Source organism: Massilimicrobiota sp. An134, assembly GCF_002160815.1.
Taxonomy (GTDB): domain Bacteria; phylum Bacillota_I; class Bacilli_A; order Erysipelotrichales; family Coprobacillaceae; genus Allocoprobacillus; species Allocoprobacillus merdigallinarum.
The window spans coordinates 57,672-115,342 of sequence record NZ_NFLH01000002.1; the positions used below are offsets into that span (position 1 = coordinate 57,672).

At 32.2% G+C, this 57,671-nt stretch carries 57 protein-coding genes, 9 tRNA genes and 1 riboswitch (2 of these 67 cut by a window edge); of the genes, 58 read left to right on the forward strand and 8 right to left on the reverse strand.

Annotated features, from left to right (window positions below):
* The 14 genes from gap to B5E79_RS01525 form a co-directional block, all read left to right on the forward strand.
* On the forward strand, positions 1 to 466 hold the 3' end of the coding sequence (gene gap / locus B5E79_RS01460) for a type I glyceraldehyde-3-phosphate dehydrogenase (RefSeq protein ID WP_087244524.1). Its footprint begins 551 nt before the window's first position; the window shows 466 of its 1,017 coding nt (coding positions 552–1,017); its start codon lies off the left edge, out of view; it ends in the stop codon at positions 464 to 466.
* A 163-nt stretch (positions 467 to 629) separates the two neighbouring features.
* Positions 630 to 1,409, forward strand: a complete 780-nt coding sequence (locus B5E79_RS01465) for a ZIP family metal transporter (RefSeq protein WP_087296706.1) — start codon at positions 630 to 632, stop codon at positions 1,407 to 1,409.
* Between the two features lie 43 nt (positions 1,410 to 1,452).
* Positions 1,453 to 1,821 (forward strand): metal-dependent transcriptional regulator, encoded by a 369-nt coding sequence (locus B5E79_RS01470; RefSeq protein ID WP_087296707.1) that lies wholly within the window; start codon positions 1,453 to 1,455, stop codon positions 1,819 to 1,821.
* Between the two features lie 90 nt (positions 1,822 to 1,911).
* Complete coding sequence (locus B5E79_RS01475; RefSeq protein ID WP_087296708.1) at positions 1,912 to 3,345, forward strand: S41 family peptidase; 1,434 nt, start codon at positions 1,912 to 1,914, stop codon at positions 3,343 to 3,345.
* A 12-nt stretch (positions 3,346 to 3,357) separates the two neighbouring features.
* Positions 3,358 to 5,331: an excinuclease ABC subunit UvrB gene (gene uvrB / locus B5E79_RS01480; protein ID WP_087296709.1), complete on the forward strand. Its 1,974-nt coding sequence runs from the start codon at positions 3,358 to 3,360 to the stop codon at positions 5,329 to 5,331.
* Positions 5,331 to 6,674, forward strand: coding sequence for a CCA tRNA nucleotidyltransferase (locus B5E79_RS01485; protein ID WP_087244530.1), 1,344 nt, complete (start codon positions 5,331 to 5,333; stop codon positions 6,672 to 6,674). Before uvrB ends, B5E79_RS01485 begins: the two co-directional genes overlap by 1 nt.
* Positions 6,661 to 9,486, forward strand: a complete 2,826-nt coding sequence (gene uvrA, locus B5E79_RS01490) for an excinuclease ABC subunit UvrA (RefSeq protein WP_087296710.1) — start codon at positions 6,661 to 6,663, stop codon at positions 9,484 to 9,486. The genes B5E79_RS01485 and uvrA overlap by 14 nt, the downstream gene beginning before the upstream one ends.
* A gap of 10 nt (positions 9,487 to 9,496) precedes the next feature.
* Entirely contained in the window at positions 9,497 to 10,432 is a 936-nt protein-coding gene (gene hprK, locus B5E79_RS01495) for an HPr(Ser) kinase/phosphatase (protein ID WP_087244532.1), read from the forward strand.
* Positions 10,429 to 11,238: a prolipoprotein diacylglyceryl transferase gene (gene lgt, locus B5E79_RS01500; protein WP_087296711.1), complete on the forward strand. Its 810-nt coding sequence runs from the start codon at positions 10,429 to 10,431 to the stop codon at positions 11,236 to 11,238. The genes hprK and lgt overlap by 4 nt, the downstream gene beginning before the upstream one ends.
* A gap of 89 nt (positions 11,239 to 11,327) precedes the next feature.
* Positions 11,328 to 12,389: a GTP pyrophosphokinase gene (locus B5E79_RS01505; protein WP_087296712.1), complete on the forward strand. Its 1,062-nt coding sequence runs from the start codon at positions 11,328 to 11,330 to the stop codon at positions 12,387 to 12,389.
* Positions 12,390 to 12,480: 91 nt separating this feature from the next.
* Positions 12,481 to 12,650: riboswitch (Lysine riboswitch) on the forward strand.
* Between the two features lie 64 nt (positions 12,651 to 12,714).
* Positions 12,715 to 13,542, forward strand: a complete 828-nt coding sequence (locus B5E79_RS01510; RefSeq protein WP_087244535.1) for a transporter substrate-binding domain-containing protein — start codon at positions 12,715 to 12,717, stop codon at positions 13,540 to 13,542.
* A 3-nt stretch (positions 13,543 to 13,545) separates the two neighbouring features.
* Entirely contained in the window at positions 13,546 to 14,268 is a 723-nt protein-coding gene (locus B5E79_RS01515) for an amino acid ABC transporter permease (protein ID WP_087296713.1), read from the forward strand.
* An 8-nt stretch (positions 14,269 to 14,276) separates the two neighbouring features.
* Positions 14,277 to 15,020, forward strand: a complete 744-nt coding sequence (locus B5E79_RS01520; protein WP_087296714.1) for an amino acid ABC transporter ATP-binding protein — start codon at positions 14,277 to 14,279, stop codon at positions 15,018 to 15,020.
* Positions 15,021 to 15,099: 79 nt separating this feature from the next.
* Positions 15,100 to 15,972, forward strand: a complete 873-nt coding sequence (locus tag B5E79_RS01525; protein ID WP_087296715.1) for a MerR family transcriptional regulator — start codon at positions 15,100 to 15,102, stop codon at positions 15,970 to 15,972.
* 10 nt (positions 15,973 to 15,982) lie between these two features.
* On the opposite strand, the gene B5E79_RS01530 is transcribed toward B5E79_RS01525, so the two are convergent.
* Entirely contained in the window at positions 15,983 to 16,321 is a 339-nt protein-coding gene (locus B5E79_RS01530; protein ID WP_087244540.1) for a hypothetical protein, read from the reverse strand.
* 102 nt (positions 16,322 to 16,423) lie between these two features.
* Between B5E79_RS01530 and B5E79_RS01535 the strand changes: the two genes are divergently transcribed.
* From B5E79_RS01535 to B5E79_RS01625, 19 genes are all read left to right on the forward strand, one after another.
* Positions 16,424 to 17,623: an aminotransferase-like domain-containing protein gene (locus B5E79_RS01535; RefSeq protein ID WP_087296716.1), complete on the forward strand. Its 1,200-nt coding sequence runs from the start codon at positions 16,424 to 16,426 to the stop codon at positions 17,621 to 17,623.
* Positions 17,624 to 17,670: 47 nt separating this feature from the next.
* Positions 17,671 to 18,012: a tautomerase family protein gene (locus B5E79_RS01540; protein ID WP_087296717.1), complete on the forward strand. Its 342-nt coding sequence runs from the start codon at positions 17,671 to 17,673 to the stop codon at positions 18,010 to 18,012.
* An 83-nt stretch (positions 18,013 to 18,095) separates the two neighbouring features.
* A tRNA-Asn gene (locus B5E79_RS01545) sits at positions 18,096 to 18,171 on the forward strand.
* A gap of 7 nt (positions 18,172 to 18,178) precedes the next feature.
* Positions 18,179 to 18,254: transfer RNA gene (locus tag B5E79_RS01550), tRNA-Glu, on the forward strand.
* Positions 18,255 to 18,257: 3 nt separating this feature from the next.
* Positions 18,258 to 18,333, forward strand: a tRNA-Val gene (locus tag B5E79_RS01555).
* A 9-nt stretch (positions 18,334 to 18,342) separates the two neighbouring features.
* Positions 18,343 to 18,418, forward strand: a tRNA-Thr gene (locus B5E79_RS01560).
* 7 nt (positions 18,419 to 18,425) lie between these two features.
* Positions 18,426 to 18,501, forward strand: a tRNA-Lys gene (locus tag B5E79_RS01565).
* Positions 18,502 to 18,508: 7 nt separating this feature from the next.
* Positions 18,509 to 18,591, forward strand: a tRNA-Leu gene (locus B5E79_RS01570).
* A gap of 5 nt (positions 18,592 to 18,596) precedes the next feature.
* A tRNA-Gly gene (locus tag B5E79_RS01575) sits at positions 18,597 to 18,670 on the forward strand.
* A gap of 216 nt (positions 18,671 to 18,886) precedes the next feature.
* Complete coding sequence (locus tag B5E79_RS01580) at positions 18,887 to 19,246, forward strand: ArsR/SmtB family transcription factor (protein ID WP_206393079.1); 360 nt, start codon at positions 18,887 to 18,889, stop codon at positions 19,244 to 19,246.
* A 17-nt stretch (positions 19,247 to 19,263) separates the two neighbouring features.
* Positions 19,264 to 19,482, forward strand: coding sequence for a cation transporter (locus tag B5E79_RS01585; RefSeq protein ID WP_087296718.1), 219 nt, complete (start codon positions 19,264 to 19,266; stop codon positions 19,480 to 19,482).
* Positions 19,483 to 19,564: 82 nt separating this feature from the next.
* Positions 19,565 to 21,436: a heavy metal translocating P-type ATPase gene (locus tag B5E79_RS01590; protein WP_087296719.1), complete on the forward strand. Its 1,872-nt coding sequence runs from the start codon at positions 19,565 to 19,567 to the stop codon at positions 21,434 to 21,436.
* A gap of 93 nt (positions 21,437 to 21,529) precedes the next feature.
* Positions 21,530 to 22,390, forward strand: a complete 861-nt coding sequence (locus B5E79_RS01595; protein ID WP_087296763.1) for a YitT family protein — start codon at positions 21,530 to 21,532, stop codon at positions 22,388 to 22,390.
* A gap of 55 nt (positions 22,391 to 22,445) precedes the next feature.
* Positions 22,446 to 23,267 carry an Mrp/NBP35 family ATP-binding protein gene (locus B5E79_RS01600; RefSeq protein ID WP_087296764.1) on the forward strand — a complete coding sequence of 274 codons (822 nt, stop codon included), beginning with the start codon at positions 22,446 to 22,448 and terminating at the stop codon, positions 23,265 to 23,267.
* Between the two features lie 184 nt (positions 23,268 to 23,451).
* Positions 23,452 to 24,486, forward strand: a complete 1,035-nt coding sequence (locus tag B5E79_RS01605; protein ID WP_158095447.1) for an NAD-dependent epimerase/dehydratase family protein — start codon at positions 23,452 to 23,454, stop codon at positions 24,484 to 24,486.
* A 118-nt stretch (positions 24,487 to 24,604) separates the two neighbouring features.
* Positions 24,605 to 25,975, forward strand: a complete 1,371-nt coding sequence (locus B5E79_RS01610; RefSeq protein WP_087296721.1) for a hypothetical protein — start codon at positions 24,605 to 24,607, stop codon at positions 25,973 to 25,975.
* Complete coding sequence (locus B5E79_RS01615) at positions 25,972 to 26,478, forward strand: LytTR family DNA-binding domain-containing protein (protein ID WP_087246102.1); 507 nt, start codon at positions 25,972 to 25,974, stop codon at positions 26,476 to 26,478. The genes B5E79_RS01610 and B5E79_RS01615 overlap by 4 nt, the downstream gene beginning before the upstream one ends.
* Positions 26,475 to 26,831 (forward strand): hypothetical protein, encoded by a 357-nt coding sequence (locus B5E79_RS01620; protein ID WP_087296722.1) that lies wholly within the window; start codon positions 26,475 to 26,477, stop codon positions 26,829 to 26,831. Before B5E79_RS01615 ends, B5E79_RS01620 begins: the two co-directional genes overlap by 4 nt.
* Before the next feature lie 96 nt (positions 26,832 to 26,927).
* Entirely contained in the window at positions 26,928 to 27,887 is a 960-nt protein-coding gene (locus tag B5E79_RS01625) for a Gfo/Idh/MocA family protein (RefSeq protein WP_087296723.1), read from the forward strand.
* 87 nt (positions 27,888 to 27,974) lie between these two features.
* Here B5E79_RS01625 and B5E79_RS01630 read toward each other — a convergent pair whose 3' ends face one another.
* Positions 27,975 to 28,421: an S-ribosylhomocysteine lyase gene (locus tag B5E79_RS01630; protein WP_087296724.1), complete on the reverse strand. Its 447-nt coding sequence runs from the start codon at positions 28,419 to 28,421 to the stop codon at positions 27,975 to 27,977.
* Between the two features lie 177 nt (positions 28,422 to 28,598).
* Here B5E79_RS01630 and nrdD point away from each other — a divergent pair, with 177 nt between their 5' ends.
* From nrdD to B5E79_RS13435, 5 genes are all read left to right on the forward strand, one after another.
* Positions 28,599 to 28,835 (forward strand): anaerobic ribonucleoside-triphosphate reductase, encoded by a 237-nt coding sequence (gene nrdD / locus B5E79_RS01635; protein ID WP_422879803.1) that lies wholly within the window; start codon positions 28,599 to 28,601, stop codon positions 28,833 to 28,835.
* Positions 28,836 to 28,929: 94 nt separating this feature from the next.
* Entirely contained in the window at positions 28,930 to 30,183 is a 1,254-nt protein-coding gene (locus tag B5E79_RS01640; protein WP_087246118.1) for a Y-family DNA polymerase, read from the forward strand.
* Positions 30,173 to 30,487 carry a YolD-like family protein gene (locus tag B5E79_RS01645; RefSeq protein WP_087296725.1) on the forward strand — a complete coding sequence of 105 codons (315 nt, stop codon included), beginning with the start codon at positions 30,173 to 30,175 and terminating at the stop codon, positions 30,485 to 30,487. The genes B5E79_RS01640 and B5E79_RS01645 overlap by 11 nt, the downstream gene beginning before the upstream one ends.
* Positions 30,488 to 30,519: 32 nt before the next feature.
* On the forward strand, positions 30,520 to 31,224 hold the full coding sequence (locus B5E79_RS01650; RefSeq protein ID WP_087296726.1) for an endonuclease/exonuclease/phosphatase family protein: 705 nt from the start codon (positions 30,520 to 30,522) through the stop codon (positions 31,222 to 31,224).
* 970 nt (positions 31,225 to 32,194) lie between these two features.
* Complete coding sequence (locus B5E79_RS13435) at positions 32,195 to 32,371, forward strand: hypothetical protein (protein ID WP_158095448.1); 177 nt, start codon at positions 32,195 to 32,197, stop codon at positions 32,369 to 32,371.
* 595 nt (positions 32,372 to 32,966) lie between these two features.
* Here B5E79_RS13435 and B5E79_RS01660 read toward each other — a convergent pair.
* From B5E79_RS01660 to B5E79_RS01670, 3 genes are all read right to left on the reverse strand, one after another.
* The gene (locus B5E79_RS01660; RefSeq protein ID WP_087244608.1) at positions 32,967 to 33,446 is read right to left on the reverse strand and encodes a hypothetical protein; all 480 of its coding nucleotides are present in this window, start codon (positions 33,444 to 33,446) and stop codon (positions 32,967 to 32,969) included.
* Between the two features lie 119 nt (positions 33,447 to 33,565).
* Positions 33,566 to 34,090: a hypothetical protein gene (locus B5E79_RS01665; protein WP_087244607.1), complete on the reverse strand. Its 525-nt coding sequence runs from the start codon at positions 34,088 to 34,090 to the stop codon at positions 33,566 to 33,568.
* A gap of 11 nt (positions 34,091 to 34,101) precedes the next feature.
* On the reverse strand, positions 34,102 to 34,401 hold the full coding sequence (locus tag B5E79_RS01670; protein ID WP_087296727.1) for a matrixin family metalloprotease: 300 nt from the start codon (positions 34,399 to 34,401) through the stop codon (positions 34,102 to 34,104).
* A gap of 1,378 nt (positions 34,402 to 35,779) precedes the next feature.
* On the opposite strand from B5E79_RS01670, the gene B5E79_RS01680 reads away from it, so the two are divergent.
* Positions 35,780 to 36,136 (forward strand): transcriptional regulator, encoded by a 357-nt coding sequence (locus B5E79_RS01680; protein ID WP_087296729.1) that lies wholly within the window; start codon positions 35,780 to 35,782, stop codon positions 36,134 to 36,136.
* Between the two features lie 75 nt (positions 36,137 to 36,211).
* Here B5E79_RS01680 and B5E79_RS01685 read toward each other — a convergent pair.
* The 3 genes from B5E79_RS01685 to B5E79_RS01695 form a co-directional block, all read right to left on the reverse strand.
* Positions 36,212 to 36,285, reverse strand: a tRNA-Gly gene (locus tag B5E79_RS01685).
* Positions 36,286 to 36,311: 26 nt separating this feature from the next.
* Positions 36,312 to 36,388, reverse strand: a tRNA-His gene (locus tag B5E79_RS01690).
* Between the two features lie 264 nt (positions 36,389 to 36,652).
* A complete protein-coding gene (locus tag B5E79_RS01695) occupies positions 36,653 to 38,038 on the reverse strand; it encodes a VanZ family protein (RefSeq protein WP_087296730.1) in 1,386 nt (461 codons plus the stop codon).
* A gap of 225 nt (positions 38,039 to 38,263) precedes the next feature.
* Here B5E79_RS01695 and B5E79_RS01700 point away from each other — a divergent pair, with 225 nt between their 5' ends.
* The 19 genes from B5E79_RS01700 to B5E79_RS01790 all read left to right on the forward strand — a co-directional run.
* Complete coding sequence (locus B5E79_RS01700; RefSeq protein ID WP_224759476.1) at positions 38,264 to 38,947, forward strand: ChbG/HpnK family deacetylase; 684 nt, start codon at positions 38,264 to 38,266, stop codon at positions 38,945 to 38,947.
* Between the two features lie 82 nt (positions 38,948 to 39,029).
* Positions 39,030 to 39,875 carry a DUF3153 domain-containing protein gene (locus B5E79_RS01705; protein WP_087296732.1) on the forward strand — a complete coding sequence of 282 codons (846 nt, stop codon included), beginning with the start codon at positions 39,030 to 39,032 and terminating at the stop codon, positions 39,873 to 39,875.
* 199 nt (positions 39,876 to 40,074) lie between these two features.
* Positions 40,075 to 40,920: a diaminopimelate epimerase gene (gene dapF / locus B5E79_RS01710; protein WP_087296733.1), complete on the forward strand. Its 846-nt coding sequence runs from the start codon at positions 40,075 to 40,077 to the stop codon at positions 40,918 to 40,920.
* Positions 40,913 to 41,617: a 2,3,4,5-tetrahydropyridine-2,6-dicarboxylate N-acetyltransferase gene (gene dapD / locus B5E79_RS01715; protein WP_087296734.1), complete on the forward strand. Its 705-nt coding sequence runs from the start codon at positions 40,913 to 40,915 to the stop codon at positions 41,615 to 41,617. The genes dapF and dapD overlap by 8 nt, the downstream gene beginning before the upstream one ends.
* A 9-nt stretch (positions 41,618 to 41,626) precedes the next feature.
* Complete coding sequence (locus B5E79_RS01720; RefSeq protein WP_087296735.1) at positions 41,627 to 42,748, forward strand: M20 metallopeptidase family protein; 1,122 nt, start codon at positions 41,627 to 41,629, stop codon at positions 42,746 to 42,748.
* A 3-nt stretch (positions 42,749 to 42,751) separates the two neighbouring features.
* Complete coding sequence (locus B5E79_RS01725) at positions 42,752 to 43,933, forward strand: aspartate aminotransferase family protein (protein ID WP_087296736.1); 1,182 nt, start codon at positions 42,752 to 42,754, stop codon at positions 43,931 to 43,933.
* A 58-nt stretch (positions 43,934 to 43,991) separates the two neighbouring features.
* Positions 43,992 to 46,019, forward strand: coding sequence for a cysteine peptidase family C39 domain-containing protein (locus B5E79_RS01730; protein ID WP_087296737.1), 2,028 nt, complete (start codon positions 43,992 to 43,994; stop codon positions 46,017 to 46,019).
* Positions 46,020 to 46,030: 11 nt separating this feature from the next.
* On the forward strand, positions 46,031 to 46,492 hold the full coding sequence (gene ybeY, locus B5E79_RS01735) for an rRNA maturation RNase YbeY (protein WP_087244593.1): 462 nt from the start codon (positions 46,031 to 46,033) through the stop codon (positions 46,490 to 46,492).
* A gap of 3 nt (positions 46,493 to 46,495) precedes the next feature.
* On the forward strand, positions 46,496 to 46,891 hold the full coding sequence (gene cdd / locus B5E79_RS01740; RefSeq protein WP_087244592.1) for a cytidine deaminase: 396 nt from the start codon (positions 46,496 to 46,498) through the stop codon (positions 46,889 to 46,891).
* Positions 46,888 to 47,784, forward strand: a complete 897-nt coding sequence (era, locus tag B5E79_RS01745; protein ID WP_087296738.1) for a GTPase Era — start codon at positions 46,888 to 46,890, stop codon at positions 47,782 to 47,784. Before cdd ends, era begins: the two co-directional genes overlap by 4 nt.
* The gene (gene recO / locus B5E79_RS01750) at positions 47,762 to 48,502 is read left to right on the forward strand and encodes a DNA repair protein RecO (RefSeq protein ID WP_224759474.1); all 741 of its coding nucleotides are present in this window, start codon (positions 47,762 to 47,764) and stop codon (positions 48,500 to 48,502) included. The genes era and recO overlap by 23 nt, the downstream gene beginning before the upstream one ends.
* Before the next feature lie 71 nt (positions 48,503 to 48,573).
* A complete protein-coding gene (locus B5E79_RS01755) occupies positions 48,574 to 50,388 on the forward strand; it encodes a YgiQ family radical SAM protein (protein ID WP_087244590.1) in 1,815 nt (604 codons plus the stop codon).
* A gap of 1 nt (position 50,389) precedes the next feature.
* Positions 50,390 to 51,304, forward strand: a complete 915-nt coding sequence (locus B5E79_RS01760) for an alpha/beta fold hydrolase (RefSeq protein ID WP_087296739.1) — start codon at positions 50,390 to 50,392, stop codon at positions 51,302 to 51,304.
* 137 nt (positions 51,305 to 51,441) lie between these two features.
* Positions 51,442 to 52,812: a glycine--tRNA ligase gene (locus tag B5E79_RS01765; protein WP_087296740.1), complete on the forward strand. Its 1,371-nt coding sequence runs from the start codon at positions 51,442 to 51,444 to the stop codon at positions 52,810 to 52,812.
* Between the two features lie 15 nt (positions 52,813 to 52,827).
* Complete coding sequence (gene dnaG / locus B5E79_RS01770; RefSeq protein WP_087296741.1) at positions 52,828 to 54,570, forward strand: DNA primase; 1,743 nt, start codon at positions 52,828 to 52,830, stop codon at positions 54,568 to 54,570.
* An 8-nt stretch (positions 54,571 to 54,578) separates the two neighbouring features.
* Positions 54,579 to 55,859, forward strand: coding sequence for an RNA polymerase sigma factor RpoD (rpoD, locus tag B5E79_RS01775; protein WP_087244586.1), 1,281 nt, complete (start codon positions 54,579 to 54,581; stop codon positions 55,857 to 55,859).
* Between the two features lies 1 nt (position 55,860).
* The gene (locus B5E79_RS01780) at positions 55,861 to 56,544 is read left to right on the forward strand and encodes a tRNA (adenine(22)-N(1))-methyltransferase (RefSeq protein WP_087296742.1); all 684 of its coding nucleotides are present in this window, start codon (positions 55,861 to 55,863) and stop codon (positions 56,542 to 56,544) included.
* Positions 56,534 to 57,277 (forward strand): Nif3-like dinuclear metal center hexameric protein, encoded by a 744-nt coding sequence (locus B5E79_RS01785; protein ID WP_087296743.1) that lies wholly within the window; start codon positions 56,534 to 56,536, stop codon positions 57,275 to 57,277. The genes B5E79_RS01780 and B5E79_RS01785 overlap by 11 nt, the downstream gene beginning before the upstream one ends.
* 16 nt (positions 57,278 to 57,293) lie before the next feature.
* Positions 57,294 to 57,671 carry the 5' portion of an NUDIX hydrolase gene (locus tag B5E79_RS01790; protein WP_241147427.1) on the forward strand. The gene runs 66 nt beyond the window's last position, so the window shows 378 of its 444 coding nt (coding positions 1–378); it begins with the start codon at positions 57,294 to 57,296; its stop codon lies off the right edge, out of view.

Below are 57,671 nucleotides of genomic sequence, written 5' to 3' on the forward strand. Positions count from 1 at the left end.
TGACCAAATGGTATTAGATGGACCTCATAGAAAAGGTGACTTAAGAAGAGCACGTGCTGCTGCAGTTAATATCGTGCCTAACTCAACTGGAGCTGCAAAAGCTATCGGTTTAGTTATCCCTGAATTAAATGGAAAATTAATCGGTTCAGCTCAACGTGTACCAGTTCCTACTGGATCTACAACTATCTTAACTTCAGTTGTTGAAGGTGAAGTTACTGTAGAACAAGTTAACGAAGCTATGAAAGCAGCTGTAACTCCATCATTTGGATACACTGAAGAACAATTAGTATCTTCAGATATTATTGGAATGACTTATGGTTCATTATTTGATGCAACTCAAACTATGGTTAAAGCATTAGATAACGGAACTACTGAAGTTCAAACTGTTGCTTGGTATGACAACGAAAATTCTTATACTTCTAACATGGTTAGAACTATTAAATATTTCGCTGAATTAACTAAATAATTTAGAAACTTCTTGGGAGTACATTGTATTCCCAAGATTTTTTTTATGTCAAAAGACGATTTGATTCTTGTGTCAAATGTATGACAGATATTTTTTATCATATATTTTGAAAGATAAAATGATATATAGTAAGATAATGCCTAAAGAAAAGAGGTGTTAAAACATGAATACATCTGTTTTGATTGGTATTATGATACCATTTATTGGGACAACATTAGGTGCAGCCTGTGTTTTCTTTATGAAACAAAAAATGGATAATCGTGTTCAAAAAGTTCTGCTGGGATTTGCTTCTGGAGTGATGATTGCGGCTTCAGTCTGGTCACTTTTGATTCCAGCTTTAGATATGTCAGCAAGTTTAGGAAAATTATCTTTTATACCTGCGGCAGTTGGTTTTTTATTGGGAATTTTCTTTCTATTATTTTTAGATCGTACTATTCCACATATGCATTTGGATCATCAGGTAGAAGGAAAGAAATCGCACTTGCAACGTACAACAATGTTAATTTTAGCAGTCACAATGCATAATTTTCCTGAAGGGATGGCAGTTGGAGTTGTTTTTGCAGGAGCCTTGATGGGCAATAGCGATGTTTCTATTGCTGGGGCTATTGCCTTATCATTGGGTATTGCGATACAGAATTTTCCAGAAGGGGCTATTATTTCTATGCCATTAAAAAGTGAAGGAGTGTCTAAAGGAAAAGCTTTTCTGTATGGGATGTTATCTGGGATTGTTGAACCTATGGGTGCTATATTAACGATTGTCCTGTCACAGTTTTTTGTACCGATTTTGCCTTATCTTTTATCGTTTGCCGCTGGCGCAATGGCATATGTCGTTGTAGAAGAGCTGATTCCTGAAGGTTCGCAAGGGACACATTCAAATATTGCGACGATTGGCTTTGCGATTGGTTTTGTCATCATGATGATATTAGATGTAGCATTGGGATAGTGAAGTGTGATATAATGATATAAATTGATATGAGGTGACAAAAATGGACTTGCATGAATCAGGTGAAATGTATTTAGAAACGATATTAATCTTAAAGAATCAAAATGAATATGTTCGTTCTATTGATATTGCACATACTATGGATTTTTCTAAACCAAGTGTATCACGTGCAATTAAACTTTTAAAAGAATCTCAATTGATTGTTGTAGATGATAAGGGATATATTGATTTTACTGATGAAGGGCGTCGTATTGCAGAAAAAGTGTATGGTCGTCATCAGATTTTAACAGAGTTCCTTGTTTCTATTGGTGTGAGTGCTAAACAGGCCGAAGAAGATGCTTGTCGTATTGAACATATTATTAGTGACGAAACACAACAATGTATTCAAAACTTTTTAAAGAAGCAGTCTTAGGATTGCTTTTCTTTGTTTGTAGAAAATAAAAGGGTTTATGAGTTAAAAATAATTGTCATCTATGATAGAATAAAAAAACGAGGTGTATGTATGGACGATTTTCAGTTTGAATATGATCAAAAAAAGAAAACAAGATTAAAAAAAGGACCTATCTATATGATGGCTTGTATTTTATGTCTGGTGACTGGAGGTGTTGGTGGTTATTTTATTCATGACTTCCATTCCAATCGTTATGGTGATGATAGTGATGTCTATAATGAAATTGCGCAAATTATTGAAAATGATTTTTTAGATACAAGTGATAATGATACAAGTTTACAGGAACGTATGCTAAATGGAATGGTTTTAGCATTAGGAGATCCTTATTCTTCATATTTATCATTGGAACAGTCAGAAGAATTAGGATCGTCTATTAATGGGACTTTTGAAGGTATTGGGATTACGTTTACAATGGTAGATGATGGTGCTATTGTGTTGGATGTATATCAAAATACGCCAGCTCAAAAAGTGGGTATACAAAAAGGAGATATTATTACGCACATTGAAGGAACTTCGATCGCTGGATATACATCAGATAAAGTTAAAGAAATGATACAGGGTGAAAGCCAGAGTCAAGTTGCTTTACGTCTATTAAGAGATGGAAAAAGTCAAAATCTATCAGCAACACGTCAAAATGTGGATACATCAATTGCTTCTTCTATTATGACTGTAAACCAACAGAAAGTTGGTTATTTAAGAATTGTGACTTTTGGTGAAAATATTCATGAAGTTATTGAAACGAAGCTGCAAGATATGAAATCACAAAAAATCAACCACATTATCATTGATTTAAGGGATAATAGTGGAGGTTATTTGAATGCTGCCCAAGAGATTCTTGATTTATTTGTGCCAGAAGGACAAACATTATTTTCTCTTCAGGATAAAGATGGCAAAACGGAAGAATATAAAGCAACCAGTCGGGAAAAATATGTATTTGAACATGGCTATATTTTAGTGAATCAGCAAACTGCCAGTGCTTCAGAAGTTTTAAGTGCAGGTTTGAAAGAGAATTTAGATTATCAATTGATTGGTGAAACGACTTATGGTAAAGGTGTTGCACAAACACAAGTGACTCTTTCTAATTCATCTGTATTGAAATACACTCATGAAAAATGGTTAACTCCTCATGGAACATGGATCAATGGTACAGGATTAGAGCCAGATTATGTCATTGATGAAACTAATATCCATGATTTTCATGTAGGTGAAATGAAACAATCTTATCAATATGATGATGTTGATAATAATATTCAATATATGCAGGAAATGCTTCAAGAATTAGGTTATTCATTAGATCGTCAGGATGGATATTTTTCACATCAGACAACAACAGCTTTAGAAGCATTTGAAAAAGATTATGCTTTAAAACAGGATGATATTTATTCTCAAAATGATCGTTTAATTCTTTTAAGTGCTTTAACATATCATTTGTATCAAGAAAAAGAGGATGTTTATCTACAAAAAGTGAATCAATTGATTCAATAGGGAGGTGCTAAAATGGAACAATTTAAATTAGTTTCCAAATATTCACCAATGGGTGATCAACCAGCAGCTATTCAACAGCTGGTTGATGGAATACGTGCTGGAAAAAAGGAACAGGTTTTACTGGGAGGAACGGGAACAGGAAAAACGTTTACTGTTTCTAATGTTATTGCTCAGGTGAATAAACCAACACTGGTATTAGCCCATAATAAAACTTTAGCTGGACAATTATATTCAGAATTAAAAGAATTTTTTCCTGAAAATCGTGTGGAATATTTTGTTTCTAACTTCGATTTTTATCAGCCAGAAGCTTATATTCCAAAAAGTGATACATACATAGATAAAAATGCAAAAACAAATTATGAAATAGAAATGTTGCGTTCAGCAGCCATGAATTCTTTATTAGAAAGAAAAGATACGATTGTCGTTGCATCAGTGGCTTCTATTTATGGTTTAGGAAATCCTGAACAATATAAAGAAATGATTTTCTCATTACGTGTCGGTCAGGAAATTGATCGTCGCGAACTCTTAACTTATCTTGTAGATCGTCAATACCAAAGAAATGATATCGAACAGTCAAAAGGGACATTCAGGGTACGTGGTGATGTCATTGAAATTGTACCTGGACATACAGAAAGCTGGCTGATTCGTATAGAGCTTTTTGGTGATGAAGTGGAAGGAATCAGTGAGGTAGATCCTTTGACTGGTAAAGTCTTGAGTCGTTATAAAACATATACGATTTATCCGGCTTATGGCTATGTCACAAAAAAGGAACAAATGTTACATGCCTGTGATACAATTTCCGAAGAACTTCAAGACCGTTTACAATATTTTAAGGATGCTATGAAACCACTGGAATATGAACGTTTGGATCAGCGTACACGTCACGATATTGAAATGTTAAGAGAAGTAGGGATGTGTCCAGGAATTGAAAATTATTCACGTCATATTGATGGACGAAAAGCAGGACAACGTCCTTATACTTTAATCGATTATTTTCCAGATGACTTTTTAATGATTGTTGATGAAAGTCATGTGATGTTACCACAGGTCAGAGGTATGTTTAATGGGGATCGCAGCCGTAAAGAAACATTGGTTGAATATGGTTTCCGTTTACCAAGTGCCTTGGATAATCGACCATTGCGTTTTGAAGAGTTTGAAAAGATTATTAATCAGGTGATTTATGTTTCGGCAACGCCAGGTGACTATGAATTAGAAAAAACACATGGTGAATATGCAGAACAGATTATTCGTCCAACAGGTTTGTTGGATCCTATTATTGATGTTCGTCCAACAAAAAATCAGATTGATGATCTGATTGATGAAATTCATGAACGTATTGATAAAAAAGAGAGAGTTTTAATTACAACACTTACAAAACGTATGGCTGAAGATCTTAGTGCTTATTTAAAAGAAGTAGGGTTAAAAGTCGCTTATTTACATTCAGATACAAAAACATTAGAACGTACTGAAATTTTAAGAGATTTAAGACTTGGAAAATATGATGTACTGGTGGGAATTAACCTGTTAAGAGAAGGGTTGGATTTACCTGAAGTATCTCTAGTTTGTATTTTAGATGCGGATAAAGAAGGGTTCTTAAGAAGTGAACGCTCATTAATTCAGACGATTGGACGTGCGGCCAGAAATGCGAATGGAAAAGTGATTATGTATGGTGATCATATAACAGAATCTATGCAAAAAGCGATTGATGAAACAAATCGTCGTCGTGAAATTCAAGAAGCCTATAATAAAGAACATCATATTATTCCACAGACTATTCATAAAGAAATTCATGATTTAATTCAAGGTAAAGAAACAATGGAAGAAGCTTCTTCATTATTACAAAAAGGTAAAAAAGCACCTCAAAAAGCAAAGAAGAAACTGATTGCAGATCTAGAAAAAGAAATGAAAGAAGCTGCGAAAGTGCTTGATTTTGAAAGAGCTATGGAATTAAGAGATATTATTATGGAACTTAAAGGTGAAAAGTAATGAAAATAGATGCTTTGGCTCAAGAGATTTTTGATGATATGATCGCTCATGGTGGAAAAGTTTATATTGTCGGTGGATCTGTTCGTGATGAAATCTTAGGACGTTATGATCAGCATGATGTAGATGTAGAAGTATATCATTTAAGTTATGAAAAACTGTGTGCTATTTTACAAAAATATGGTCATGTTCATACATTTGGAAAATCTTTTGCGATTGTTCAGTTAGAAGAGCTTCCTCATTATGACTTTGCCTTACCTCGACAAGAAACAAAAACTGGTCACAAGCATCAGGATTTTGAAGTGATGATTGATCCTGATTTACCATTAGAAAAAGCTGTTTTGAGGCGTGATCTGACAATGAATGCACTCATGTATGATTACTTAGAACAACGTGTCATTGATTTATGTGGTGGTTTATCAGATATTGATCAGCATATCATTCGTTGTGTGGATCCTGAACATTTCATGGAAGATCCTTTGCGTGTTTTAAGAGTGGCACGTTTTGTCGCCCAATTTGAATTTCAAGTTGAAGAGAAGACTTTGAATCTATGTCGTTCTATGGCACAGTCACATATGCTGGATCATTTATCATATGAAAGAATTTATCAGGAGTATTGTCAAATCCTGATGGCACCACAACCATCATTAGGATTTATGTTTTTAAAAGATATAGGAGCTTTACCACCTTATTTACAGGCTCTGACAACAACGCATCAGCGTTTAGATTTTCATCCTGAAGATGATGTTTTCACGCACACGATGCTGGTTATAGATGTAGCCAGTCATGTGAAAAAGAAAACCGATCATCCTTTATGGTTTATGTGGGCATGTTTACTTCATGATATAGGGAAACCTTTGGTAACAACCAAAGAAGGACATGCGCCTAAACATAATGAAGCAGGTGTGCAGGTGTTTCAAAATGTTCCAATCATCACATCTAAAAAAGAAAGACAATATATTTCCACAATGATTATGTATCATATGCATTTAATGAATATGTCACGTCATCATGCAAAGGATTTATCTTATTTAAGACTTTTAAAGAAGATTGATGGAAAAGTTTCTATGAATGATTTGATTTATATAAGCTGTTGTGATAAGTTAGGAAGGGGAAAAGTAGCTCAGGAACAATATGATGAGTTTTGGTTATATATTCAAGATAAGCAAAAACGTTTAGGTGTTCAAGCGCCATTGCCACTGATTCGTGGTGATGATTTATTAGCAAATGGTTTGACTTCAACACATTTATTTAAGCAGATGTTAGATGAAGCCTATGATTTGCAGTTGCAAGGTTTGAGTAAGGAAAAGATATTAAGGAGTTTGAGGAAGTATGAACAAAGATAAAATTATTATCAAAGGCGCAAGAGTTAATAATTTAAAAAATATAAATGTAGAAATTCCTCGAGATCAGCTTGTCATTATGACAGGATTATCTGGGAGTGGAAAAACATCACTGGCATTTGATACGATTTATGCGGAAGGACAAAGACGCTATGTTGAATCATTAAGTGCTTATGCCAGACAATTTCTAGGTGGTGTGGAAAAGCCTGATGTGGATAGTATTGATGGTTTATCACCGGCGATTGCGATTGATCAAAAGACAACATCAAATAATCCTCGATCAACAGTGGGAACAGTGACTGAAATTTTTGATTATTTAAGATTGTTGTATGCCAGAGTTGGACATGCCTATTGTCCAACCCATCATGTGTTGATTGAATCACAGACAATTAAACAAATGGTTGATACAATTGATCAATATGAAGATGGAACAAAATTACAGGTTCTAGCAAGAATGTGTCGTAATCAAAAAGGAACACATAAGGATTTATTTGAACAATTAGCGAAAGATGGTTTTTTACGTGTCAAAGTGGATGGTGAAATGCGTCTTTTAGATGAAGATATTGTTTTGGATAAAAATAAAAAACATAATATTGATGTTGTAGTGGATAGAATTATTAAAAAGGAAGGATATCGCTCACGTTTAGCGGATTCTTTGGAAACAGGATTAAAATTAACTGGTGGGGAAGTTATTGTTGAAAACTTGAATGAAAAAACAGAAAAGCTTTTTTCTCAACATTTAGCTTGTCCATATTGTGGATTTAGTGTTCCTAAATTAGAACCACGTTTATTTTCTTTTAATAACCCATTGGGTGCCTGTCCAGATTGTAAAGGGATTGGTGTGAAAAATGAAGTTGATAATGATTTATTGATTCCTGACTGGTCATTAAGTATTAATCAGGGAGGAATTCGTTATTTCAAAACATCAGTAGGAACTGATCGTATTGAATGGCAGAGATTTCTTGTTTTATGTCGAGAATATCATATTGACTTAGATAAACCGCTTAAAGATTTTAGTAAGAAAGAATTAGATATTATTTTATATGGTTCTGATAAACCTATTACATATACATTACAGTCAAGTTCAGGAAATGTTTCTCAAACGACAAAACCAATCGAAGGTGTGAAAACACTGATTCAAAGACGTTATGAAGAAACAACTTCTTCATGGTCAAAAGAATGGTATGCTTCATTTATGGCTGAACATACATGTCCAACATGTCAGGGAAAAAGATTGAATGAACAAGTTTTAAGTGTACAGGTGGGTGGATTAAATATCAGTGAATTTACTGATATGTCTATTGAAAAAGCACTTGATTTTGTACAGAATTTAAAACTGAATGAAACAGAAACAAATATTGCACGTTTGATTATTAAGGAAATTAAAGATCGTTTAACATTCTTAAATGATGTAGGATTAGGTTATCTGACATTATCAAGACGTGCTGGTGGTTTATCTGGAGGAGAAGCACAACGTATCCGTTTAGCGACACAAATTGGTTCACGTTTAACAGGGGTTCTTTATGTATTAGATGAACCATCTATTGGTTTACATCAACGTGATAATGAAAAATTAATTAAAACGTTATGTAATATGCGTGATTTAGGCAATAGTGTGATTGTTGTAGAACATGATGAAGATACAATGCGTGCTTCTGATTATATTATTGATATTGGGCCAGGTGCCGGGGTTCATGGTGGTCAGGTTGTCGCAGCAGGAACACCTGAAGAAGTCATGAAGAATCCCCATTCTATCACTGGAAAATATCTTTCAGGAGAATATAAGATTCCAGTTCCATCAAAGCGACGCAAAGGGAATGGACTATATATTGAAGTAAAAGGTGCTAAGGAAAATAACTTAAAAAATATTAATGTTAAATTTCCACTTGGAAAATTCATCTGTGTAACGGGTGTATCAGGAAGTGGAAAATCAACATTGGTGAATGAAATTTTATGTAAAGCCATGCGTGCAAAACTTTATCATTCTAAAGAAAAACCAGGAAAACATAAAGAAATTCTTGGTTTAGAAAATGTAGATAAAGTCATTGAAGTCTCACAAGATCCGATTGGACGTACACCACGTTCTAATCCTGTGACTTATACAGGTGTCTTTGATGATATTCGTGAATTGTTTGCGAAAACACCTGAAGCAAAAATGCGTGGATATGATAAAGGACGTTTTTCATTTAATGTCAAGGGTGGACGTTGTGAAGCGTGTCAAGGTGATGGTGTCAAACGTATCAGTATGCATTTTTTACCTGATGTTTATGTACCTTGTGAAGAATGTGGTGGTAAACGCTACAATGAAGAAACATTACAGGTGACTTATAAAGATAAGACTATCTATGATGTCTTAGAGATGACCATTGAAGATTCTTTAACTTTCTTTGATAATTTACCACGTATTCGTTCTAAGCTTCAAACGATTTATGATGTAGGACTTGGTTATATAAAACTTGGTCAAAGCGCCACAACATTATCTGGTGGAGAAGCGCAGCGTGTGAAGCTTGCCAGTGAATTACAAAAGAAAGCAACAGGAAAAACAGTATATATTTTAGATGAACCAACAACTGGTTTACATAGTCATGATGTAGCACGTCTGATTGAAGTTTTAAATCGTATTGTTGAACAGGGTGATACTGTGATTGTGATTGAACATAATCTTGATGTGATTAAAGTTGCTGATCACATTATTGATTTAGGATTGGAAGGTGGCGACAATGGTGGTACAATTGTAGTATCAGGAACGCCAGAAAAAGTCGCAGCATGTCAAAAAAGTCATACAGGACGTTTCTTGAAAATGGTCTTAGAGTAGGAGGAAATACATGGGAAAGTCAGTGAAAATCAAAGATTTATTGAAACCAGCTTTATTTCATCAGATATCAGGTGATGAATCAGCTTTGGAAAGAGAAGTCTTTGTGCCAGAAATGAATCGACCAGGATTTGAATTGGCAGGATTTTTTAAACATACAGATTTTAGAAGAATTATATTATTTGGAGAAAAAGAAATTTCTTTCGTTAAAGAAATGAGCAAAGAATCACAACTTGCATGTTTTTCTAAATTAGCCAATGATGAAACACCTTGTATTATTATTGCGAAAGGATATTCATGTCCAGAAATTTTGAAAAATATTGCAATCAAGAGAAATTTTCCAATTTTTGAAACAACACAGGCAACAGGTCGTGTTTCTATAGATTTAACTGGAACACTTGATGAAGCTTTAGCAGCAGAAACATTGATGCATGGAGTCTTTTTAAATATTTATGGTAAAGGTGTTGTGATTCGTGGTGATAGTGGTATTGGAAAATCAGAGATTGCTTTAGAGTTAATTAAACGTGGGCATTTTTTGATTGCTGATGATGCTATTGAACTTTATCATATTGGTCAGGGAATTGTGGGTCGTGCTCCTGAAGTTTTACGCAATTTATTAGAAATCAGAGGTATTGGGGTTATTGATGTTTCTAAGATGTTTGGGGTCGCCTCAGTATTACCAAAAGATCATGTTGATTTAATTATTCAGTTGGAACGCTGGCTTCCATCGCGTGAATATACAAGAATTGGTATGGAAGAAGATGACGTTATGGAAGAAATCTTGGGTATCCAAATTCCTAAGATTGTCGTGCCTGTGACTGGTGGAAGAAGTATGTCTGCTATTATAGAAGCAGCTGTGATGAATATGCAACTTAAAGATTCTGGATTTGATTCAAGCAAGGAATTTGTCAATCGTATTCTTGACAATATTAAGAGTAAATCATCATGACATTCTTTGAAGATTTTTCAACTTTTGTCACTATTGGACCAATCCATATTCAGTGGTATGCGGTTTGTATTCTCACAGGTGCATGTATTGCATATTTTTTAGGGCAATACCGTTTTAAACAATTAGGGTATTCTAAAGATATTTTATCCGATTATTTCTTTGCAGTCTTATTGATTGGAATTGTCGGTGCTAGAATCTGGTATGTTATTTTTACCTTTGATGAAATGTATGCTTCTCAACCATTAGAGATTTTTGCTATTTGGCATGGCGGTTTAGCTATTCAAGGTGGAATCTTTGCAGGACTGATTTATAGTTATTATTTCTTTAAAAAGCATGATATTCCATTTTTACTGGCTGGTGATGCCATTATGCCTGGCGTATTGATTGCCCAGGCGTTTGGAAGATGGGGAAACTTTTTCAATCATGAAGCATATGGAGGAGAAGTTAGCTTATCATTTTTGCAGTCTTTGCATCTTCCACAATTTATTATTGATAATATGTATATGAATGGGGCATATCATCATCCTACATTTTTATATGAATCAATGGGAAATATAATGGCTTTCTTGCTTATTGTGTTTGTGATTAGAAGATTTCAAAAACACCAGGGTGTTCAATTCTTTAGTTATTTCCTATTCTATGGTTTAGTGCGTTTCCCAGTTGAAGGATTACGTACAGATAGTCTTATGTTTGGACCAATTCGTATGGCTCAATTGATTTCAATTGCTTTTATTATAGCTGGTCTTATTGGAATCATTTATGTTCATTTAAAAGGAAAAGAAGTCCATTACATTGATATGAGTTAAATGTGGTATATAGCCACATTTTTTTCTTATGTGTTTTGTTCATGAATATTTCATATAAGGAGCGTATAATGAAAATATGAGGTGATTTTATGCATAACTCTGCAAAGAAAATTATTAAACAATATCATGATAATCAGGACATTTATCGTTCTTTGAAACATGATATTGAAGATATTTTTACACGTATTATTGATACCCATCATTTTCGTATTTCTAATATGGCGATTAGGATTAAAAGCGAAGGCGCATTAATGAAAAAAATCACATATAAGAATAAATATACGGACATTCATCAAATTACAGATGTTGTAGCTTGTCGTATTATTACTTTATTTGAAAATGATGTTGATCGTATTTATGATTGTGTAAAAGAAAATTTTGATATTGTAGAATATAATGATAAAAGAAAGAAAAATTATGATGATCGTATTGATTTTGGTTATAATTCTTTGCATCTGTTAATTAAATTTAATGATGAAAGATGTCAATTGATTGAGTATTCTGCGTATAAAGATATTATTTTTGAATTACAGATTCGTACGACATTACAACATTCATGGGCAGAAATAGAACATGGGCTAGGATACAAATCACAGTATGAAATTCCTAAGGATATTCGTAGACGATTAACACGTCTTTCAGCATCATTAGAATTGTTAGATGAAGAATTTGTACAGATTGCAAGGGAAGTCGATGAATATAATAAGGGTATTGTGCATATTGAAAAAGTTTTAAAAACAGATATCAATGCCAATTCATTGGCACAATATGTCAATACATCACCACGCATTAATAATATTTTAGAAAAATTGCATACAGAATTTCAATTTCAGTTTGAAAGAGATTCAGAACTGATTTCACAATCTCGACTGGTTCAAAGATTCCATTATATGGGGTATACGTATATTAATGAATTGGATGATTTTGTAGAAAATCATATGAAAGAGATTGAATGGATTTCACGTGAACGTATTGAAAACAATAAAGAAAATCAAAAGATTAATATTTATAATGTTTTGGTTTGGATTTCACTTGTTATGTTAGCAAATGAAGGATCAGCAGATCCAGAAGATATCTTTACCAAAGAAAGTATTGAACGATTACAGACGTTAAAAGGAATTATTGAAGGAAAACAGACGACTGTATCTTAAAAAAATCAGCAGGAATTCATATTTTTTTGTGAAAAAATGTGAAAAAAGTTGACAAGACATGAAAAAGAGTATAGCATAAAGAACGTAAAATAAAAGAATTAGAGGCAGCAGTGTATCAGAGTACCATTTGGAGTTGGCAAACGAAGAAGAATGGGAAAGGTAATCATTGCCGAAAGATAGATATTGGCAAATCTCTATCTTGGGGTTATGGGAAATACTCATAACACTCCTTCATGAAAATGAAGAGGCGCTATTAATATGGTCATTAAAGTCGTGTTAATAGCACGGCTTTTATTTTATGTGTATATAGAAAGAGAGGGTTTATATGAAAAAATTAGGAAAAGTTTTAGTGGCAATGGCAATGGCAATGACTTTATTTGGATGTGGCGGTGGTGAACAGGCATCAGCCAATAAAGATCAGTTTGTTGTGGGAATGGAATGTTCTTATGCACCATTTAACTGGCAGACAAGTCAGGAAAGTGATACAACAGTATCATTAGGTAATGCTGGATATGCTGATGGATATGATGTACAGATTGCCAAAAGAATTGCGGATGATTTAGGAAAAGAACTTGTGATTAAGAAAATATCATGGGATGGATTAACAGTGGCTTTGGAATCTGGTGAAATTGATGCCATTATTGCTGGAATGACAGCGAATGAAACAAGAGAAGAAGGTATTGATTTTACAACACCATATTACGATAGCGAAGGTATGATTATGATTGTACGTAAAGATGGTGAAGAAGCGAAGTTTACAGATATTCAACAATTCAGTGGTAAAAATGTTGTTGGGCAAAAAGGAACAAACTATGATGATGTCATTGATCAGATCAAAGGTGTTCATCATGCTACAGCAAAAGCCACTTATCCTGAAATGGTTGTTGCTTTACAACAGGGAGATGTTGATGGAATCACTGCAGAAATGGCTGTTGCTGAAGGTGTTGTTGCAGCCAATAAAGATTTAACAATTGTACATTTTGATGAAGGAAAAGGTTTTGAATGTGATACAACAGTATCTATTGGTTTAAAAGAAGGAACAAGAGATAGTGAATTCTTTAAACAGGTACAGGCATCTTTAGATAAGATTACGGTAGATGAAAGAAAGCAACTAATGACTGAAGCTGTTGATAGACAGCCAGCAGGAGAATAATTTATGAGTATTGATTTTGCAAAAGCATGGGAAATATTTGTTGAAAATATGTCTCTGTTCAGTTACGGTATTCAAATTACTTTATTATATGCTGTTGTAGGAACTGTTTGTGGTTTTCTTATAGGGTTAGTTGTAGGTGGTATAAGAGCTATTGAAATCAATGATTATGATTCAACAGTCAGTCGTCTATTCAAACGCTTAGGAAAATGGATTACAGGTTTTTATATCTGGGTATTTAGAGGAACACCTATGATGGTACAGGCTATGTTTTTATATTATTTATTAAAGCCTGCTTTCAATTGGACTCCTTTAGTTGCTGGATTGTTTATTATCTCTATTAATACAGGAGCATATATGGCTGAAATCATTCGTGCAGGTATTCAATCTGTTGATGCAGGACAGAGTGAAGCTGCAAAGAGTTTAGGAATGACAACAAGTCAGACACTTATATCAGTGATTTTTCCACAAGCTATTAAAAATACATTTCCATCAATTGGGAACCAGTTGATTGTTAATATCAAAGACAGTTCTATGCTGAATGTTATTTCTGTAACAGAATTATATTTTCAGACGACATCTGTGGCAGGATCAAATATGAAATATATTGAATGTTTCTTGGTTGCTGCAATCATTTATTTATTTTTAACAACGATCAGTACCTTTATTTTAAATTATATCGAAAAAAGATTGAATTCTGAAAAACAAAGCAAGGACTTTTGCAGTTAGGAGATATTATGGATACAATTATTCAAGTACAACATTTAAAAAAGAGATTTAAGCAATTAGAAGTTTTGCATGATATCAATTTTGATATACATAAAGGTGAAGTTGTGACAATTATTGGTTCAAGTGGAAGTGGAAAATCAACATTATTACGTTGTATTAACTTATTAGAAAGATTAGATGATGGACATATTTTATATCATGACCAGGATATTTTAGATCATCACTTCAATGTGAATCAATATCGTTCTAAAGTTGGTATGGTGTTTCAGGGATTTAATCTATTCAACAATTTAACAGTATTAGAAAACTGTATGATTGGACAAATCAAGGTTTTAAAAAGAAATAAAGAAGAAGCAAAACAAATGGCTTTCAAATATTTAGAAAAAGTGGGTATGAGTGCTTTTGCAAATAAAAGCAGTGTACAATTATCAGGTGGGCAAAAACAAAGGGTTGCTATCGCAAGAGCGTTATGTATGAGTCCTGAAGTTTTGCTTTTTGATGAACCAACAAGTGCATTGGATCCAGAAATGGTTGGCGATGTTTTGAATATTATGAAAGAACTCGCTGATGAAGGTTTGACAATGATTGTTGTCACTCATGAAATGGAATTTGCGAAAGATGTATCAACACGTGTTGTTTTCATGGATCAGGGTGTGATTGCAGAAGAAGGGACACCTGAACAAATCTTCGAACATCCTCAAGAAGAACGTACACGAACATTTTTAAAACGTTATTTAAAAGCAAATGGATAAAGTATCAGAAATGATACTTTTTTTGTTGACATTGACCTAAGGGGATAGTTTATGATGAAAATGGGAGATGAAATGAGATATGAAAATACAGGAAGTTTGCAGTCAATGTCATGTGACAAAAAAAGCCATTTATTATTATGAAAAACAACAGTTACTTCATGTTTATAAAAATCAAAATGGATATCGTGAGTTCAGTGACGAAGATGTTCAAAGATTAAAAGAAATTATGATGTATCGTAGCTGGTCTATCTCTATTGCAGATATTCGCTGTTTATTGGATTTAGATGCTAATCAGAAAAAAGAATATCTTCAACAGATTTATGCACAAAGACAAAAAGAACTTTCTTATCAACAAGAAAGTTTAAAACAGTTATATCATTTTATTGAAAGTGACAACATAGAAGATTCTTTTTCATTGGATGATATATATCAAATCATGTCTGACAATATTCCTCAGCCATTCTTTGATATGTTCTATGAGCATTTTCTACCTTATCTTCATATTCATATTCGTACACAAAAACAACAGAATGCTTATGATCGTATGATTGATTTTTGGGATCATTTTCATATCAAAATTCCATGGACGTATCGCTTTTTGATGTGGATTTCTAAAACAAATCAAAAGCAGCTCAAACAAGTATGGCATGATGTCAATGTATATAAAAATCAATTGATGAATCAAGAAGATGCATATGAATCTATTAAGCAAATGGTTATCAAAAACTATGAGTTACAACAAAAATGGTGGTATCGTATACTGAGTTATCCAAATCGTCAGATGAAGATCAGATTAAGAGATAGTGGGTATTATGATATTTTGATACCAGCCATGTGTGAACTATCAGATGAGTATCATCAATATTATCAACAACTCATGGATTTCAATCAAAGAGTTTGTCAGGAACTTCATCTTTATTATGATTCCAAGTTTCGGTTAATAAAAAAATAAAGCCGAAACTTTATTTTTTTATAAGACCATCTGCAAATGTAAGAGGTAATCCAAAAACAATACCTGTATTTGGATTATCAATGCCACCAACTGATTCATCAACTGTTTTTCTGACTAAGTCTACCTGACCATCTTCTACGATAAAAAAGATAGTGCGACTTTCAGGACGGGGATTTTCTAAGAACAAACGTAATGATCCTAAAAGATAGCTTTCATCAGAATCATCTATTGTCTTTATCATACCAGTAGATTCAATGATTGTTCCACCACGTACCCCGGCTCTTTTTAAGTTTGCAAGCAAATCATCTAAACAGTCAAGTTTATTTAAAACAACGACAATAACTTGCATTTCTATCACCACCTATCTCTATTATATCGCTAGTTGAGATAAATATCTAGTTATTCTCATGAAATTGGTTTATAATAAACAATAAGATAAGGGGGTTTTATGATGGAATATCAATTTGCAAAACGTATGTCAAATGTAAAGGCATCTGCAATTAGAGAAATATTAAAGGCAACATCTGATCCAAAGATGATTAGTTTTGCTGGAGGAAATCCATCAGCGGAAGCATTTCCAGTTAAAGAAATTGAAAAAATATCTGCAGATATATTGACTAATGAGCCTATTAGTGTTTTACAGTATGGAATTACTGAAGGAGATCAGGAATTGATTCAGGCAGCGACACACTTTTTTAATCGTCATGAACAGGTTATGAAAGCTGATGATCAAATGATAATTACTTCTGGATCACAACAGATTATGGAATTTGTGGCTAAAATATTATGTAATGAAGGTGACGTTGTGATTTGTGAAAATCCTAGTTTTTTAGGAGCTTTAAATGCATTTAAATCATTAGGTGCTGTTTTAAGAGGTATTGAATATAAAAATGGACAATTAGATTTAGAGGCCTTAAAACAGGCTTTACAAATGGAGCCAAAACCAAAATTTATGTATCTGATACCTAATTTTCAAAATCCAACAGGAATGACAATGTCATTGGAAGTCAGAAAAGAAATTTTAAAATTAGCTAAAGACAATGGTGTTCTTATTTTAGAAGATAATCCTTATGGTGATTTAAGATTTGAAGGTGAAGCTATTCCTTCTATAAAATCATTGGATGAAGATGGATTGGTTATTTATGCAGCAAGTCTTTCTAAAATTATTGCGCCTGGAATGCGTGTGGCTTGTTGTATAGCACCAAAAGCGATTATTCAAAAAATGACAGTTGCCAAACAGGCCAGTGATGTTCATTCTAATCTTTGGGCTCAAAAAGTTATGGCACGATATCTTCAAAATTATGATATGGATGCACATATTGAACGTATTCGAATGATTTATAAACAAAAATGTCACTTAATGCTTGATGAAATGAAAAAACATTTTCATCCGGATGTTCAATATACAATACCAACAGGTGGAATGTTTATCTGGGTGACATTGCCTGAAAGTGTTGATATGTTGACATTTGTGAAAAAAGCTTTGGAAAAGAATGTGGCAGTTGTACCAGGAAATGCATTCTTAGATGATGATACGAAAGAATGTCATAGTTTTAGAATGAATTATTCAACACCAACCAATGAAAAAATCAAAGAAGGAGTGAAGATTTTAGGTGAAATAACATATGAAATGTTATCTATTTCGTCATAATTTTTAAAGCTGTTTATATATAATGGATAAATGGGAGGAAAAATAGTATGCCGTATATAACATTTACAACAACAAAAACATTAACATTAAATCAAGAAAAAGCATTAAAAGAAAGTGCTGGTCAATTAATTTCTATTTTACCTAATAAAAAAGAAGAAAACTTAATGATTCATATTGAAGATAATCAAGTCATGTATTTTAGAGGACAGGAAATGGAATGTATGAAAATATCTTGTCAGCTTTTTCATACAACAGATTATCAATATAAAAAAGAGTTTGCTGAAAAACTGTTGAAAGAAGTTGAACGTATTACCAAAATACCTGTAGAACAACAATATCTTTCTATTGAAGAATTTGAAAATTGGGGTAAAAATGGAGAATATTTATAGAAGTCAAAATGACTTCTATTTTTTTTTAAAAAAGACTTGCATTACATGAAATGATATGATAATATATTTAGGCAATCGAAAATGCTTGAATAGCTCAGTTGGTAGAGCAATCGGCTGTTAACCGATCGGTCGTAGGTTCGAGTCCTACTTCAAGCGCCATTTTTGTGGCCTGTTGGAGAAACGGTTAACTCACATGCCTTTCACGCATGCATTCACGGGTTCGAATCCCGTACAGGTCACCATATGGAGGTTTAGCTCAGTTGGGAGAGCATCTGCCTTACAAGCAGAGGGTCAGCGGTTCGAGCCCGTTAACCTCCACCATTTTTTTATGCCGGCTTAGCTCAATTGGTAGAGCAACTGACTTGTAATCAGTAGGTTGAGGGTTCAAGTCCTTTAGCCGGCACCATGTTTTTGACCCGCTAGCTCAGTAGGTAGAGCATCTGACTTTTAATCAGAGGGTCAGGCGTTCGAGTCGCCTGCGGGTCACCATTTATATGCGGATGTGGTGAAACTGGCAGACACGCTAGACTTAGGATCTAGTGCTTCGGCGTGCAGGTTCAAGTCCTGTCATCCGCACCATACTCGCGGGTGTAGTTCAATGGTAGAACTTCAGCCTTCCAAGCTGACTACGTGGGTTCGATTCCCATCACCCGCTCCATTGAAGTGATGACTTACGATAAATTATCGTAAGTTTTTTTCGTTTAATAGAAATTTGATTTCTTTTGGACAATAAGTGTATAAAGCAAATGGAACAGAATCCAATGATTTATATATATTTTGATATATTTTTATAAAAGAATATTGACATAGGGAGTATGAGAGTATATATTTATATATGAAGAGATGTTCATATGTTCAATGAAGGAGTGATGATATGACTATACAGATGGATGATCAAAATGATTTTTTAGCAGTTCATGAAGATGTTGTCAAAAGGGTTAAAGAAAAACAGCCTGATGATGAATACTTATATGAATTGGCTGATTTATTTAAGGTATTTGGAGATACAACACGTATTAAAATTTTATATGCTTTATTTGAAAGTGAATTATGTGTTGGAGATATCGCACAGATTTTGGGACTGAGTCAGTCTGCAGTCAGTCATCAGTTGAGAGTTTTAAAAGATAGTAAATTAATTAAATTTAGACGTGAAGGAAAGGTGATTTTCTATTCATTAGATGATGATCATGTCAGAACAATCATGTCAATGGGCATGGAACATGTTGAGGAATAAGAAAGGGGAAGAGGAATATGAAAAAGACATATAAAGTTGATGTAGATTGTGCCAATTGTGCTGCTAAAATGGAGGAAGCAGTTAAAAAAACAAAAGGTGTTAAAGATGCGACTTTAAGCTTTATGACATTAAAGTTAAAAGTTGAATTTGAAGATGGTGTCAATGTTGATGAAGTCATGCAGGAAGCTTATAAGAATTGTAAAGTCGTAGAAGATGACTGTGAAATTTATTTATAGAATAAATTCCCTTAAAAAGGGATATTTATTTAGATGATATATGAATGAGTGAGCATATATTAAAATGAATGGGAGTGTTATGATGAATAAAAAACAAAAGAAAGTTCTTTATAGAATTCTGTTATCTTTAGGATTCATGATTGGAATCATGATTTTAACTTCATATGTTTCTGTGAATTTATATGTAGAAGTGGTACTTTATCTAATACCTTATCTGATTATTGGGTATGATATTTTAAGAAAAGCTATCAAAGGAATATTGAAAAGACAAGTCTTTGATGAAAACTTTTTGATGGCGGTTGCGACTGTAGGCGCTATGTGTTTAGGTGAATTCCGAGAAGGTGTCGCTGTCATGCTGTTTTATCAGATTGGCGAATTGTTTCAAAGTGTTGCAGTCGGTAAAAGTCGTCGTAATATTGCCGCATTAATGGATATTCGTCCCGATTATGCTAATATGATGATAGATGGTAAGCTTCAAAAAGTTGATCCTGATGATGTTGAAATAGGTAGTGAAATCATTGTCAATCCTGGTGAAAAAGTACCTATTGATGGTATTATTGTTGAAGGGAATACAACATTTAATACGAGTGCTTTGACAGGGGAAAGTGTGCCAAGAGATGCGCATTGCGGCGATGAAGTCATCAGTGGTTTTATTAATATGACTGGTGAAATTAAAGTGAAAACAACAAAGGAATTTGGTGAATCAACAGTTTCTAAAATTCTTGATTTGGTAGAAAATTCAAGTATGAAAAAATCTCGTTCAGAAAACTTTATCACAAAGTTTGCCAAATACTATACACCAGCAGTTTGTTATAGTGCATTGGCATTAGCGATTATTCCACCAGTTGTTTTGATGTTGATGGGGAAAGATGCCTCATGGGGTGATTGGATTATTCGTGCGTTAACATTCCTCGTTATCAGTTGTCCATGTGCTTTGGTTATTTCTATACCACTCAGTTTCTTTGGTGGCATTGGTTGTGCTTCAACAAAAGGAATTTTGGTAAAGGGTTCTAATTATCTCGAAGCTCTTGCCAGTGCCAAATATATTGTTTTTGACAAAACGGGAACACTGACAAAAGGGGTTTTTGAAGTAACGCATATTGATCCAACTGATAATTATGATCAACAACAGTTATTGTATTATGCGGCTCATGTGGAAATGGCTTCAAGTCATCCAATCAGTTTAAGTTTACAAAAGGCTTATGGACAATCATTGGATAGAGATGCTGTGCATAATATTGAAGAAATTGCTGGACATGGTATTCGTGGAACTGTTCATGGACATGATGTTTATGCTGGTAATGAAAAACTGATGAATAAGATAGGTGTAGATATTACGGAAAAACATCCTGAAGGAACAGTTGTGTATATGGCCATAGATAATCAATATGCAGGATGTATTGTGATTTCTGATGTGATTAAAGAAACCTCAAAAGCAGCGATTCAGTCTTTAAAATCACAAGGAATCAAAGAAACGATTATGTTAACGGGAGATACAAAACAGACTGCGACAAAGGTTGCTGAAGAGATTGGTATTGATCGTGTTTATAGTGAACTTTTACCAGCTGATAAGGTTGAAAAAGTTGAAGAAATCCTACAAAACAAAGGTGAAAAAGAAAAAGTGGCTTTTGTTGGTGATGGTATTAATGATGCGCCAGTTTTATCACGTGTTGATATTGGGATCGCGATGGGCGCTTTAGGTAGTGATGCAGCGATTGAAGCAGCTGATATTGTGTTGATGGATGATGATCCGGCTAAGATTTCATTGGCTATGAAAATTTCATTAAAAACATTAAGAATTGTCAAAGAAAATATTGTGTTTGCTTTAGCTGTTAAATTTATCTGTTTAATTTTAGGTGCTTTTGGTATTGCTAATATGTGGCTCGCTATCTTTGCGGATGTTGGTGTGATGGTCATTGCTGTCATTAATGCGACGAGAGCTTTACGAATTTGATAAAAATGGAAGATAACAGAAAGTCCATCTGTTATCTTTTTTTTTAGATTTTGAAGTGATATAATAGTGCCTTGTGAAGAAAGGGTGTATGTGATGAATTATAAATTCATAAGAAATATTATAGGAATTCTTATTGGAAATACGCTATATGCTTTAGCTGTTTTATTATTTATTGTTCCTAATGGACTGATTACAGGTGGATCAACAGGATTATCCATTGGTGCACAGCATTTATTAGGAATTCCAATGACTTTATTTTTATCTATTTTTAATATTTTGATGTTTTTACTTGGGTTACTGATTTTAGGTAAAACCTTTGCCTTAACAACATTAATTAGTACTTTTTATTATCCATTGATTTTAAGTGTTTTTGAAAAAACAATAGGTTATACCCAAATGACAACTGATCCATTACTCGCTGCATTGCTTGGTGGAGTGATGATTGGTGTAGCAATTGGCCTTGTTATTAAATGTAATGCTTCCACAGGGGGAATGGATATTCCACCATTGATTATTAATAAAAAGACAGGAATACCTGTATCCGTTTCTATGTATGCTTTTGATTTCTTGATTTTATTAATGCAGGTCTTTTATACCAATCGAGAAATGGTTCTTTATGGTATTGTTTTGGTGGCGACATATACCATTGTTTTAGATAAAGTTCTGGTCGTTGGAAAAGCACAGACAGAAGTGATGATTGTGTCTAAGGAATATGAACAAATTAATGATATGATTATTCATGAACTTGATCGTGGAACAACGATGTTAAAATCTATTTCAGGTTATATGAAAAATGAATATCCTGTGATTATGACTGTGATTTCTAACCGTGAATTACCGAAATTAAATTATCTGGTTTTAAATATTGATGAACATGCTTTTATGGTTGTCAGCAAGGTTAACGAGGTGAAAGGAAGAGGATTTACCTTTAAAAAGGAATATATTGAGTCATAATAGTGAAAAAGAAAGACAGATAGGTTATAATAGAAAGGAATGTGGAGGTTATATTATGAGTAGTCAAGACTGTAATCATGATTGTCAATCATGTCAGGAAGATTGTGAAGAAAGAAGTTTTTTAGCTCCAATGAATAAAAATTCAAAAATACATAAAGTGATTGGAATTGTCAGTGGTAAAGGTGGTGTAGGAAAATCATCTATTACGTCTTTGTTGGCTGTTTTAAAACAGCGTGAAGGATATCGCTGTGCTGTATTAGACGGTGATATTACAGGACCATCAATTGCGAAAACATTTGGTGTTGAAGGTACACAGATTTATTCTAATGGAGAAGAAATCATTCCAGCTAAATCTTTAGAAGGTATTGAAATCATGTCAACGAATCTTTTATTAGAAAATGCAGAAGAGCCCGTTGTATGGAGAGGACCTATTTTAGCAGGTATGATCAAACAATTCTGGAGTGATGTCAGATGGGGCGAAGTGGATTATATGTTCGTAGATATGCCTCCAGGAACTGGAGATGTCCCTTTGACAATTTTCCAATCTTTACCTCTAGATGGTATTGTGATTGTGACAAGTCCACAGGAACTTGTCAGCATGATTGTTTCTAAAGCTGTTAATATGGCAAAGAAAATGAATGTTCCTATTTTAGGTATTGTGGAAAATATGAGTTATGTGCAATGTCCTGATTGTGGAAAGAAGATTTTTGTCTTTGGAAAAAGTCATCTACAAGATGTGGCAGATAAATATGATTTAAAGATATTAGGGCAATTACCTTTAGATAGTGAATTAACACAACTTTCTGATATGGGAATGATTGAAAACTATTCATCTGATTGGTTAGATGAATTTGAAGAAAAAGTGAAAAACTTTTAAAAAAGGTCTATAACATGTCATAAACTGATTTTTGATGTTTATTGAGGTTATAGACCTCTTTTTGATAAAAAGAAGATGGGATAAAAGTCAGAGAATATGATGAATCATAGAATTTTAAAAAAGATTTTCAAGGATTCATTTTATTGATATAATAAAATTATCAAAATAAATGGAGATGAATAAGATGATACTTACAAAGAAACCTTTAAAAGTTTTATTAATTGGTGGAACAGGTACAATATCTCTGCCTATATGTGAAGCATTAAGTCAAAATCAGGATATTGAATTATACGTTATGAATCGTGGACATAAGTCTTTACCTGAACATGCTCATCAGATAATCTGTGATTTTCATGATACTGCAAAAATGGAAGAAATTTTAAAAGATTATTCTTTTGATATTGTTTGTAACTTCATTATCTATAAGCCAGAAGAAGCTATTAAACAAATTCAGTTATTTAAGGGAAAGATTCAACAATATATCTTTATATCTACAGTTGTGACTTATAATCATGAAACAGCTGTGATGATTCATGAATCACATGAACAAAATAATATCTATTCTGAATATGGAAGAGAGAAAACAAAATGTGAACAAATCTTTATGAAAGCTTATGAAGAATTTGGTTTTCCTATTACGATTGTTCGTCCTTCACAAACTTATGGATATGATCGTATTCCTTTAAGTGTCAAAGGAAAAAGCTGTTGGAGTGTGGTTGATCGTATTTTAAATGATAAGCCAGTCATTGTTCATGGTGATGGTAAGAGCACATGGCATTGTACTCATAATCAGGATTTTGCCTATAATTTTATTCAACTGATCAATAATGAAAAGACAATTGGTCAGGCTTATCATAATATTAATCCTGTTGTGGTGAACTGGGATATGATTTATCGTGATTTATATGCCTTATTAAACAAAGAACCAAAAATCATTCATATTGCCAGTGATACATTAGCACTCTCTCAAACTTATGATATTGAATCATCAATTCTAGGAGATAAGCAATATTCATGTCTGTTTGATATGTCAAAAATTCAAAGAGATATTCCTGATTTTCAAAATCATATTATGATTCAGGAAGGGTTGAAGATGTATCTTGACTATATGGAACAGCATCCACAAAAGAAAGTTAAAGATGAAACATTTGATCAATGGTGTGATCAGGTGATTGATGCTTATCAGAAATTTATTCAAGAAATCAAGGGTCATTTTTAGGGATTGACGCAATCCCTTTTTTATTTGGCAACTGAGACATGTTTTTGGCTATGTGAGAGAATATTTAACCATTTTTTCACACAATCATGTATAATCATAATTGAAAGAGGTGAGTAGGATGGGAATTGGTATCATAGCTTTAGGGCTCTGGTTGCTTCTAGGCATTTCGTTTTCAATCAATAGCATAGCACTTTTTCCAGATGCTTTATCAATGATGATTATTATGGTGGGAATTGTCATTGTTTTTAGAAGAGTGAAATCAAGAGAACTGTTGATATCTTTAGGATTATGGATAGTCAGTTTTGTAATGGAACTGTTTCAATTGTATTTTTTCAACCAGTGGATTTGGTTACTAGCATTGGCATTTGTCTATATAGGGATTGATCATATAGCTGTTGATTATCCTGCTTTAAAAAAATATAGATATAGCTATCGTATATATTTGACAGTTTATGTGATCATTTTATTGTTGGGTGAATTGATTTTGAAAATAAATGAAGCATCTTTCATGCTAATAGCTGCCTTTTTCATGATTGTCTTAGAAATAGTTTTGATTATGGTTTTATATCATATGGTCAAAATCAATCATTTTTTAGAAGAAGATTATATCCAAATCCATGTTCAATCTTTATCCTATTCATTTCATCAAAAAGCAATCATTATTGTTCTTTCTTTAGCAAGTCTTTTAGGTATTGTCTATATGAAAGATGGCTTTTCAAAACAGATCCAACAGGAAGTTTTATATGAAGAATCATACTATTTAAAAGTGAACGAAGAAGATTATAAAATCTTGCCTTTTGGTTATCGAAAAGAACAACAGAGCACACTGTTTTTGGGAAGAGAAAGTGTATCCTATACACCGATTGAAATCTATATTCGTCAGGATTTATTCAAAGACTTAAGTCAAGTTGAATATCAGATTTTGAATTATGATCAGGTCATTGTCTCTTCATCAGGACCGTTTCAGACTGTTGAATATGAAGAAGGAGAAACGACACCATTTACAGGTTATGTAGGTGTTTATGTTCAAGATGATTGTTATAGTGAGATTCAAAATATTCAAGATTATACAGATGCCTTCAATTTTGCATTAAAACTTTATAATCAAAATGGCGAGTGTTATTATCAGCAGATGTCGACTTTAGAACAAGTTTCATCTCATAGTTATCGTTATGAAGATGAAAATATCTGTATGGAAAACCTGAAATATGATATGAATGTTATCACTGATCCACCACCACAGATAACATTAAAACAAAATCAAGATCAGATAACAGATATCCTGTTTTATACAGTCAATGAAAATCAAGAAGAAAACTTGATTCTGATGTATACTAATGCTCTTGATCAAAATCGTTATGAACGTTTCTTCAATAAACGTTTTATTCATCAGCCGTTAGATCATTTATCAAAACTAAAAATAAAATATCGAGATGAAAATAATCAGGTTATTGATTCTTACATCTGTGAATTGGAGGAAGTCCTATGAAAATCATATGTGCACCCGATCATCTTGATACTTTAAAATCTATGCTAAGAGAATATCAGCAGTTAGATATTGTCATTGTAGAAAAAGGTTTTGATTATGAAGGTATGTGTTATTACTTTTCTATGGAACATATAGAAGATTTGATTTTATATTTACAGAGTTTGCATCAAAAATATGTTCTCTGTTATGCTGATGAAAAACAATACAAACTTTTACCTCAACAGATTGATTTTATTGAAGGTTATTCTAAGGAAGCTTTTGTCCATAGTGAACATCTTCAATATCAGATCTATCAGAAGCTTTATGAATTAGAGGAAAAACTGAAACCTTATGGTTTTGTGAGAATTAATAAATCAACTTTGGTCAATATTCATAAGATAGAAAGTATTATACCAGAGGTTCAAAGAAGATATATTCTGACTTTAAAAAGTCAAAAAAAGCTGTTATTGACACGTTATTATGTAAAGGATTTTATGGAAGCGTTAAGGAGGGATACTTTATGAAAGAGAGAATAGGCATTCATTATGGCATCAGCTTTATTTATCTGGTTATTATAAGAAATCTCTTAGGACAGGGATACCTTTATACAAGCTATTCCTCTGCTTTTCAAAAGAGCCTGATTTATTGTCTAATTTTATCAGCCTGCTTAACGATTTTGTTAGAAGCCTGGCAAATGTTTAAAGAAGTTTATATACATCGTTTTAAGATTCAAAAAGTCATGGCTTTTCTATGTCTTGTTGCCATCATGTTAGTGGCTTATTTACAATCTTTATATTATAGTGCTATTATACTGTTTCTTCTCTTTTATATATGTCGAGATGGTTGGCGCTATTATCAAATGAATAAATCATTATAAGCATGTAGAATCTCCTTGAATCAGTTTTATTCTTGTATAAATTATATCCAAAATAGATAGGGAAGGTGTATAATGAATGTATGGAGGTAAGGCTATATGATTCAATGGGGAATATTGGGAATAGGAAATATTGCCAAACGTTTTATAAAAAGTTTAGAAAAGAGTACAAATGGTCAATTATATGCAGCTGCTTCTTATACAGAAAGCAAATGTGAAGAATTTTTAAAAGAACATCCAGATGTTAAGGTTTATCATGATTATGAAGATTTATTAAATGATGAAAATGTAGATGCTGTGTATTTGGCAATGAGGCATATTGATCATTATCGTTGGGCTAAAAAAGCTTTACAACATCATAAAGCTGTTCTTTGCGAAAAACCAGCGACACTTTATAAATGGCAAATGGAAGATTTAAAACAGGAAGCAATCAAGAATCAAACATTTTTTATGGAAGCCATGAAAACACGTTTTATTCCTTTGATTCAAGATATTAAGGATTGTTTAGAGAATAAAGAAATTGGTGAAATCTTAAGTGTTGAAACATGCTTTTGTTATGACAGGGATTATTTAGAAGGACATTATTTGTTTGATCAAGAACAAGGTGGTATTCTCAATGATGTTGGCAGCTATAATGTGGCTAGCACTTTGGATTATATTCATTCTCCTATTGCTGCAATTGATTCTCAGGTGCAATTTCGTTATGGAGTGGATAGTCATGAAAAGGTAACAATCACTTTTGAAAGTGGGCAAAAAGCTTTGATGGAAATGGCTTTTGATGAAAAGAAAGATCCTATCTTAGAAATAAAAGGAACTAAAGGAACAATTTTAGCACAGCCTTTTTATCGTCCTACACAGGCTACAATTATTGATGCCACTAGAACAGCACGTCAGATTGAAACACCTTATATCAATGATGATTTCTTTGGTGAAATTGAAGAAGTTCATCGCTGTTTACAAGCGAAGCTCATAGAAAGTCCACGTATGAGTTTACAGGATTCTATTGATTGTATTGATATGATTGAAAAAATTAGACAGAATTTTCAAAAAGATGGTTAAAAAGTATGTTATTTTGATAATGATGTTAGGATATCAAATAAAAGAATCTAAAAGAATGATGTTTATTCTTTTAGATTCTTTGTGTTTTTAAAGATAATGATATTCATGTTCCCATGAACTGTTTATAAAAAAGAGAGCAGCTTGTTTCGCTTTGGTTAAATCCATATAAGTATAATTTCCACATTCTTCTTTTTTGGCACCGGGTATATCTTGATCCCAACTTGCAATCTGTTCAAAAGTTGTTCTGACTAATGTTTTAACTGTTTCAAAATCTAAATCCTTTGTAATGAGATAAAACCCAGTCATACAACCCATAGGACCAAAATAAATAATTTTGTCTTTATAGATACCATTTCTTAAAAGTGTTGCCCCTATATGTTCAATTGTATGAGCAGCTTTAGGATCTAAAGGTTCATCAACATTAGGCTCGCACATTCTGATATCATAAGTTGTCAGATGATCATCCGTTCTTGAAATATAAATCCCCTTTTTTAATTGAGTATGGTCAACACTAAAACTTGTAATTCTTTTCATATATTCATACCTCACTTTTTCATTCCTATTGTATAATAGTTCCTTTCATTTTTTCAAGGATGAAACATTCATTTCATTTGTTTTTTAGAATTTTATTTTCTATAATAAAATAAAGAGAAGGTGATGTGTATGAAAGAAGTGATTGATCATGTTGATGTTGAAGTTTTGAATGGTGAAATGAGTGAAGATGAAATTAAGGAATATATCCAATATGTCAAACAGAAATATCCTCATGAAACTTTAACATCCCTAACATTAACAGTAGATGGAGAATTTGTTGATCTTCACTATTGTTTACAGCCAGAACCTATTCAAAGAATTCGACGTATTACAGGTTATTTGGTAGGAACATTGGATCGCTTTAATGATGCCAAAAGAGCCGAGGAACATGATCGTGTGAAACATCAAGTTTAAAAAATGGAAAATATTGTATAGAGAAGTTGCATAAAATACATTGATTATGCAACTTTTATTTTGTATAATAACTTTGTCAGGTGGTGAGTTGTATATGAGATATTATTTATGCATTGATTTCAAAACTTTTTATGCTTCAGTAGAATGTGTAGAAAGAGGCTTGGATCCTTACAAGGTCAATCTTGTTGTTGCGGATATTTCAAGAGGAAAGAGTACAATCTGTTTAGCTGTTTCTCCACATATGAAAGAGTTAGGAGTGAAAAACAGATGCCGTTTATTTGAAATACCTAAGCATATTCATTATATTGTAGCTAAACCAAGGATGAAACTTTATATGGAATATTCAGCTAATATTTATGGTTTGTATTTAAAATATTTAAGTCAGGAAGATATTTATGTGTATTCTATTGATGAGGCTTTTTTAGATGTCACAGAATATCTGAATTTCTATCATAAAAACGCTCAAGAAATAGCGCAGATGATTATAGATGATGTTTATAGAACAACGGGAATTCCAGCTACATGTGGTATTGGTACGAATCTTTATTTAGCTAAAGTGGCTTTAGATATTACCGCCAAGCATGTCAAAAGTCATATGGCTTATTTGGATGAACAAATATATCAAAAGACATTATGGGAACATACGCCACTCACAGATTTTTGGCAAGTGGGCAGAGGAATCGCCAAGCGTTTATATAAATTAGGCATTGTCAATATGAAAGGAATAGCACATTGTCCTGAAGATATCTTGTATAAAGAGTTTGGTGTGAATGCACGTTTTTTAATTCGTCATGCTTGGGGTAAAGAACCGGTGACTATTCAACAAATTAAAAATTATCAGCCTCAGCATCGTTCTATATCCAATGGACAGGTTCTATTTGGAGAATATCGTGATCAGGATGCTTTACTGGTTTTAAAAGAAATGGTGGAGGATAATGTTTTAACACTGGTTGAACAGGGACTTGTGACCAATCATATTTCTTTACATATTAGATATGTTGATGCTTCACTTCCGTCTACGGGTGGTAGTCGTAAAATTTCTGTTGTGACAAATTCTTATCGTCTGTTGGTTAAGGAGTTTATTGACTTATTTGAGTCTACAACATTTAAAAGTCAAAAGATTAGAAAGATTTCTATTGGTTTTGGTCAAGTTATTGATGAAAGATATGAAGCCTATGATTTGTTTACTGACTATGAAGAAGTACTGAAAGAAAGACAGTTACAACAATCTATTATTCAAATTAAAAATAAGTATGGAAAGAATGCTGTTTTGAAAGCCATGAATGTTTTAGATAAAGCCACTGCAAAACAGCGACATCAGTTAATAGGAGGACATAATGCAGAATAAAAATCATGATGATGCAGTAGAATTTCAACCATTTGATTCTTTACGTGGATTTAGAGAATATCTTCATGAAAAGGAAAGACAACCTGTTTATAAAAAAGAATTAATGGAAGATGAATGTGAAAGATTGAATCGTTTATTTCAACAACTTCAAAAAGGTATGTTTGTGAAAATTGTTTATTATACACACCAGCAATATCAGTCATTACAAGGAATGATTACAAAAATAGATGCAGAATATCATAAAGTCTTATTTATTGATGATCAAAGAATTGAATTTTATGATATTAGAGATATTTCTTTTTAATTTATTGTATAATGATATTAGGGTGATAAAATATGAAAATAATAACATTAAATTTGAATATGTTTCGATATCTGATAGATGGAAGTCTCAATGAGTTTTTAAAAGAGTATCAGGCAGATGTTGTGATTTTACAGGAAGTAAGATCGTCTTTTGCTGATGAGGTTACATGTTATACACATAAGATATCACCTAATTTATATCAGGAAATTGAAAATATTAAAAAAACAATTTATTTAACAGTTGCTCTTTGTAAGGACGATACATGGCAAAAAGTAAATATAGATCATTTTCATTATAATAATCGTTTTGTGAAAATAAAAAATGATGATTGGTCTATATTCGGTCTGCATTTGCCTTTACAAGATGATATAGATTCTTTATTGTCAATCATTCAAGAAAGTGACTGCGATATTATATGTGGTGATTTTAATGCACATAGAAAATATTCACAGATTAAAAATTGGAAAGTGATAGACAATTTAATAAATGACAAAGAATATTCTGATTTATGGGAAAAAGGTTTAAAAGAAGAAAAAGCTTACTATATTGATTATAAAGGTGAAAAGAAAAAGGCACATCAAGGTGACTTCTATAGAACATTTGTAGGCAATACACATATAGATTATGTATTAGCAAAAGCAGATATTCATTTGATAGATATCATTATTGATATGAGAACATTAGCTTTTACAGATCATTGTGCTATGATTGTCAATTGTAAGAAAGATAAATCTTGAAATAAATAAGAATATGAGAGGATTGATGTGTGAATAGTATTTTTATGTCATAGTTATATGAAATATGTTTTATAATAAATGAAAATAAAGTTATAAATATTTCTGGATATGAAAGCACAATAAAAGTATATCTCTATTTATATAGATAGTCTAAGAAGTCACGGGGTTTTCCAAAACGAATAAGTTTTACGGGAAATCTCTTTTTCTATTTTCACAATCTATGTTCCAAAATCACGGGAAATTCAATAGCTTGTTGATCATATAGCTCATATAAAAAAGTTTAAAGATTGTTCAAACATTTCTTTGTTTTCTTCTATTTAATGTTATATGATTTAGTTATAAAGGTAATAAGTATATATATTAATGATTACTTTAAATCCATTTATTTGGCAGCTATTATTAATAGCTACGCTTATTATAGACTGTGTATAATATCTCATAAGATCATAAAGTTTGATCTTAATAATTTTATATATTTTATTAGAAATTATATTGCTTATTCTAATTTTTGTTATAATAAAAATACTTTACACTAGAAAAGAAAATAGATTTTTTCTAGTATCATAAATGCACTATTGTCATTGTGGGTTCTTTTGTTGGTTATAGAGTCTTTTGTATGTAATCAAACAGGTTGTCTTGAAAATTGGATAATTTTACATTGATTGCTATATATACTTGTACACAATTGGAGGCTATCATATTATTTGTTATCTATTGGTTTGTAATATGTGTCAAAAGGAAATAAATTGTTAACGTATATTTTAGAACTTATTGAATACCTTTGATCCTTTTGAAGACAAAAATTTCTCATAAATTATATAAAAAATAGTAACAATAGCTCATTGTTGAGTATATGTTACTATTTTTATTTCTTATAAGTAATATAGAATTGATATCATTTGAGAGTCTTGTGATTTCCTGGATATCTGCTATAATAATACCATGTCTGCAATGAATGAGAGGGGATATATTGAAAATTCAAGAAGTATTATTATTTATATTCTATTTAGTGTTAATTTTTTATGTTATTGCTCTTGGTTTGAATTATATAGTGCCAAAAGATGTTATTACGCTTTTACAAATGAATATGGCATTGACAATTACTTCATTTTTAGGTCTTGTTTTTATTCTTTTTACAAAGAAATAAGGATTTTAAATTTACATATGGTGCAAGTGATGAGAATTGAACTCATTCAATCAGTTTGAAAGTTTGAGGTTTTATCATTGAACTACAGCTGCATACTCTATAGCTATTGATAAAAGTATATCAATGTATAAAGGTTAATAAAAATACTGTGTTTAAGCCGTTTTAAAAGTATATCTCGGTATCATTTTTTATACTGAGGTATACTTTTTATATTTTTGGTGTTATTTTGGTGGGAATATCATTTATGCCCATTAAACTATGATAGAGTTATTATCATACATTTTTAATAAACTTATATACAGGATTTGTAACTCTAGTATTATAGTTATGTCCTTGTACTATAACAGTTATTATCAAACCATTACCATTCTTGCTTTATATCACAGGAAATATACCAGCATGTACTTCTATTGACGGGTTTAACTTTATAGGTAATCCATTTTACAAATGTTTCCTTCTTTGTATCTGCATTATAATCGTAAGCGTAAAATGAAAAAGCCATATTATTGATCAACAACATTGATTATAATTGTGGCTATAATAAATATCCCACTCGTATTATGTTTTTGAAATCCAATTTTAATATTGACTTTTATCATCTATATACTGGAAGCTGAAATAACGCAGTGTCATTTGTATATTGTGTATGGAATTTTAAAAAAAGTTCCTTTGTATTTTTATGAATAGAATATGCTAATTGAGCTGAATATGTTTGATTTTTCTTTATTATTCTAGGCTTATTATGAATCAATGAACAATCAATATATTCAATTTGTTGATTTGAATCATCAACCACATCGAAATTCTTTTGATTAATTATAAAATTATCTTCAATATTATTGTTTTTATAAGTGAAATCTATAATAACGATTTCGCAATCAGAATATGTCTGTACTTTTGATATATTATTGATAGTAAAAGTATAAAGCTGTTTATCATTTACTTGGACTCCATACTCGGTTCCAATTGAAAGTGTTTCATTAATTTCTTTATTTTTTTTCATAAAGCTAACAAAAATAATCACTATAGTGAATACCACCAATAGAATTATTGGTATCATTTTCTTTATTTTCACACTTTTACCTCCTCAAAGTATTCTTATATATTATTCAATAAAAATAATTATGATTTTACGCTAATGAATCTATACTTTAATAATAATTTAAAAATAACGATTTTGTACAAAAGAGTCTATTATTTTAGAGCTTTTTTCACCTCTTGTTTATATTCTTCTATTGACTGACTTGCATTAGTCACTTCTTCTTTCACAATTTCATATGCTCCCAAATTTCCACCACAAATCATTTTTACTTGAGAAGCGATAGGTCCTTCATAATCATAGAGATAGAGTATATATTGTTGATTTTTCTCAAGAGGTGTAAACATTTCTTGTTCTCTTAAAATTGTAATGCTATCTTTTAATTCGGATTGAGAGTATAATATATCATTAATATGAAATGTTATTTTAACAAATGGAATGCCTCCATATTCAAAAGATGGACTGATATCAGTTACTGTACCTTCAAGAATATAAGGTGCTTTAATAAGATCATCTTCGTCTAAATAATCTCCTACTATTTTTGCAGTAGAATTATCAGGGATATGTTTTACAACAGTTACTTGCTTATTATGGGAATAAAATATAAATATTATAAAAACAAATATAATAGCTGTAAGACAAACGATTAAAACTTTCCATTTTTTTAGTACTGTTTTCATACAATCTCCTCCTACCATATTTTATGATAACCAGTAATGTCTCCAGCATATAGACTAGCTGAACCTTTTAAACCAGTTGAACGCATCAATTCACTTTGCCAATTTACATGTCCTAACCCTAATGTATGTCCTAATTCATGAGCAACTACTTCTGATCTCTGTGTATCATTTTTAACTGCTGAATCGTTTAAATATATTGTGTATTTTGTAGTGTTTCTGGCCCATGAAGCAGTATCATAAGCTTTACTTTCTATTTTATAAGTAGAAGTCTCTAAACTGATGCTTGCACCTTCGTCATTCCATTGTTTCATACCATTTTTAATAGAAGTAGTCCAATTTGTACTTCCATTTTTAGTATATTGAAGTTTAAAGTTTTTCTTTCCATATTTGACAGAAGAGCTTATTACATAATGGGCTGCATGTTTTTGATATTTTAGGTGTTAAGGCATTAACGATATGATTTGATGAAATGAAAGTTAAAAATGTAATTATAAATGTAAATATAAAGATTTTGCTATATTTTATTATATTCGATAATATATATTGTAACTTCTTGTAAATTTATTTTATAATATTGACTACACTCTAAAATTTATGATTATTCATAAAATACAAAACAGAGATTATAATATGGGTAATTATAAAATATTGTGTTATATATTTAACTCATTTACTTTTATGGTCATACATTTATACATTGGAATCACCTTCTTTTATAACTAACTAATAAAAGTCAATTCTAAATAGACTAACTGTCATAATAATACAAAATAATATATATTAAATATTATACATATATCTAAACCATTAAAATATTATAGTGATAACAATTAAATGTATGACTTTCTATATTTAGTTTATCATATATACTTTTAATTTAAAAGTTCTTTTAATATAATGATTATATTTTTTGATAAGTTCTTTTTTTTTACAAATTTATGCTATACTTATTACAGTAAATGTTTCATAAAAAATCTTAATAATGCCTTAAGATTTTATAAGAACAAAGGAGAATTATTTTTATGAAAGCATCTGAAAAATTATCATTAATATCACAGGTACAGGATGATGTAGATTATCTCTTGAATAAAAAAAAATCATGTCATTATATCCAAAAAGTCTTTGCTTTTTGGATAATGGGATTATCTCTATATTCAGTATTTTGTTTTATCATTGATAATATCAATATATATTATCAGCTCTACAATTTTTCTTTTTATTATCCAATAAAGAACTCATGTCAAATTGGTTTCAATTGTATTCTTTTAATTCTATTATGGAAATCAATCAACAAAGTAATTTCATTACAGGAAAGGAAATTTTTAAAAACTTGGTTCATATTTCCTTTGCTTATTTCTTCAGAACAAATTATGAGCTGCATAATGACTTATATAAATGCTGATTTCCTTTTTACCTTTTACTTGACTTTTCCAATGTCTATGATTATCAACATTATCATGTTATTTTACATACATTACTATATAAGACAGAGATATATTCTTTGGATCATAGGAATAAATATTGTATATTTAATATTTAGCTTTTTATACTCAATATATTTCCCTACATTGACGAATATTTCTTTGTTTACACAGACATTGTTTTCATTAATAGACATTATCAAAACATATCTAATAGCTTGCATTCTATCGAATTTATTTGTTGTGCTATATATGGGAGGTGAGAACAATGAACAACATATCTGAACAATCTAAAGCATTTGAGTCAAATATACGTTTACAGATTATTGCTAGTTTGTATAAAAGTGATCTTTCATATAGACAATTAAAAGAGATATGTAATTGTAGTGATGGCAATATGGCAACACATCTTAATAAGCTCATTCAAAGTCAGTTCATTTTAAAACACAAAAGAATTTACAATGATAAACCATTAACAACATATCATTTGACAGACTATGGAAGAAACGAATACATAAAATACGTTAAAATACTAAAAACAGTGATAGAAAAGGAAAGAATCGAAAATGAAAAAGAAAATATTATTGATAATCAACCTGTTACTAATGATTTTTCCGTTGAATAATGTAAGAGCTTATGATGATGAATAAAAAGAATATAAAAAAACTCCTTATGAAAATAAGGAGTTTAACTTTACATATGGAGCGGGTGATGGGAATCGAACCCACGTAGTCAGCTTGGAAGGCTGAAGTTCTACCATTGAACTACACCCGCATTACCTAATTCGGCTAATTTTTAATTGGGGCGGTCGATGGGAATCGAACCCACGAAATGCCGGAGCCACAATCCGGTGCGTTAACCACTTCGCCACGACCGCCAGATCTTGTATACCTCAATCAGGCAAATACAAGTATATAAGATTTTAAAGCATTTGTAAAGTTATTTTTTTATTTTTTCAAAATTATTTTATTTGAGTATGAAAATAAGAAGTGTTATAAGTGAGAATCTCGTTAAAAATTTGATAGTTATATAAGAAATGAGAGTTTGTTAAATAGTTTGAAATATGTAATCGTGATATATAAATGATGTCTTCTTTATATAGGGATCATATCTCAATGAAGAATTCATACTTTCTTTTGCTTTATGATTGAATAGCAGGAATATAGATGATTTGATCGTTTTCTATTCCAAATAAATAGACTGGCTGATAGAAACCTTTAGAATCTTCAACATAGATGAGGTTCGCAGAATGGATAATGATTTCCTGATCCAAACTCATCATCCAATCCTGATTGAATTTTCCATCTTTTATAAGTTCAAAAGCCTGTTGTTGAGAAATGATTGGAAATTGTTTATAAGAATCATAGGTTTTTAAATCATAACCTAAAGAGATAAGCGTTTTATTTGCGTTGATTTGACAAGAAATAGAGCCATTGAGGTATTGATGATCAACGATATCCTGAACTTCAAATATGTACTGTCCATCATCTAATGATGTAAAAGTAGCTTGTTGAGGAATCTGGATGCCTTCTTTTTGAATAATGTCTTTAACTTCTTGTTCAGTTAAATTGTCTTGTGGTGTATCTGATTCATTGGTATACCAAAGATGGAAAGTTCCACCACTATAATCAATATTGGCTAGGATTTCTCTGTTTTGAGAATAGAAATAAATAGTTTCATCATAGATATCTGTTTGTGTATCATCAATAGTTAATCCATACTTGTTGAAAAAAGGTTGAATGATATCATAACATTCATCTTGTGTATACTGTTTGGTTTTATAGACATCTTGCAAAGATGTCTCATCAGATAATGGAACAAGACTAGTCACTTCAATATGTGACATATCAACAGTTTTATAATAGTTTTGTTGCAGATTACCTAATTCCTGTTTGGAATAGGAAATAAATATAGTAGAGAAAGCAATGATTGTTAATAGGAGAGGTATTTGAGCCATAAATGTATGTATCATATTTATTTGATGCTTTTTATATTTTTGATAGATGTAACGTCCTAGAGAATAGAGTCCAAAACCTATCATACATCCTAAAGCATTATTCAAAATATCATCTATTTCAAATATACCACGATTGGTTAACAATTGTGTGAGTTCAATACACAGTGTCAAAAGGATTCCAGCTATGTAAGTCACCCACCAATGCTTCATTTTTGAAGATACAAGCGGTAATAAGAATCCTAAAGGTATAAACATACATATATTTAAAATGATATTACGCCATTCACGCATATCAAAATGATTTATAGCGAGTCTATATGAGCTAAATAATTCAGTGCTGGCTTTCATATCAAAAGAATAGCTTGGACGACCTAGCGTTGCTATTATGACAACTAAGATATAGCCTATCAATAATCCTCTATAAATAAGTTTTTTGATGTCTAGCGGTGTTTGTTGATATTTTTTTGATTTGAAGATGTAAGCCAAATAAACAATAGCCAGAATACCTACAATAAAGCAGGCTGCTCCAACTGAAGGAATTGCTAATCTTAAAAATTCAGACAATCGCATTTATATTCTCCTTTACTCATGTGTTGGTGAACATTATAACATATATAAGTCATATATCAAAAATCATTTTTGTATCATTCTGTCAAAATCACGTGTGATATGATATAAGCGGATAGTGATTATCTTTATGTTGTGATAAAATATATATAAAAGATGGAGGGACTTATAATGAAAGTAATTATGAATGCAGATGATTTTGGTTTTTCAAAAGGTGTTAATTGAGCTATTTTAGAAGGATTTCAACAGGGGATTTTGACTTCAACAAGTTTAATGGTCAATATGCCTGGTTTTGATCATGCAGTTTCGTTGATGAAACAATATCCTGATTTATTACATGTGGGGATTCACCTCGTTACAACAGCGCAATATTCAATTGTGAAAGGATTAAAAACATTAACTGATGAAAATGATCATTTTTATCGTGATCCACAAATCATTGAAAAGAGTGATCAAAGTGAACTTGATTTGGAATATCAGGCTCAAATGGATAAGTTTTTAGCAACGGGTTTACATCCTGATCATATTGATTTTCATGTTTGTACAACACCTAAACAATTAAAGGCAGCTATGAAACTGGCTCAAAAATACAATTTACCAATGCGTGCTCAAACACAGGAAATAGAAGCTATTTTAGCACAAAATGGTATTCGTTATGCACCATGCCATATTCCAGATTTTTATGATCATGGGACTGTAGAAATGTTACTGGAATTATTGAATCGAAGTTTAAAAGAACAAAGAGAAAGTGTTGAATTTGCTTTGCATCCAGCTTATGTTGATCAAACTTTATTAGAATTAAGCAGTTATAATATCCAAAGGGCAAAAGAATTGGCAACATTAATGGATCCAAGAGTTATGGGATTTATACAAGAGCATTCTATTGAATTCATTCATTTTGGAAACATATAAAAATGAATTTGAAAATGTCATGATAAAAAATCCCATATTTTGTTGGATTATGTTACAATGAAAATAGGGAAGGAGAATATCTATGAAAAAACTATTAAAAACGTTGTCGTTGTTATTAGCTGTTTTCTTATTAACAGGATGTATGAAAATGACAATCAATCTTGAAGTCAATGCTGATAAAAGTGTCAATACATCTATGGACTTTTTGATAGAAGAAAGTGCTTTGACAGCTTCGCAAATGACAAAAGAAGAATTTGTTGAACAAATGAAAGAACAGATGTTATCTTCAGAAGAAACAAAAAATGTCAAAGTGACATCAATTGAAGAAACAATCAATGCATCAAATTGGGTTGGTGTACGTATGGAAGGGTTAGCTTCAACAGCAGATGAAATGGGAGTGAACATTACTGAAGAAACCATTGATGGTAAGGATTGTATAGTTCTTAAATTACCAATGGAAGATCTCAGTCAACAAATGGATTCTCAATTATTACAATCAGCAGATTATTCTGTAGATAAGATGAAAGCATTAGGTTTAGAAATGGTTATTAACGTCAAAATGCCAGGGAAAGCAACATCTAATGTAGGAACTGTTGATGGACAAAATGTAAAAATTGATCTTTTAGAATTAGTAAGCCAGTCTCATGCAACAAATGAAATCGTAATTTCATCACCAAAATCAGCTGGTATGGATATGACATTTATTTTTATTGGAATTGGGGCATTAGTTATTATTGGAATTGTTGTGTTTGTTTTAAAAAATAAAAAGAAAACAAAACAAACATTGATAGAAGACAATATAGATTCTCAATTGGATCAACCTGTAGAGTCTACGCCAGATACGCAAACAGAAACAATTCAACAAGAACAGATAATAGAACAAGATCAAAAACAACCACAAGATCATACAGATGAAAATAACGGCTAAGCCGTTATTTTTAATATACACTATGATAATAGATAATCATGAGTAATAAAACAATTAATAAAATAGAAATCGTTTGATTGATTTTTTTTAACATATATTTCATAGACTCACCTTATTTTTAATATATGCAAATATTTCAAAAGACTTTTCATTATATCAAAAAAATGTTAATATATTTCAAAAAGATAGAGGTGAAAAAATGCTGAAATTTACAAAGATGGAAGGACTAGGAAATGATTATATTTATGTAGATGGAATCCATCAAAAAGTGGATATGACACCTGAGTTTATTACCCGCATCAGTGATCGTCATTTTGGTATTGGTAGTGATGGTATGATTGTGATTTTACCTTCACAAAAATATGATTTTTTCATGCGTATGTTTAATCGTGATGGTAGTGAAGGAAAGATGTGTGGGAATGGGATTCGCTGTTTTGCTAAATTCGTTTATGATCATCATTTAACAGATCAAACTTATTTGGAAATTGAAACATTGGCTGGGGTCAAAAGAGTCTGGTTACATGTTGTAAATGGAACAGTGCAGTCAGTCAAAGTAGACATGGGTCAACCGTCTTTGAATACGCAGGATATACCTTGTCTTTTTAATAAGGAACAAATGGTTGATGAACCCTTAAACATCAATCATCATATTTATCGTTGTACAGCTGTTTCTATGGGGAATCCCCATGTTGTAACATATGTTGATCAGCTTGATTTTGAAATTGAAAAGATAGGTCCATATTTTGAAAAAAATGAAATGTTTCCTGAATCAGTCAATACTGAGTTTGTTCAGGTGATTGATCGCCAGCATTTAAAGATGCGTGTCTGGGAAAGAGGATCAGGAGAAACAATGGCCTGTGGAACGGGAGCCTGTGCCGTCATGTATGCCAGCTATGTCAATGGATTATGTGACTCACAGGTTGATGTGGAACTTTCAGGTGGTATTTTAAATATTCAATATCAGGACGGACATATTTTCATGGAAGGACCAGCCAGAACAGTTTTTGAAGGAATAATGAATGAGGAGGATTTTAAGAATGTATAGTACAGCACAAGAAATTATTCAATATATTAGAGATGCAAAGAAACAAACACCTGTAAAGGTTTATGTTAATGGACATGATTTACCAACAGATGACTCTATCAAAGTATTTGGAACAGAAACAAGTCGTGTTTTGATTGGTGATTTGGATAATGTTCAAAAATATTTAGAAGCTCATCAAGATCAAATTACAGAAACTTATTTAGAACAAGATCGTCGTAATAGTGCTATACCTATGTTAGATATGCGAAATATTAATGCACGTATTGAACCTGGAGCATTTATTCGTGAAAATGTGACAATTGAAGATAATGCCGTGATTATGATGGGGGCTGTCATTAATATTGGTGCTAAAATTGGTGAAGGTTCAATGATTGACATGGGAGCTGTCTTAGGTGGTCGTGCTGAAGTTGGAAAACACTGCCATGTTGGAGCTGGAGCAGTCTTAGCAGGAGTTATTGAACCACCTAGTGCCAAACCCGTTGTTTTGGAAGATGATGTTTTAATTGGTGCGAATGCAGTTGTTGTAGAAGGTGTTCGTATTGGTAAAGGTGCTGTTGTTGGAGCTGGAAGTATTGTCTTGAATGATGTGCCAGCTGGAGCTGTTGTTGCAGGAAATCCAGCACGTATCATTAAAGAAGAAAAAACAGATGAAACAAAAGAAAAGACACAGTTAATGGATGATTTAAGAAAAATTTAAGGTGAGATTATGGAAGATGTCAAACGCTGGAGAAGAGATTTACATCAGATTCCCGAATTAGGTTTAAAAGAATATCAGACGGCAGAGTATTTACGTCATGAATTAGAACAGATGGGATATCATTGGGAAAGTATCATCGAAACAGGAACGCTTGTTTATATTGATTATGGTTGTCAGTCAACTTTGGCTTTTCGTAGTGATATTGATGGTTTGCCTATTCATGAAAAAAATCAGGTGGATTATGTTTCAAAACATCCAGGCTGTATGCATGCCTGTGGTCATGATGGACATATGAGTGCCTTATTAGGTTTTGCGAAACGTTTAAAAGAAATCAAAGAACCATTGAACTATAATATTCTTTTGTTGTTTCAGCCTGCTGAAGAATCACCAGGCGCAGCACGTCTGGTTGTAGAATCGGGTGTCTTAGAAAAATATCATGTGAAAGCTATTTTTGGAATGCATTTAATGCCAATGATTGAGGAAGGCAAAATTGCCTGTAAAAGTGGACCGTTAATGGCTATGTGTGGTGAAATGGATGTGACCATTCATGGACAAGGAGCACATGCAGGATTACCGCAGGAAGGTATTGACAGTATCATGATTGCTAACCATGCCTATATGCAATATCAGACAATGATTTCCAGACATATTTCACCGTTTTCACCAGTTATTTTCAATATTGGGGAAATACATGGTGGAACAGCACGTAATAGTGTCGCTACACAAACTTGTATGCATGGAACATTACGCTGTTATGATGAATCTCTTTTTCATAAAATGACACAGGAAATACAAGCTATTCATGATGGTTTAATGAAAAGTTATAACTGTCAGATTGAATGGAGTTGTCCACCTATGTATCCACCAGTGATGAATCATCGATCATTGTATCAACAATTGAAAGCATGTGTGGATCCATCGACATATATTGAATTGGATGAACCATTGATGTTAGCTGAAGACTTTGCTTTTTATCAAAAAGCAATTCCTGGGGTGTTCTTTTTTGTAGGTACAAAATGTCAGGAATATCAAAGTGGATTACATACAGAAACGTTTGATTTTCATGAAGAAGTTTTAGAAACGGCAGTTGATTTATATGAGAAATTGGCTAGAAATATAAAGGGGGTATAAATTGTGGAAGATTGGTATACAAGAGGGGAAAATGCTTTTTTAAAAGCTTATGGTCGTTATGATGTTGTTTTAGAAAAAGGTGAAGGTGTTTATTTATATGATACAAATGGACGTCGATATTTAGATTTTTATTCAGGTATTGGAGTCAATTCATTAGGATATCATTATCCTGCCTATGTTGAAGCTATGCAAAAACAGATGGCAACATTAACACATGTATCAAATTATTTTTATACACCAATTGCTGTAGAAGCAGCTGAAGCTGTCAAAAAAGCAACACAGTTAGAAGCCGTCTTTTTCTGTAATTCAGGAACAGAAGCAACAGAAGGCGCTTTAAAACTGGCTAGAAAATATTATTATTTAAAACATGGTAAAGCAGATAGTGAGATTATATCATTTCATCATTCTTTTCATGGACGTTCAACAGGTTCTGTCAAATTAACAGGGAATCCAGCTTATCAAAAAGCCTTTGGACCACTCATTGATGGTGTCTGTTATGCCACATTAAATGATATTGAAAGTGTCAAAAGTCTCATTAATGAACGTACTGCAGCTATTATTGTGGAACCTGTTCAAGGTGAAGGTGGTGTTTATCCTTGTGATAAAACCTTCATGCAAGAATTAAGAGCTTTATGTAATGAACATGATATTTGTCTGATTTTAGATGAAGTTCAATGTGGTATGGGACGAACAGGAACAATCATGACTTATTTCCAATATGATATTTTACCTGATATCGTGTGTCTGGCAAAAGGAATTGGCTGTGGAATCCCAGTTGGTGCGTTTGTGGCTAATAAAAAATGGGCACAAGCTATGGAACCAGGAGATCATGGAAGTACATATGGTGGTAATCCATTTGCTTGTATGGCAGTCAAAACAGTTTTTGATATCTTAGAAAAAGATCAGATTCTACCACATGTTCAGGAAGTTTCGCAGTATCTCATTCAACGTTTAGATGAAGTTGTTGAACAGTTTGATTGCGTGATAGAACGTCGTGGACTTGGTTTGATGCAAGGATTAGTATTGAATCAAGAAGCGAAAAGTGTTGTGAAAGCATTGTTAAATGATGGTGTTATTGTTGTAACAGCTGGCAGCAATGTGATTCGTATGTTACCGCCACTGATTATCACTCCACAACATGTTGATGAATTTATTGAGAAATTGAAAAAAATTTTAAAAAAATGAATATAAAAAAAGAAAAAACCCTTACTTTTTGCGTATATAGAAGTAAGGGGGTTTTTCTATGCATAAATATCCAATTGAATTACAAGATGAAGAAAAGTCATGTGGAGCTTATTGTATTGATATGATTTTAAAATATTATCATTTTTATGATGAAATCAAAAATATAAAGAAAAAAGCCAGATTAAATCAAAATGGAATCTCTATAAGAGGTATGATTGAATGTTTAAAAAGTTATCAGATTGAAGCCAAAGCCTATGAAGCTACTTTAGAAGATGTTGTTAGGGAAGTAAAGTGTCCATGTATTTTATATATGATTTATGATGGAATAGGACATTTTGTTGTGTTATATGAGATTAAAGATGAAGAGTATATCATTGGTGATCCAGCAAAAGGATTAGTCAAAATGTACATAGAAGAGATGAATGAACATTATGGGCAAAGAGTCATTGTGATTAAACATGTGGGACGTGTTCCCCAGCTTCATTATAAAAGTTATAGACAATTTTTAAAAGATACCTTTTTTGCTTATCAGCGTTATATGATATCTTTGATATGGAAAGGTCTATGGATTGCGGTTATTGGTTATGGCAGCAGTTATTTTTTTCAGATTCTGATTGATTATATTCATTTGAAAACTGCCTTTTTCTATATGGCCATATTAGCGATGGCTTATACAACCTTAGAATGCATACGTACATATATGACACAATTAAAAATGAAAGAAATGATTCATCTCCAAAAGGCTATGGATGAAGATTATGTTTTTCAGTCACTTATGAATATGTTGAAACAGTCACATTCATTTTTTTATCAGGATCATGGTGTGATTCAAAGTCAATTATTAAGTCTTTTTGATTTGACAGAAATGAGTCTGGAGTGTTTTGAGAAATTCTTTTTAGATGGTTTATTCTTTGTTGTTTTATTTGTGGGTATGTGTTTATTGAATATCTGGTTAGCCTTGATTGTAGCAGTGACTTTTATAGTCATATGTGTCATCAGTTATTTTCGATTAAAAGATTTTCAAAGCATAAATAAAAATTATTTAGAAGCACATTATCTTTTTAGACATCATGTGTTAGAATTGATCGATAATCATTCTTTAATTCGCTATTTTCATTTGTTTCAAAGACAACGTGAAAGAAGTTATCATGTCTATTTAGATGAAGCTTTATTAAAAGAAAGACAAGCCTTATTTTTAAATCAATTTCAGTCTTTAATTCAATATTTGATTGTTTTATGTTATGGTATTGTTTTATTGGTAGGATTTTATCTTTTTCATCTTCAACATATTACAATGGGACAGTTGATCATGTTTTATATGCTGGTTTCTTATTGCATTCAGCCGGTTTTAAATATGGTTGCTTTAGCCAGTCAGTATAAACAGGTCAGTTTGATTTATGATAAGTATAAGAATTTTGAAGTTGATTTAGAGGAGACAAAATGTACTCTTGATCAACCGATTACATCTATTCGTTATGATGATGTCACTTATGCTTATGGCTATCAGTTGCCAGTTTTAGAACATATTGATTTAAATATCCAACATCATCTATGGATTAAAGGTATTACAGGTAGTGGAAAAACAACCCTTTTAAAGTTATTATTAGCAGAAGACTTAGCATATCAGGGTGATATTTATATCAATGATTTAGAATTGAGGCAGATTGATTTGGCTTCTTTATATGAACATATTGGATATTTAAATGAAACGCCAACATTTTTACATATGACACTTCAAGATAATTTTCTATGTCAGGATGAAAAGAAAATACAATTCTATTTAAAAACATTTGGACAGGAAAGTTTAAATGATATGATGCATATTGTCTTGTCAGAAAATGGATATCCACTATCCCTTGGACAAAGACAGGTTGTCGCATTGATTCGCATGTTGTGTCGTGACTGGGATGTGCTGATTTTAGATGAGGCTTTTTCACATATGGATACACGTTTAGCAAATAAAATTTTACGTTATCTGATGAAAAATGATGAAGGAAAAATTTATATTATGATTAACCATCAAACAAAGATAGTGAACAAGAATATGGAATGTGTTATAATTGAAAAAGGAAAAATAAAGAAATAAAGGGTGAGAAGATGAATATTGATTTTGTATATGAAGATGAAAAGCATTTATGTCAGGAAGATTATGAAGCTGTTTTTCGAAAAATTATTGAAACAACATTACAGACATTGCAGATTGATGATGATGTAGAATTATCATGTGTGATTGTTGATGATGAACAGATTCATCAGATGAATCGTGATTATCGTCATATTGATCGTGCAACAGATGTGATCAGTTTTGCATTAGAAGATAATGAACAATATTATGTGGCCGGTATGCCAAGAAGCTTAGGGGATATATTCATTTCATATGAACATGCCTGTCAGCAGGCACAGGAATATGGACATTCATTAAAACGTGAAATGTGCTTTTTAATGACACATGGACTTTTACATTTGCTTGGTTATGACCATATGAATGAAGATGATGAAAAAGAAATGTTAGCTTTACAAAAAGATATTTTAAATCAGTTAGGAATAGAAAGAGGTTAGAATATGGATTATCAAGAACTTGTTGATGAAGCATTCAAAGCTTCGCAAAATGCATATGTTCCTTATTCTCATTTTCGTGTGGGGGCCTGTTTATTGTTGAAAAATGGACAAAAAATTTATGGCACAAATATTGAAAATGCGGCTTATGGTTCAACAATGTGTGCTGAACGTAATGCTGTGTTTCAGGCTTATTGTCAAGGCTATCGCCAGGATGATATTGCAGCACTAGCCATTGTTGGTGACTGTTCACCACTTATTTCACCATGTGGAGCCTGCCGTCAGGTTTTGGCTGAATTGTTAGATCCCCTTACACCTATTATTTTAGGAAGTAAAGATTATTATGAAGTCACAAATATGCAGGAGTTATTACCTCGTGCATTTACAGGAGAGAGTTTATGACATTTAAATCAGGATTTGTAAGTATTGTTGGACGCCCTAATGTTGGAAAATCAACATTATTGAATCATATTTTAAAAACAAAATTAGCGATTACATCATCAACAGCACAAACGACACGTAATACGATTCAAGGTATTTATACAGATGATGAAGCGCAGATTATTTTTATGGATACACCAGGGATTCATAAACCACAGGATGGTTTAGGATCTTTTATGAATACCAATGCTTTAAATAGCATTTATGGTGTGGATATTGTCTTATTGCTTGCGCCAGCGAATGAAAAGATTGGTCGAGGAGATCGTTTTATTGTCAGTCGTTTAAAGGAAGCAGATGGACCTGTTTATCTTCTTTTAAATAAGATTGATTTGTTGTCAAAAGATGAATTAATTCAAAAGTTAAATGAATGGAAAGAAATGTTTGATTTTAAAGAAATTATTCCTATTAGTGCTTTAAATGGGGATAATGTTGAACATCTCATGGATACAATCAAAAATGATTTAAAAGAAGGGGTTATGTATTATCCTAAAGATCATATTACTGATCATCCAGAACGTTTTATTATGGCAGAATTTATTCGTGAAAAGATTTTATATTTTACTCATGAAGAAGTGCCTCATAGTGTTGCGATTGTGATTGAAAGTATGACTGAAGATGAAGATGGTGTTCATGTCATGGCGGCGATTGTTGTGGATCGTCCAAGTCAAAAAGCTATTATTATTGGTAAACAGGGAAGTATGATTAAAAAGATTAAACAAAATGCCAGACGTGAAATGAAGCGTTTTTTACAAACTCCAGTTACATTAGAACTTTTTGTGAAAGTAGAAAAGAATTGGCGTAATAAACAAAAGTATTTAAGAGAGTTTGGTTATGATGAAAATGACTATTCATGAGGAAGTTGTTGAAGCTGTTATTTTAAAGAAAACACCGTATAAAGAAAATGATATGATTTTACATATTTATAGTCATGAATATGGGAAAATGAGTGTGATGGCACGTGGGATTCGTAAAATGACAAGCAAGAATGCCCGTGGGTGTCAAGAAATGATGTTAAGTGAATTGACGATTGCCTTAAAAAAAGGAATGAGTACATTGATTAAGGCTACACCACTTGATTATTTTAGGCACATTGAAGAAAATTTGGAAAGTGAGATTGTTGGACAGTATATTCTAGAATATTTCTATCGTTATGTTGAAGATAATCAACCTTTAGAAAAAGAATATAGAATGTTATATGAAGCTTTACATGCTTTGGATTTGGGATATCCACCATTGCTTGTTTATCTGCTTTTTAATGTCTTTATTTTAGAACATAATGGGGTATCTTTGGATGTTGATGGCTGTGTTTTATGTGGTTCACCTCAAGTTGTTTCTATTTCATTGGAAGATGGAGGATTTTTATGTTCAAAACACATAGGACATCATCAGCCCTATTCTCAGGATATTTTAAAAGCTTTTCGACATATTCATAAGATTCCCATAACCGCTATTGATCATTTACATATTTCTTCATCAGCCATTCAGGTGTTGGTGCCTTTAATGGAATCGTTGATTGAAGAATATACGGGAATTCAGTTGAAAACATCACGTTTTATTCATCAAATTGTGTAGAAATTCTACACAATTTTATTTTTCTTCAAAACAAATTAGTGTATAATATGAGCATATAAAGGGGAAATGTTATGGGACAATTTTTACCAACAACAAAAGAAGAAATGTTAGAAAGAGGATGGCAACAGCCTGATTTTGTCTATATTAGTGGAGATGCCTATGTTGATCATCCATCATTTGGTGCAGCGATTATTACACGTACTTTAGAAAGTCGTGGTTTTAAAGTGTGTTTTTTAGCACAACCAGATTGGCGTCGTTTGGATGATTTTCAGCGTTTTGGCAAACCACGTCTTGGCTTTTTGATTTCTAGTGGTAATATTGATTCAATGGTGAATCATTATAGTGTATCCAAGAAAAGACGAAAAAAAGACAGTTATTCTAATAATGGAGAAATGGGTCATCGACCTGATCGTGCAGTGATTGTTTATAGTCAAAAAGTGCGTGAAGCTTATCATGATGCAACCATTTTGATTGGTGGTATTGAAGCCAGTCTAAGACGTTTGGCTCATTATGATTATTGGGATGATAAAGTCAGAAAATCTATTTTAATTGATGCGAATGCAGATTTATTGATGTATGGAATGGGAGAAAACAGCATTATTGAGATTGCTGAAGCATTGGATGCAGGACTTGACGTGCATGATTTGACTTATTTAGATGGAACAGTTTTTAAAACAAAGGATTTATCTATGATTCCAGATGATCATATCATGTTACCATCGTTTTTTGATATGACTCATGATAAAAAAGAATATGCCAAATCATTTGGTATTCAATATCGTAATACTGATCATTATAATGCCAAAACATTGGTTGAACCATATGAGGGATTTTATGTCGTACAAAATCGCCCTAATCGCCCATTAACGCAGATGGAGTTTGATGATACATATGCTTTGCCTTATCAAAGAACATACCATCCAAGCTATGATTATATTCCAGCGATTGAAGAAGTGCGTTTTTCGCTTATCAGTAATCGTGGCTGTTTTGGGGCCTGTAATTTCTGTGCATTAAATTTTCATCAGGGACGTATCATTCAATCACGTTCTCATGAGTCGTTAGTTGAAGAAGCTAAGAAAATTATCCAGGACCCAGATTTTAAGGGTTATATTCATGATGTTGGAGGACCAACAGCGAATTTTAGATTTCCTAGCTGTGAAAAACAAACGACACATGGAGCCTGTCCAACTAGACAGTGTTTATGGCCAAAACCATGTCGTCAATTAAGAGTCGATCATAGTGATTATTTGGCTTTGCTTAAAAAACTAAGAAGTTTAGAAGGTGTTAAAAAAGTCTTTGTTCGTTCTGGTATTCGCTATGATTATTTAATGTATGATCAGGATGATACATTTTTTAAAGAACTGATTCAACATCATATCAGTGGTCAATTAAAGGTTGCTCCTGAGCATATCAGTAATCAGGTTCTCGATAAAATGGGGAAACCTCATCGTGAACTGTATGAAAAGTTTGTGGATAAGTATAAACGACTCAATAAAGAGATGAACAAAAATCAGTATCTTGTTCCTTATTTGATGTCATCGCATCCAGGTAGTGATTTAAACAGTGCTATTGAATTGGCTGAATATTTAAGAGATATCCATCATCAGCCAGAACAGGTTCAGGATTTTTATCCAACTCCTGGAACTTTATCAACAGCTATGTATTATACAGAGTTAGATCCACGAGATTTGACACCTGTTTATGTTGCGAAAACACCAAAAGAGAAAGCAATGCAACGTGCTTTAATGCAATATCGTCGTCCACAAAATTATCATCTTGTCTATGAAGCTTTAACATTAGCAAAAAGAACAGATTTAATTGGTTTTCAAAAGAAATGTTTAATTAAACCAAAAGGTCAAAAACGTCCACTACGAAGGGGGTCATGATATGAAACGTACTGCTTTCTTTACATCATCCATGCATATCAATATTCGTTATCATGTTTATGAGCCTCAAGTTGTGATTCGTGTAAAAGGCATTGTGCAGATTCATCATGGTTTAGGAGAACATGCTGGACGTTATGAGCATTTTGCTTCTTTTCTAGCAAGTCAAGGCTTTGTGGTGGTAGTGAGTGATTTTGCTGGTCATGGACGTTCTTTAATTGATTTTGAACAGGGATATTTTGGAGAACATGATGGGCCTATGCATCTGATTGAAGATATGCATCATTTGCAGATGATTATTCGTGAAAAGTATCCTGATTCACCTTATTTCATGCTGGGAGTTGATTTAGGCTCTATTTTGATACGTAAGTATATGACTGTTTTTGGTGACTTTATTGAAGGAGTTTTATTACTGGGAACACCTTCAAAAGTTGATTTCTTCTATTTGAAACGTATTTATTTACGTTTATTAAAGATGTGGAAGGGACCACTTCATAAAGCACAACAATATTCTCGCTATCTTCGTCATCGTTTAAATAAAAGAATTCGCATGACAAGTGATATGGACTGGTTAACGAGTGATGAGGATGAAAGACAGCGTTTTCTGGATGATCCTATGTCACATTTTGCATATACTGTTCAGGGATATCGAGATATTATTCATATGATACAGGAAGTCAATACTGAAAAAACAATCATGAGTATTCCTTCGTTTTTATCAATATATATTGGTATTGGTGAAAATGATCCTATGTGTCCTCATATTCAAAAACTTATTGAAAAATATAAAAAAATACCGATTCAGGATCTGACATTTGAAATCTTTTCAGGGCAACGACATGCCTTGTTGTTTGAAAAAGATAAAAAGTTGGTTTATAAGAGTATACTAAAATGGCTAAATGAAAGGACATATTTATAAAGTACACTCATTGTTGGTTGACAAATGACTACTATAAGGGTATAAATACGAAGTAAATATATAAATAAAAGACTTGGCTTGTGCTAGGTCTTTGCTATTTTATATAGGTATAAACATAAATAAAAAGGGGTATAAATATGGCAAACAAAGATATGGATAAATTAATTGCTCATGCAAAAAATTCAGGATTTGTTTATCAGGGTTCTGAAATTTATGATGGGCTTGCAAACACTTGGGATTATGGTCCTTTAGGTGTGGAAATGAAAAATAATATTAAGAAATTATGGTGGAAACGTTTTATTCAGGAATCACCATATAATGTTGGATTAGATTCAGCAATTTTTATGAATCCACGTGTCTGGGAAGCTAGTGGGCATGTTGGTGGATTCAGTGATCCATTGATTGACTGTAAACATTGTAAAACAAGACATCGTGCTGATAAATTGATTGAAGATTATGATCCAAATATTCATAGTGATGGTTGGGCACCAGAAAAAATGATGGAATTTATTAGAGAACATCATATTCAATGTCCAAACTGTGGAAGTGAAGACTTTACAGATATTCGTGAGTTTGAATTGATGTTTAAAACATATATGGGTGTTGTCAAAGATGCCAAAAGTGTTGTTTATTTAAGACCTGAAACGGCTCAGGGAATTTTTGTGAATTTTAAAAACATTCAAAGAACATCACGTAAAAAAGTTCCATTTGGAATTGGTCAGATTGGGAAATCTTTTAGAAATGAAATTACACCAGGTAATTTTATCTTTAGAACAAGAGAGTTTGAACAGATGGAATTAGAATTCTTTACAAAGCCAGATACAGATTTAGAATGGTTTGATTATTGGAAAAATCAATGTATGCAATTTTTATTAGACTTAGGATTAAGTGCAGATAATTTAAGATTTAGAGATCATGAAAAAGAAGAATTATCATTCTATTCTAAGGCAACGAGTGATATTGAATATCTTTATCCATTTGGATGGGGTGAATTATGGGGTATTGCTGATCGTACAGATTATGACTTAGGTAGACATCAGGAATATTCTAAGAAAAATCTAGAGTATTTAGATCCTGAAACGAATCAAAAATACTTACCATATGTTATTGAACCATCAGTAGGGGCAGATCGTTTATTCTTATCTGTTTTAGCTGATGCTTATGAGGAAGAACAGTTGGAAAAAGAAACACGTCTTGTGATGCATTTCCATCCAGCTGTGGCACCTGTAAAAGCAGCTATTTTACCACTTACAAAAAAACAAAGTGATAAAGCTATGGAAGTTTATCAGTTGTTAGCTAAGGAATTTAATGTGGAATACGATGTTGCTGGACAGATTGGAAAACGTTATCGTCGTCAGGATGCAATAGGAACACCATATTGTATAACTGTTGACTTTGACAGTGAAAATGATCAGTCTGTCACATTAAGAGATCGAGATACAATGGAGCAGGTTCGTTTACCAATTCATGAACTTGTAGATTATCTTACAAAAAAGATTCGTTTTTAATAAAGGAGGGCATATATGGCACGTCTATCACAGGAAAAGATAAATGAAATCAGGCAGAGCGTTGATATTGTTGATGTGATTGGCGAGTATCTTCCTTTGGAAAAGAAAGGAAGAAATTACATAGCATTATGCCCTTTTCATGATGATAAACATCCTTCAATGTCTGTTTCGCCTGATAAGCAAATTTTTATGTGTTTTGTGTGTGGTACAGGAGGCAATGTTTTTACATTTTTACAGAAATATTTAAAAATATCATACATAGAAGCTGTTAAAAAAGTTGCCGAAATAGGTCATATTGATTTAAGTGAATATCATTTAGATGTCGTTTCATCACCGATTTCTAAAGAAAATGCTTCACTTTATCAAATGCACGAAGAAGCACAGAAAATTTATAGTTACTATCTCAATACAAAATTGGGACTGGAAGCAAAAGCTTATTTAACGAAACGTCATTTTTCTGATGAATTGATTAAAGAATTTCAAATTGGCTATGCACCTTTGCAGTCAACTTTATATCAGGCATTTGAAAAATTGGGCTTTCAGGAAATAGATATGGTCAAGTCTGGGCTGATTGTAGAATCATATCAGCATTTTGACCGTTTCCAAGATCGTATTATGTTTCCATTATATAATCAGCAGGGACAGGTTGTTGGATTTAGTGGACGTATTTATAAACCAACACAAACTGACAGCAAGTATGTCAATTCTCCTGAATCTGATATTTTTATCAAAGGACAGACGCTTTATCATTACCATCAATGTAAAGAAGCGGTTAAAGAAGCTGGATTTATATACTTACTGGAAGGATTTATGGATGTCATAGCGATGTATAAAGCAGGTATTGAAAATACAGTCGCTATTATGGGAACAGCTCTGACAAAGGGACATATTCAGGCTTTACGTCGTCTGACACATCATGTTCATTTGTGTTTGGATGGTGATCAGGCTGGACAAACAGCTATGAGTAAAGCTGCCAGAGAATTGGAGGAAGCTGGTTTTCAGGTATCCATTATTGTTTTACCTGATAATCATGATCCTGATGAAATCTATGAAGAACATGGTAAAGAAGGATTACAGGAAGCCCTTAAAAAGACATTGAAACCGATTGAATTTTTAATGAATTTTGAGTATCAGAAAATAGATTCTCAAAATTATGATGATCGTAAAAATTATTTAGAGAAAATGTGTTATGAAATTGCTAAAATTCATGATCCTATTGATCAGGATTATTACATTCAGGTTTTATCGAAACAGTCAGGTTTTTCTTATGATCTGATTCATCAGCAGATCAATGGGATGAAACCTCAATTTCATCAAGAAACAAGAGTCCCGCAAAAGAAAATAACACATTTAAAGGATAAATATCAGCAAGCTGAACATGATTTGTTATTTTATATGTTAAATCATAAAAGTGTCGCTTTGAAATATGAAGCAAAAGCAGGTTTTATGTACAATGATCAATATCGTATCATTGCTTCTTATATTATTGACTACTATCGTCATCATAATCAATTAGAAATTGCAGATTTGATAAATAGTATACAAAAAGAAGATTTGATACAAACTGTGGTAGAGATTGCACAATCTCCTTTGCCTCAAGAATATGAAGAAAAAGCGATAGATGATTATATAGAAACCATAGGAAATCATGCAAAGAAAATGAAAAAAGAACAGTTATTAGAACAATTTCGTTATATATTAGATCCTCAACAAAAGGCACAGATTTTAAATGAGATTGTTAAATTAGGAGGTCAATAAAAAGTAATATGAAAAAGGATATGAAAAAGAAAGCAACACCAGTGACATTGGATGATTTGAAGAATTTAATCAAAGAAACAGCTGAAGCTATGGGTGGTAAATTATCTCAAGATGATTTAGATGCCTTTTTAACAAAGTATGACTTAGATGATGAATCAGCTGAAGAATTATTATCTTTTATTACGGATAATGATATTTTAATTGAAGATGGATTTGATGCTTTAGATGATATTGATGATGATCAGTTAATGAGTGGTATGGCAAGTGATTTGGATGATCTTGAAGCATTAGAAACATTGGATGATTTGGATAATTTAGATGATTTAGATTCAGATATTGACAATGATGTTGCTGATTTAGACTTTGGTGGCGATTTTGACATGTTAACAGGAGATACTGTTAATATGTACAGCAATGAGGAAGAAGATGATTCTAATCAGCTTGGAAGCAATGTAAAAATTAATGATCCAGTGAAAATGTATTTAAAAGAAATTGGACGTGTTGAATTATTAAGTCATGACGAAGAAATTTCTCTTGCGAAAAGAATATTAGACGGTGATGAAGAAGCTAAAAAGAAATTGGCAGCTGCTAACTTACGTCTTGTTGTATCTATCGCAAAAAGATATGTTGGTAGAGGAATGTTATTCCTTGATTTGATTCAAGAAGGAAATATGGGGCTTATCAAAGCTGTTGAAAAATTTGATTATACAAAAGGATTTAAGTTTTCTACATATGCAACATGGTGGATTAGACAAGCTATTACACGTGCTATTGCAGATCAGGCCAGAACAATTCGTATTCCAGTTCATATGGTTGAAACGATCAATAAATTAACAAGAGTTCAAAGACAATTGATCCAAGAATTAGGACGTGAACCTTCAGCAGAAGAAATTTCTGAAAAGATGGATGGTATGACACCAGAAAAAGTACGTGAAATTCAAAAGATATCTTTAGAACCTGTATCATTAGAAACGCCAATTGGTGAAGAAGATGATTCACATTTAGGAGATTTCATTGAAGATGAAGGGGCAATGTCACCAGATGATTATGCTGCGAATGAATTATTAAAAGATGAATTAAATGAAGTTTTATTAGAATTAACAGATCGTGAAGAAAAAGTTTTACGTTTACGTTTTGGTCTTGATGATGGTCGTACGAGAACACTTGAGGAAGTTGGTAAAGAATTTAATGTCACACGTGAACGTATCCGTCAGATTGAAGCCAAAGCTTTAAGAAAATTAAAACATCCATCACGTTCAAAACGTTTAAAGGATTTCTTAGATCGTTAATATGAAACTATCAAAAAGATTACAGGCCATTGCGGACTTGATTATCAAATATAAACATGGAGAAAGTCTTGGAGATATAGGAACTGATCATGCTTACTTACCTTGTTATTTAGTGAATGAAAATGTCATTCAAAAGGCTTATGCCTGTGATATAGCGAAGGGACCTATCCAAGCATCTATAGAAACGATTGGGAGTTATCATTTAGAGAATAAAGTCATACCACTGCTTGGCAGTGGTATTCATCCACTTTTAGATCAACATGTCGATATGATCAGTATTTGTGGCATGGGCGGTAAGTTAATTGTGGATATATTAGATGAATTTCCTGAATATATCCAAGATCAACGATTATTTTTACAGGCTAATGTAGGTTTAGAAGTTTTACGTGAGTATCTTTATTTACATCAGATAGAAATTATTGATGAAGATATTGTGAAAGATGCACATCATATTTATGAAATTATGGTTTGTCAGAAAACATCAAAACAACTTTCTTATCAGGAAGAAGATATTTATTTTGGACCTTATTTAAGACAAAAGAAAAATACTTTATTTTATCAAAAATGGCAAAGACAATTACATATTTATCAAAATATATTGACTTCTTTAGAGGAAAACCATCCTCGTTATCAGGAAGTTTTACATATGATTGAAATGATAGAAGGTGAGCTCAATGAAGGCTAAAGAGATTATTGCAGTTATGGAAAAACATTATCCTTTAGAATTACAGGAAGAATGGGATAAATGTGGATTACAGATTGGTCAGGTTGAAACAGAAGTTTCTAAGATAATGATTGCGTTAAATGCTGATTTACAGACTATTGATGAAGCCATTAGGAATCAATGTCAGATGTTAATTACACATCATCCATTTTTATTAGATCCCATTGTGAATATTGATCAGGATGATTTTATGGGCGCATTTATTTTTAAAGCTATTGAACATCATATTGTTGTTTATAGCTCACATACGGCTTTAGATAATGTGGCAATGAATGAATGGCTCATGGAAGCATTAGGTGTTCATGATATCGAACGTGGTGAAGATGGAATCACACGTATAGCCACTTTGAATCAGCCTATGACAATGGATGATTTTCTTGACCATGTACAGACAACTTATCATTTAAAGCATTTTCAATATGCTGGACATGCTGATATGGTTCGTAAGGTTGCGATATGTGGGGGAAGTGGAGCAGATTTTATGTCACAGTTCTATGGAAAAGCAGATGCCTATTTAACTGGAGATACCAAATATCGTCATGCGAAAAATGCAGTTGACCATCATATGTTATTGATTGATATCCATCATCATGCAGAAAACATTATGGTGAGAAAATTAAAAGAATTATTAGAAAAGGAAGTGAATGTAGAGATAATAGAAGGAAGTTCTCCTGATTATTATCACTACCGATAATATGATTTTGACAACCATGTGTTATATTCAAAAGGATCATCAGACACTTATGCTCCATCGCATAAAAAAAGAAAATGACATCAATGGTGGAAAATGGATTGGTGTTGGTGGTAAATTTGAAGAGGGTGAAAGTGCTGAAGAATGCATGAGACGAGAAATCTATGAAGAAACAGGTTTAACTGCGCTAAAGCTTCAGCTTCATGGATTTGTTGTGTTTCCACAATTGTATCATGGACAAGATGAGGGCATGTTTGTTTATACATGTTCTGAATTTAGTGGTGAACTTCATGAGTGTGATGAAGGTGATCTTCAATGGGTTGATAATGAGAAAATTCCTCATTTACCAATGTGGGAAGGAGATTATCATTTCTTTGAATGGATTCAAGATGATCGT

Excerpts from the sequence above, each read along its gene's own strand:
- B5E79_RS01465 (WP_087296706.1), top strand. The coding sequence starts at position 630 with ATGAATACATCTGTTTTGATTGGTATTATGATACCATTTATTGGGACA.
- B5E79_RS01470 (WP_087296707.1), top strand. The coding sequence starts at position 1,453 with ATGGACTTGCATGAATCAGGTGAAATGTATTTAGAAACGATATTAATC.
- B5E79_RS01475 (WP_087296708.1), top strand. The coding sequence starts at position 1,912 with ATGGACGATTTTCAGTTTGAATATGATCAAAAAAAGAAAACAAGATTA.
- uvrB (WP_087296709.1), top strand. The coding sequence starts at position 3,358 with ATGGAACAATTTAAATTAGTTTCCAAATATTCACCAATGGGTGATCAA.
- B5E79_RS01485 (WP_087244530.1), top strand. The coding sequence starts at position 5,331 with ATGAAAATAGATGCTTTGGCTCAAGAGATTTTTGATGATATGATCGCT.
- uvrA (WP_087296710.1), top strand. The coding sequence starts at position 6,661 with ATGAACAAAGATAAAATTATTATCAAAGGCGCAAGAGTTAATAATTTA.
- hprK (WP_087244532.1), top strand. The coding sequence starts at position 9,497 with ATGGGAAAGTCAGTGAAAATCAAAGATTTATTGAAACCAGCTTTATTT.
- lgt (WP_087296711.1), top strand. The coding sequence starts at position 10,429 with ATGACATTCTTTGAAGATTTTTCAACTTTTGTCACTATTGGACCAATC.
- B5E79_RS01505 (WP_087296712.1), top strand. The coding sequence starts at position 11,328 with ATGCATAACTCTGCAAAGAAAATTATTAAACAATATCATGATAATCAG.
- B5E79_RS01510 (WP_087244535.1), top strand. The coding sequence starts at position 12,715 with ATGAAAAAATTAGGAAAAGTTTTAGTGGCAATGGCAATGGCAATGACT.
- B5E79_RS01515 (WP_087296713.1), top strand. The coding sequence starts at position 13,546 with ATGAGTATTGATTTTGCAAAAGCATGGGAAATATTTGTTGAAAATATG.
- B5E79_RS01520 (WP_087296714.1), top strand. The coding sequence starts at position 14,277 with ATGGATACAATTATTCAAGTACAACATTTAAAAAAGAGATTTAAGCAA.
- B5E79_RS01525 (WP_087296715.1), top strand. The coding sequence starts at position 15,100 with ATGAAAATACAGGAAGTTTGCAGTCAATGTCATGTGACAAAAAAAGCC.
- B5E79_RS01530 (WP_087244540.1), bottom strand. The coding sequence starts at position 16,321 with ATGCAAGTTATTGTCGTTGTTTTAAATAAACTTGACTGTTTAGATGAT.
- B5E79_RS01535 (WP_087296716.1), top strand. The coding sequence starts at position 16,424 with ATGGAATATCAATTTGCAAAACGTATGTCAAATGTAAAGGCATCTGCA.
- B5E79_RS01540 (WP_087296717.1), top strand. The coding sequence starts at position 17,671 with ATGCCGTATATAACATTTACAACAACAAAAACATTAACATTAAATCAA.
- B5E79_RS01580 (WP_206393079.1), top strand. The coding sequence starts at position 18,887 with ATGACTATACAGATGGATGATCAAAATGATTTTTTAGCAGTTCATGAA.
- B5E79_RS01585 (WP_087296718.1), top strand. The coding sequence starts at position 19,264 with ATGAAAAAGACATATAAAGTTGATGTAGATTGTGCCAATTGTGCTGCT.
- B5E79_RS01590 (WP_087296719.1), top strand. The coding sequence starts at position 19,565 with ATGAATAAAAAACAAAAGAAAGTTCTTTATAGAATTCTGTTATCTTTA.
- B5E79_RS01595 (WP_087296763.1), top strand. The coding sequence starts at position 21,530 with ATGAATTATAAATTCATAAGAAATATTATAGGAATTCTTATTGGAAAT.
- B5E79_RS01600 (WP_087296764.1), top strand. The coding sequence starts at position 22,446 with ATGAGTAGTCAAGACTGTAATCATGATTGTCAATCATGTCAGGAAGAT.
- B5E79_RS01605 (WP_158095447.1), top strand. The coding sequence starts at position 23,452 with ATGATACTTACAAAGAAACCTTTAAAAGTTTTATTAATTGGTGGAACA.
- B5E79_RS01610 (WP_087296721.1), top strand. The coding sequence starts at position 24,605 with ATGGGAATTGGTATCATAGCTTTAGGGCTCTGGTTGCTTCTAGGCATT.
- B5E79_RS01615 (WP_087246102.1), top strand. The coding sequence starts at position 25,972 with ATGAAAATCATATGTGCACCCGATCATCTTGATACTTTAAAATCTATG.
- B5E79_RS01620 (WP_087296722.1), top strand. The coding sequence starts at position 26,475 with ATGAAAGAGAGAATAGGCATTCATTATGGCATCAGCTTTATTTATCTG.
- B5E79_RS01625 (WP_087296723.1), top strand. The coding sequence starts at position 26,928 with ATGATTCAATGGGGAATATTGGGAATAGGAAATATTGCCAAACGTTTT.
- B5E79_RS01630 (WP_087296724.1), bottom strand. The coding sequence starts at position 28,421 with ATGAAAAGAATTACAAGTTTTAGTGTTGACCATACTCAATTAAAAAAG.
- nrdD (WP_422879803.1), top strand. The coding sequence starts at position 28,599 with ATGAGTGAAGATGAAATTAAGGAATATATCCAATATGTCAAACAGAAA.
- B5E79_RS01640 (WP_087246118.1), top strand. The coding sequence starts at position 28,930 with ATGAGATATTATTTATGCATTGATTTCAAAACTTTTTATGCTTCAGTA.
- B5E79_RS01645 (WP_087296725.1), top strand. The coding sequence starts at position 30,173 with ATGCAGAATAAAAATCATGATGATGCAGTAGAATTTCAACCATTTGAT.
- B5E79_RS01650 (WP_087296726.1), top strand. The coding sequence starts at position 30,520 with ATGAAAATAATAACATTAAATTTGAATATGTTTCGATATCTGATAGAT.
- B5E79_RS01665 (WP_087244607.1), bottom strand. The coding sequence starts at position 34,090 with ATGAAAACAGTACTAAAAAAATGGAAAGTTTTAATCGTTTGTCTTACA.
- B5E79_RS01670 (WP_087296727.1), bottom strand. The coding sequence starts at position 34,401 with ATGAAACAATGGAATGACGAAGGTGCAAGCATCAGTTTAGAGACTTCT.
- B5E79_RS01680 (WP_087296729.1), top strand. The coding sequence starts at position 35,780 with ATGAACAACATATCTGAACAATCTAAAGCATTTGAGTCAAATATACGT.
- B5E79_RS01695 (WP_087296730.1), bottom strand. The coding sequence starts at position 38,038 with ATGCGATTGTCTGAATTTTTAAGATTAGCAATTCCTTCAGTTGGAGCA.
- B5E79_RS01705 (WP_087296732.1), top strand. The coding sequence starts at position 39,030 with ATGAAAAAACTATTAAAAACGTTGTCGTTGTTATTAGCTGTTTTCTTA.
- dapF (WP_087296733.1), top strand. The coding sequence starts at position 40,075 with ATGCTGAAATTTACAAAGATGGAAGGACTAGGAAATGATTATATTTAT.
- dapD (WP_087296734.1), top strand. The coding sequence starts at position 40,913 with ATGTATAGTACAGCACAAGAAATTATTCAATATATTAGAGATGCAAAG.
- B5E79_RS01720 (WP_087296735.1), top strand. The coding sequence starts at position 41,627 with ATGGAAGATGTCAAACGCTGGAGAAGAGATTTACATCAGATTCCCGAA.
- B5E79_RS01730 (WP_087296737.1), top strand. The coding sequence starts at position 43,992 with ATGCATAAATATCCAATTGAATTACAAGATGAAGAAAAGTCATGTGGA.
- ybeY (WP_087244593.1), top strand. The coding sequence starts at position 46,031 with ATGAATATTGATTTTGTATATGAAGATGAAAAGCATTTATGTCAGGAA.
- cdd (WP_087244592.1), top strand. The coding sequence starts at position 46,496 with ATGGATTATCAAGAACTTGTTGATGAAGCATTCAAAGCTTCGCAAAAT.
- era (WP_087296738.1), top strand. The coding sequence starts at position 46,888 with ATGACATTTAAATCAGGATTTGTAAGTATTGTTGGACGCCCTAATGTT.
- recO (WP_224759474.1), top strand. The coding sequence starts at position 47,762 with ATGATGAAAATGACTATTCATGAGGAAGTTGTTGAAGCTGTTATTTTA.
- B5E79_RS01755 (WP_087244590.1), top strand. The coding sequence starts at position 48,574 with ATGGGACAATTTTTACCAACAACAAAAGAAGAAATGTTAGAAAGAGGA.
- B5E79_RS01760 (WP_087296739.1), top strand. The coding sequence starts at position 50,390 with ATGAAACGTACTGCTTTCTTTACATCATCCATGCATATCAATATTCGT.
- B5E79_RS01765 (WP_087296740.1), top strand. The coding sequence starts at position 51,442 with ATGGCAAACAAAGATATGGATAAATTAATTGCTCATGCAAAAAATTCA.
- dnaG (WP_087296741.1), top strand. The coding sequence starts at position 52,828 with ATGGCACGTCTATCACAGGAAAAGATAAATGAAATCAGGCAGAGCGTT.
- rpoD (WP_087244586.1), top strand. The coding sequence starts at position 54,579 with ATGAAAAAGGATATGAAAAAGAAAGCAACACCAGTGACATTGGATGAT.
- B5E79_RS01780 (WP_087296742.1), top strand. The coding sequence starts at position 55,861 with ATGAAACTATCAAAAAGATTACAGGCCATTGCGGACTTGATTATCAAA.
- B5E79_RS01785 (WP_087296743.1), top strand. The coding sequence starts at position 56,534 with ATGAAGGCTAAAGAGATTATTGCAGTTATGGAAAAACATTATCCTTTA.